Here is a 56,111-nt window from a genome sequence, read left to right on the forward strand (position 1 = left end):
CTAGGCTGGCACCGCATCCAAGGGGAGGATTGCGTTTTGCAGCAGGGTCTTGCCACGCGGCCGTCGCGCCGCCGGAGCCGTCGCCGGTGACCGCCGCGCTTCTCGTCGCGGTGCTGGTGCCCACCGCGATCATGATCGCGGTCTGGGCCTATCATGAGCGCACGCACAAATCGGGCTGGATCGACGTTGCCTGGACCTTTGCGGTCGGGCTGGGCGCGGTCGGCGGGGCGGTGTGGCCGTTCGACGGGGTTGAGGCGCGCGCCGGCTTGTACGCGGCGATGGCGGCGGCGTGGTCGGTGCGGCTGGGGTGGCATCTGGCGAAGCGCAGCGCGGGGCATCCCGACGATCCGCGCTATGCGAAGATGCGTGAAGGTTGGGGCGCCAGCTCGCCGGTGAAGATGTTCGGGCTGCTGCTGATCCAGGCGGCGGCGGCGTCGGTGCTGGCGGTGTGCGTGGTGCTGGTGGCGCGGTCGCCGGCGGGGGCTTTGGGGCTGGCCGATTATGCGGCGGCGGCGCTGTTCGTCGTCGCGCTGATCGGCGAGGCGACGGCGGATGCGCAGATGCGCGCCTTTCAGGCGGACCCGGCGAACAAGGGCAAGATCTGCGACGTCGGCCTGTGGGGCTGGTCGCGGCATCCCAATTATTTCTTCGAGTGGCTGAGCTGGTGCGCGGTGGCGCTGGGGGCGCTGGCCGACCCGAGCTGGCTGCCGGGGTGGATCGCGCTCGCCGCGCCGCTGATGATGCTGCACCTGCTGCTCAACATGTCGGGTGTGCCGCCGCTGGAGGCGCATATGCGGCGGACGCGCGGGGCGGCGTGGGAGGCCTATGTCGCGCGGGTCAGCCGGTTCGTTCCTGCTCCGCCGAAGGCTACGCAGGACAGGTCCGCTCCTAAGCGCGCGGTGAAGCCGAAGGCACCGGTGAAGCCGAAAGCGCCCGCGAAGGCGAAGGCCGCGCCCGCGGCTGCCGCACCGGCCAGGCCGAAGCGGAAGCCGCGGCCGAAGCCGAAGACCTCGGGGAAGCCGCGCAAATGAGCCTCGACGCCCTGCTCTCCTCGATCGGCGAGCGCCTGCCCATCCCCGATTTTCTGACGCGCGCGGTCATCCAGAGCTTTGTCGGGCGCACCAACCGCAAGCTTGCCGCCGAGGGGGCGGATACCGCCGCCTTTGCCGCCGCGATGACCGAGCAGCCGATCGCGGTGCACACCGACGCCGCCAACCGGCAGCATTATGAGGTGCCCGCCGAACTGTTCGTGCAGACGCTGGGCGCGCGCCTCAAATATTCATCCTGCCTGTTTCCGCGGCCCGATATGACGCTCGACGAGGGCGAGGTGGCGGCGCTGGCGGAGACCTGCGTGCATGCGAAGCTGGAAGACGGGCAGGAGGTGCTGGAGCTCGGGTGCGGCTGGGGCTCGCTGACCCTGTGGATGGCGGAGCAGTATCCGGCGTCGAGGATCACCGCGGTGTCGAACTCAGCGTCGCAGCGCGCCTATATCGAGGCGCGGGCGGCGGAACGCGGGCTTGCCAACGTCCGGATCATCACCGCCGACGCCAATGTGTTCGAGCCCGATTTCGCACCGGATCGCATCGTCTCGGTCGAGATGTTCGAGCATATGTCGAACTGGCGGGCGCTGTTCACGCGGCTGCGCGGTTGGCTGAAGGCGGATGGCCTGCTGTTCGCGCATTTCTTCGCGCATCGGCATTCGCCCTACCGCTTCGACGAGGGCGACGAGAGCGACTGGATCGCACAGCATTTCTTCACCGGCGGCATCATGCCGAGCGAGACGCTGGCCAGCCATTTTCCCGACCTGTTCACCGTCGACGAACAATGGTGGTGGCCGGGCAGCCATTACGCCCGCACCGCGCGGCTGTGGCTTGAGAATTACGACCGGAACATCGACCGCATCACCCCTGTGCTGAAGAGCACCTACGGCAAGGACTGGCGGCTGTGGCTGCGGCGCTGGCGGCTGTTCTTCCTCGCGACCGAGGGACTGTTCGGGCACGAGGGCGGCGACGCCTGGGGCGTGGTGCATGTGCGCCTGAAGCCTGTGCCAATCGATGCTTGAGCGATGATGGCTGTCCTTTCCTGCCCGTCATTCCGTCGAAAGCCGGGATCCAGCCAAACGCCGGGCCTGGATTCCGGCTTTCGCCGGAATGACGGATGGGGAATGAGGAAGGTGGAACAGCATGAGAGGTGATCAAACATGAGCCGCCCGCCCTCGACCGGCCGCTTCCTCGCCGCCTATGGCGCGGCGCTCGGCACCATGCTGGTGCTCGATGCGCTGTGGCTCGGCTTTGCGATCGACATGTTCCGCGCTGTGCTCGGCGATATGCTGCTTAGCGATATTCGCATCGCGCCAGCCGCGATCTTCTACTTTGGCTATGTCGCGCTGGTCACCGCCTTCGCGGTCGACTGGGCGACGCCGAACCTTGCCGCCGCCGCGCGCCGGGGCGCCGGGCTCGGCCTCATCGGCTACGGCACCTACGAGCTGACCAACTATGCGACGATGGTGCCGTGGACGGCGAAGCTGGTAGTTATCGACATGGCGTGGGGCGCTTTCGTCACCGCCGCCATCGCGACGATGGCGCAATTCGTGGCGACGAAGCGCTGACACGGTTCGTCGCATCGGTGCAACCGCGGGCATGGCTGCATCGAACCTAGAGTAACCGCGGATGGCTTTTTGGGGGCGTCAGTCAGTGATCGAACGGATTGCGGTCGTCGGATCGGGGATTTCGGGCCTGTCCGCCGCGTGGCTGCTGTCGCAGCGGCATGACGTGACGCTCTATGAGGCCGAGCCGCGGCTGGGCGGGCACACCAATACGCGGATCGTGAAGACGCGGCAGGGCGAGGTCGCGGTCGACACCGGCTTCATCGTGTTCAATCCGCCGAGCTATCCCAATCTCTGCGCGCTGTTCGATCATCTCGGCGTCGAGACCGACGACACCGCTATGACCTTCGGCGTGTCGATCGACCACGGCCGCTTCGAATATTCGGGCACCGATCTCGGCACCTTGTTCGCGCAACGCCGCAACCTGCTGAGCCCGCGCCACTGGGGGATGATCCGCGACATCCTGCGCTTCTACCGCGAGGCGCCGCGCCACGGGCCGGCGGCGGAGCAGCAGAGCCTCGGCGAATTCCTGAGCGCCGGCCGCTATGGCGCCGCCTTCCGCGACGATCATCTGTTGCCAATGGCAGCGGCGATCTGGTCCGGCCCGATCGACGAGATGATGGCGCTGCCCGCCGCCGCTTTCGTGCGCTTCTGTGACAATCATCAGTTGATGATCGCAGGCGACCGGCCGCCGTGGCGCACGGTGCGCGGGGGGAGCCAGAGCTACATCAATGCGCTGCTCGGCGAGGCGCGCTTTCATGTGCGGGGCCATTGCGCGGTGACGCGGGTGAAGCGCACCAGCGGCGGCGTGCTCGTGACCGACACGAGCGGCGAGGCGCATGTCTACGACGAGGTGGTGATGGCGACGCACGCCGACCAGGCGCTGAGGCTGCTTGCCGATCCCACGCCCCGCGAGCGCGAGCTGCTCGGCGCCTTCCGCTACAGCCGCAATCACGCGGTGCTGCACGACGACCCGGCGTTCATGCCGAAGCGGCGGTCGGTGTGGTCGGCGTGGAATTACCTCGGCGTTACCGATGACGGCGGCGCGCGGCAGCCGGTGTCGATCAGCTACTGGATGAACGCGCTGCAGCATCTGGCCTGCGACGACCTGTTCGTGACGCTCAACCCGACGACGCCGATCGCGCCGGCGCGCATCAAATACGCGACGACCTATGAGCATCCGGTGTTCGACCAAGCCGCGCTCGCCGCGCAGCGCGAGCATGCCGACATCCAGGGCATCGACCGGGTCTGGTACGCCGGCGCGCATCTGGGTGCGGGCTTCCACGAGGATGGGCTGCAGGCGGGGCTGGCCGTCGCCGAGGTGCTGGGCGGGGTGCAGCGGCCGTGGACGATCGAGAACGCCTCGGGGCGGGTGGCGCTCAATCCCCGCGAGATGCAGCCGATTGAGCCGGAGGTGTTCGCGGCGTGAGCGCCTCCCACCTCTCATCCTCCCCGGAACGGGGAGGGGGACCGCCGGAGGCGGTGGAGGGGTTCTCGGTGCCGTTACCCCTCCACCCTGCTCCGCAGGGTCCCCCTCCCCGTGCCGGGGAGGACACCTCGGTGCACCTCTACGATACCTGGCTGCGCCACGACCGCTTCGCGCCGACGCCGCACGGCTTTTCCTACCGGCTGCTGCTGCTCGCGATCGATCTCGCCGCGGCGGGCACGGGCAATTGGCTGTTCGGGCGCAACCGGCAGGCGCTGCTGGCCCTGCGCGACCGCGACCATCTCGACGGATCGGGCCGGCCGCTCGAGACGCAGGTCGCCGAGATTCTCGCCGCGCATGGCATCGAACATGACGGCGGCCGCATCCTGCTGCTGTGCCAGCCGCGGCTGCTTGGCCATGTCTTCAACCCGATCAGCGTCTATTACGTCCACCGCCGCGACGGCAGCTTGCAGGCGGTGCTGTACGAGGTGAACAACACCTTCGGGGAACGGCACTCCTACCTGTTTCCGGTCGAGGCGGACGCAGGCGACACCTTGCGCCACGGCTGCGAGAAAATGTTCCACGTCTCGCCCTTCATGTCGCTCGACCTCGCCTATGATTTCCGGGTGACGACGCCCAACGGCGCGGTGCGGCTCGATATCGACGTGCGGCAAGGCGAGACGCCGATGCTGACCGCCCGGCTGGCGGGGAAAGAACGGCCGTTCACCGCGGGCATGGTGCTGAAGCTGCTCGCCGCCGGGCGGCTGTTCCCGCTGAAAGTGCTGGGCGCGATCCATTGGGAGGCGATCCGGCTGTTCCGCAAGCGCGTCGGCTTCTGGCGCGCGCCGACACCGCCGGCGCAGGCGGTGACGATGACGCGGCGCGAAGCATGATCGACCGCCGGCTGTTCATCGCCGGCCTTGCCTGTGCCGCGCTGCCGGCCCGCGCCGCCCTGCCCGTTCCGCCGGCGCGCGTCCTCGCGTTCGATGTGATGCGCAAGGGCAAGAAGATCGGCGCGCACGGCCTGCGCTTCGAGACGAGCGGCGACGAGCTGCGCGTCATCATCGACGTCGCGCTCGACGTGTCGTTCGGGCCGATCAAGCTGTTCACCTATCGCCACAATGCGGTCGAGATCTGGCGCGGCGACGAGTGGGTGAGCGTGCAGGCGACGACGACCCAGAACGGCGAGAAGATGCTGGTGACCGGCCGCCGCACCGCCACGGGCGTTGCGGTCGACGGGCCGAAGGGCAAATTCGCGGCCCCCGCGAACACCTTGGCGGCGACGCACTGGAACCGCCGCATGCTCGACGGGCCGTTCCTCAACACGCAGACCGGCGAGGTGCAGCGCCCGAAGATCGAACGCCGCGGCGAGGTAATGATCGCGGCGCGGGGCGAACGCGTGATCCGCGCCGAGCATTTCGCGATGGCCGGCGAGGTGGTGCTCGACACCTACTATGACGCCGCGCCGAGCTGGGCCGGCCTGCGCTTCAAGGGCGGCGACGGATCGACGATCACCTACGAGCGGGTGTGATGAATCCCTCTCCCGCAAGCGGGCGAGGGGAAGTTCGGCCTTGGCTTTGCCGCCCGATCGCGCGATGGAGCGCGCCATGTCCGTCGCTTATCCGCCCGCCGATCCCGACGCCGTCGATCATGATCACTTCCGCCGCACCGCGCCCGTCGCGCTCGATATCGACGCGGTGCTCTGCGATCTCGTCGGCGGCTGCCGCCTCGCCTGCGCCGAGTTTCTCGGCGTCGCGCCCGAAGTGCTGTTCCTCGGCGAGAATTACTATGTCCCCTGGGAGCATCCCGACCCGGCGCTGACCGCGCGGCTCGCGCCGGTGATGGTCGAGATGTGGACCAAGGAGCAGACGATCCTCAGCGCCAAGCCGGTCGAAGGCGGCCTGGCGCTCGCGACGACGATCGCTAACGCCGGGCGCCTGAAGAGCTACATTACCCGCCGTCCGCCCGAGGTCGATTTCCTCACCGAGCGCTGGCTGCGTACCCATGGCTTCCCGCTCGACGGCGTCGAGCTGCACCATGTCGGCGGCACCAACGCCTGCAAATCGGTGACCGCCCGCGCGGTCGGCGCCACCCTGCTGATCGACGACAGCGTCAACGAGACGACCTCGGCGCTTGGCAACGGCATGCATGTCGTGATGGTTGCAATGAACTATAATCGCGCCGCGGCGGTTGAGCTGGCAGCGAAGTACGGCGACCGCTTCTTCGACGCCGCCGACACGACCGCGGCGCTGGCCGCCGTGATGCCGGAGGATGCGCGATGAGCGAGCCGATGACCGTCAATATCCCGCATCAGTTGGGCGCCGATGAGGCGCGGCAGCGCATCGCCAACGGCTTCGCGCGGACGGTCGGCAGCGTCCCCGGCGGCGCGCTGATCAAGCTGAACGAGCGCTGGGACGGCAACCGCATGATCTTCGAAGCGCGCGGGCTCGGCCAGACGGCGAGCGGCTTCATCGACGTTGCCGACACTGTCGTTACCTTGACCGTCACCCTGCCGCCGCTGCTCGCCGGCCTCGTCGACAAGCTGCGCGGGCGGGTGCGCGACGCCGGGCAGTTGCTGCTGCGTTGACGAGACGTATGGCGCGGCGCGGCTTCATCGCGGCGCTCGCCGCCGGACTGGCCTCGGCCTGCTCGCCGCTCGGCACCCTCAACGGCCTCAACAATCTGTCGCCCGGCGATCGCGGCGTGCGCAAGGCGGCGGGCGACGTGCCGTTCGGCGACGATCCGCGCCAGCGGCTCGACATCTACGCGCCCGTAAAGAGCGATACGCCGTTGCCGGTCATCGTCTTCTTCTACGGCGGCAGCTGGGCGAGCGGGTCGCGGGGCGGCTATGGCTTTGCCGCCAAGGCGTTCGCAGCGCGCGGTTTCACCGTCGTGGTGCCCGACTATCGGCTGGTGCCGCAGGTGCATTTTCCCGGATTCGTCGAGGATGGCGCGGCCGCGGTGGCGTGGACGATGGCGAACATCGGCCGCTATGGCGGCGACCCCGCGAAGGTGTCGCTCGTTGGTCATTCGGCGGGCGCCTATATCGCGATGATGCTGGCGCTCGACCCGCAATGGCTGCACGCGGCGGGGAGCGATCCGGCGAGGCTGCGCGCGGTGGCCGGGCTGGCTGGCCCCTATGATTTCGTGCCCTTCGACGTGGCGGCGACACGCAATGCGTTCGGCAAGGCGGCAGACCCGGCGACGACGCAGCCGATCAGCTTCGCGCGCGGCGACGCACCGCCGCTGTTCCTCGCGACCGGGACGGAGGACACCATGGTCCTGCCGCGCAACAGCCGGAAGCTGGCGAAGGCGGTCGAGGCGGCGGGCGGCAAGGCGATTCTGCGCGAGTATCCCGAGCTTGGGCATGTCGGCATCGTCGTGACGCTGTCGAAGCCGTTCCGTGGAAGGGCGCCGGTGCTGCGGGATGTGGTGGAGTTCCTGAAAGCACATTAGCCCCTCGCCCGCCTGCGGGAGAGGGAGGGACCCGCCGCGAAGCGGTGGGAGGGTGAGGGTGGCCGGCGGCCGAAGGGCTCGCTCACGCTCGCACACCCTCACCTAACCTCTCCCGCAAGCGGGAGAGGGATTGCGTTGGGGCTAATCGCCCATCAGCGCTAGGAGCGCGAAGGTGGCGAGCCAGTGTTCGCCCATATAGTCGCCCGCGACATGCGGGAGGCTGGCGGCGATGTGGCGGTCGGCGGCGTCGAGCGCGGCGGCGCGAACGCCGGAATCGCTGACCGATCCGGCAACGGTTTTCCAGCACCAGGCGCGGCTGAGGTTGAGACCGTCGAGGTGGACGATTTTGCCGTCGCTGCGGTCGCTGACCACCGCAGGCGTGAACAGCGACGCCGGCTGCTGCTGCGCGGCGCGCGGCAGGAAGTTCGCGAACCAGTCTTCGAACTCGTCGCCGAGGACGCGTTGCATCAGCCGCACCTCGCAGAGCGCCGAGGACAGGAACTCGTCACCGCCGGGTTCCCATGCCTGACAGTCGCGGTCGCCGGTAAACCATGCGCGGGCGCGCTCGCCGATCAGCGCCCGCAGCGCCGGATCATGCGTCGCCGCCCAGTCGTCGGCGAGCGTCAACGCGAAGCTGGTGTTGAAATGGGTGCCGACGCGGATCGCATAGGTGAGCTTTGGCAGGAAGGCGTGGAAGCGCGCGGCGAAGGCGCGGGCCAGCGGCTCGAGCGCGGCCACCCAGGGCGCGTCATGCTGCGCGGCCTCGGCGTGCAGCTTGAGCAGCCAGCCCCAGCCGTAAGGACGCTCGAACCCGGCTGCGGTCGGCCGCGCCAGATAGGCGACTTCGCCCGCGACCTTTTCCGGCACCATCATCTCGTCGGCGAGCGCGCGGATCGCGCCGGCTTCCGGCAGGTCGGGATATTCGCGCAGCAGGCGCAGCAGCAGCCAAAAGCCGTGGACGCAGCTGTGCCAGTCGAAGCTGCCGTGGAAAATCGGATGCAGCTCGCTCGGCCGCTTCGCATCCTCCGGCCCGGCCAGCACATGATCGGGCTTGTAGGGATACTCGCGGCGGACGTGGCCGAGCGCGAGGGCGGCGAACTTCGAGGCGAGTTCGGGCGTGAGCATCAGAACGCCAGCCAGTACATGAGGAGGGTGTTGGCGAGGAGCAGCGGCAGCGCGGTGCCGATCTGCGCGCGGATGACGCCGTAGCGGTCCTTCAGGTCAAGGAGGGCGGCCGGCACGATGTTGAAGTTGGCGGCCATCGGGGTCATCAGCGTGCCGCAGAAACCCGCAAGCATGCCGATCGCCGAGACGATTGCCGGATCGCCACCGAACTGGCGGACGACGAGCGGCAGGCCGACTGCGGCGGTCATCACCGGGAAGGCCGCGAAGGCGTTGCCCATCACCATGGTGAACAGCGCCATGCCGACGGTGTAGGCAGCCACCGCCGCCAGCCGGTTGCCATCGGGAATGACGCCGCCGACGAGATCGCCGACCACCACGCCGACGCCCGCCAGCGCGAACACGGCGCCAAGGGCGGCCAGCATCTGCGGCAGCACCGCCGCCCATCCCACCGAGTCGATCAGGCGGCGGCCTTCCTGCAGCGGCGCCAGCAGCGGCGGGCGCAGCCAGCTCATCGCCGCAGCCAGCGCCAACAGCACGCCGAAGCCGAGCGAGATCAGGGTGATCTGCTTGGGGTCCATCAACGGCTGGCCGCCGACGGTCAGGTCGGCGAGCAGCAGGGTACCGGCGAGCGCGGTGAACGGGATGATCAGCGCCGGCAGGAACAGCTTGTTGCCGCGCCGCATCGCCTCCTCGCGCCGCGCCTCGACGCTGGTCGTGGTGGGCGAGCCCTTGCCCAGCGCGCCGAAGCCGGCAAGCGCGACGAGGCCCATAACGAGGATGCCGTTGCCGAGGTCGCCGAGCAGGTCGCCGGCCAGGAAGCTCACTGCCAGCAACCCCCAGAAGGCCGCGTTGCCGAGGCGCTTCGGATTGGTGCGATCGACCGCCGACAGGCCGGCAAAGGCCGCGAAGACGAGGCCGGCGAGCGTATAGACGAAGGCGAGCGTGATCATCGCACCGCCCTCGCCTTCGTCGTCTGGGTGAGCTTACGGTCGAGCAGCAGCAAGCGTCCGCCGTGGATGAGGAAGGCGACGATCGCGGTCGGGATCGCCCATACCGACAGCGACAGCGGCGTGACGATGATGCCGTTCGATTCAAGGAAGCCCTTGATCAGCAGGATCGAGGACATGGCGATGAAGATATCCTCGCCGAAGAACACCCCGACATTGTCGGTGGCGGCGGCATAGGCCTTCACTTCGTCGCGGGTCTCGTCGGAGATCTCGCCGTGCTTGTTCTCGGCGGCGGCCTCGGTCATCGGCGCGACCAGCGGGCGGACGGTCTGCGCATGGCCGGCGATCGAATAGAGACCGATCGCGGCGGTGACCTGGCGGAACAGCAGATAGGCGACGAGCAGCCGGCCGACGGTCGCCGCCTTCACCTGCCCGATCAGCAGCCGCGCGCGCTCCTGCAGGCCGTGCCGTTCGAGGAGGCCGATAACCGGCAGCACGATCCAGATGATCGAGACGTAGCGGTTGTCGTTGAACGCCTTGCCGAACGCCGCGACGATGGTCAGCAGATCGAGCCCGCCGGCAAAGCCGGTGACGAGCGCGGCGACGGTGACGACGAGCAGCGGATTGAGGCGCAGCAGGAAGCCGAGCACGACGACGGCGATGCCGGAAAGAACGAGCAAGCGAATACCCCCCGAAGAATCGGAAGGCGCATCTTCGGCACGGCCGCCGAAATGTCCACCGATGAAGCCGTTGCAAACTGCGGCTGTCAGGTCCGCGGTTTCGCCATGGCGCCGATCCAGCGGTCGACATCTGCATCTACAGCGTCGAGCGGGCGCGGGCCGGCGTCGAGCACCATTTTGTGGAAGCGGCGGATATCGAAGGCCTTGCCGAGCACGCGTTCCGCCCGCGCGCGCGCTTTGCGGAGGCGATCGGCGCCGAGCATGTAGGACAATGACTGGCCCGGGAGCGCGAGGTAGCGGTCCACCTCCACCGCGATTTCGGTATCGGACAGCAGTGTGTTGGCGCGCATGAAATCGATCGCCTGCGCGCGTGTCCAGCCGCGGACATGCAGCCCGGGCTCCACGATCAGGCGGCTCGCCGCCCACATATGCTTGGCGTGAAGCCCGAGCCGGTCGCGCGGGGTGGCGTAGAGGCCCGCCTCGTCGGCGAGATATTCGGCGTAGATCGCCCAGCCTTCGATGAAGCCCGAGTTAAAACTGCCGGCGCTGCGCTGCGCGGCGAAGGCGAGATGGTGGCCGGGGAAGGTCTCGTGAAAGGCGATGACCTCGGCCATCAGCCGCCGCTCCTCGGGGCGGGACAGGTTGACGACATAAGCGGCGGGCGCGCTGTCGGTCGCGGGGCGGTAGACGCCGGCGACGGCGTCAGCCTCAAGCGCGGGCGCGAAGGGCTCGACGACGATCGGCGGCAGCGGCTTGTCGAGGTGGAAGAAGCGCGGCGTGGCGGCACGGCCACGCGAGAGAGCGCCTTCGGTGACCTTCAGCAATTCCTCGCGCGTGGCGCCGGGGGTGCCGCGGCGAAGCTCGGCGAGCAGCGTGGGGAGGTCGGCTTCGCTGACGCCCGCCGCCTTCGCCAGATCGGCGCGGGCCTCGGCGAGCAGGCGGTGGCCGCTGGCCTCGATCTCCTCGGGCGGGAGGGTGAGCGTCGTCCATTGCGTCACCGCCTCGCCGAAGCAGGTGCGCGCCTCCGGGCGGCCAGCGAAGCTGCTCGCGCGCGGGGCCTTGGGGCGATAGTCGCGCTCGAGGAAATCGATGTAGGCCGCAAGTGCCGGGCGCAGGTCTCGGTCGAGCAGCGCGCGCCAGGCCGGGTCCGTGGCGAGCGGCGAGGCCGCCAGTTGATCGTCGAGCGCGCGTACCTGTGACAGCACCCGATCGATCACCGGCGCCGGGGCGATACGCCCCTCGGCGAGGCCTTGCCGCAGTCCCGCGATGTCGGCGCGCACTTCGGTCGCGAGCGCGCGCCATTCGGCCAGCGCCGCGGCCTGTTGCGTGGCGGGCGCGGCGGCGAGCGTACGCAGCGCCTGCGCGCGCTGGAGCTGCCAGCCGAAGATCGGATTGATCTGCGCAAGCCCGGTGTCGCAGGCCGGGGTTGGTGCGGGCGCCGACTGGGTCAGCGCGACCGCCGGCAGCAGCGCCACGCCGAGCGCGAGGGCGATCAGGCGCGGGCGCATGTCAGCCCTTCGCCGGGAAGCGCGTCGCCACCGCGGGCTCGCGCATCGTCGCTTCGATCCAGTCGCCGAAAAGCGGGATCAGATCGGAGTTGAACGCCGGGCGCGGGCGGTTCGCGGTGGGGGCCCGGCCTGCGCGCACCTCGGCCATGCTGCCGTCGATCGTCATGCCGTGGCCGGTGCGCGGCACCTCGACGAAGCGGGCGGTGCCGGGGCGCCAGTGGTTGACCATGTCGGCGATCAGCTGGTGGTCGCGATTGTCGATCGCGGCGACGTCGCCCTCGCCGTAGACCGACAGGACGTTCGAGCGCGTGTCGCGCCACGCCGTCACCAGCCGCTGCTTCGCGAGGCCCTGCCAGAAGCTGTAGTGGCGCGCCATGATCTGGTCGCCGCCGTCCCATTGCAGCAGTTCGCGCAGCAGCTTGGCATATTCTGGGTTCGCCGCCGCCAGCGCAGCCGGCGTCCGACCTTCGAGCAGCAGCGCGCGGAACAGCGGGCGCAGCTTTTCCGATCCCGTTTCGCCGTCGACCGGATCGGCGCCGCCGCCGGTGAAGCCCTGGATGCGGAAGATGTCGAACATATAGTCGTGCCAGTTGCGCAGCACGGTGCCGTAGACGGCCACGCCGCGCGGCGCGGCGACTTTTGCCGCGAGCAGCGGTGCCTCGACCCCGCCCATCGAGTGACCGAGCATGAAGATGCGGTCGGGCGCGATGCCGTGCTTTTCCATCAGCGCGCGATAGCCGGTCTCGAAGCCGGCCATCTCCGCATCGAAGTCGCCGGTACGGCAGCTCGGGCCGCCGCGGCTGTCGCCGGCTTGCGCTTTTTCGATGCGATAGACGCTGATGCCGCGCGCCAGCAGGCCGTCGAACAGCAGCCGGTGCGGGCTGTCCTCGCGCGTCGTTTCGAAGGAATCGCAGGTGTAGCCCTGGATGAGGAACAGCACCGGGCCCTTGGCGCCGCCCGGCGGAGCCACCATCACCTCGCGCAGCAGGCCGCCGCGGAACGGGACGGCGCCATAGTGCGCGGTGCCGTTGCGGTAGCTCTCCAGCGGGCGGCCGACCGACGTGGTGGTCAGCACCTGTCGCTTGCCTGCGCGCCAGACGGTCGCGCGTACCGGCTTGCTGGCCTCGATCTTCGACGCGGCCGCCGCGAAGGCGCCCATGTCGGCGATCTCCATGCCGTTGATCTCGGTAACGATGTCGCCGGCCTTGAGGCCCAGCTTCGCACCGGTCAGCCCGGCGGCGATGGTGTCGGCTCGAACGCCCGTGCTGCCGTCGCTTGCCGGCTGCGGCGTACCTGAGACGCCGAACACCGTGGTGCGTGGCAGCTCGCCCGTCGGGGGGGCGGCGCCGGCAAGCAGCAGGGCGGCGGACAGGAGCAGGAGGCGGCGATGCATGAGGTAGGTCCCGGCAAGGTTGCGACGCCTTGCCCTAGCACCGGGGGTCTCGCGCTTCCTTGTCCGTACTTGCGAAAAGTCTATGAGCGGGACGATGGCCCACCGACCCCAGCCGATGACCGACTATGTCGACCTGCGCGCGCACCGCGACCGCGTGGTGCCGGCGTCGTCGCGGGCACGCGTGATCCTGTCGCGGCTGCCGCGGGGCGCCTCGCCGCTCGGGCATGGGCCGCTGTCGCTGAAATTCGTTCTCGACGGCGAGGAGCGCTACACGATCGGCGCGCGCACCTACCGCATCACCAGCGGCCAGATGCTGATCGTCGATTCAAGCCGGGCGGGCGAGGCGTCGCTGCTGACGGGCGCGACAGGGCTCTGCCTCTACCTGCCCCAGGTCGCGAACCTGCCCGAGGACGCCGCCGAACTGATTGGCGACGGGCCGGTGACCTTGGCCGCCGCGAACAACCCGCTCGGCGCGCTGCTGACCGCCGCCGCGCGGCGGCTGGCGCGCGACCCCGACGCCGGCCCGGCGCTTGCCGATCGCATCGCCTATCGCGCCGCCGAGCGGCTGGGCCAGCTGATCGCCGAGGGCGAAGCGCGGCTGGGACGGCTCGATGTGATGCGCACCGGCACGCGGCGCGAATTGCTTCGCCGGGTCGAGATCGCCCGCGCCTGGCTTCATGCCCACGCCGATCGGGCGGTGACGCTCGGCGAACTGGCGCAGGCAGCGGGCGCCTCCCCCTTCCACCTCGCCCGCGCCTTTGCCGCCGTGCATGGCGACGCGCCGATCGCCTACCACCGCAATCTGCGCCTCGACGCGGTGGCGACCGAGCTGCGCCGCGGCATCACCAATGCCGCCGCCGCCGCGCTCGGCCTGGGCTTCGCCGACCAGTCGGGCTTCACCCGCGCGTTCAAGCGCCGCCACGGTGTCACACCGGGTTCGCTCACTCGCTGAGAGCCCGCGACAGCTTGCAAGCTGTACGGAGTCGCGGCGCGGGAGTAGGTTGCGGTCATGACCGTCAGCGCTTTCGACCTGTTCAAGCCGGGCGTCGGCCCCTCCTCGTCGCACACGATGGGTCCGATGACGGCCGGCCTGCGCTTCGTGCGCGGCCTCGCCGACAGCGGCACCTTGGGCAGCGTGCAGCGCGTCGAGGTCGAGCTAATGGGCTCGCTCGCCGCGACCGGCGTCGGGCACAGTACCGACGTGGCGGTGCAGGCGGGCCTCGCCGGCTTCGACCCGGCGACGGTGGATTCGGACTCGATCGACGCGCTGATCGCCGCGATCGGTGCCGACCGGCAGATCATGCTCGGCGGCCGACAGATGGTGCCGTTCGATCCCGGCGCCGACATCATCTGGACGAAGACCGCACACCCGAAGCACGCCAACGCGCTGCGCTTCACAGCGCTCGACGGGCCGCAGAGCGTGCTCGAGCGGCGGCTGTATTTCTCGGTCGGCGGCGGCTTCGTGCTCGACGAGGCGGAGATGAACGCGCCGGCGGCGAGCCTCGGTCGCGAGACGCCGTTGCCGCACCCGTTCGCCTCGGCGGGACAGTTGCTGGCGCAGGCGGAGATTGCCGGCCTGACCATCGCCGAGCTGATGCGCGCGAACGAGCGCATGCATCGCAGCGACGCCGAGATCGACGCTGGGCTCGATCGCATCTGGGCGCGCATGGACGCCTGCATCCGGCGCGGACTGCTGCGGGACGGCATCCTGCCGGGCGGGCTCAAGGTGCCGCGTCGCGCCAAACGCATCTACGAGGCGTTGCGCGCCAAGCCAGAGGCGCTGATCGCCGATCCGTTGGCGGCGATGGATTTCGTCAACGTCTGGGCGCTGGCGGTGAACGAGGAGAATGCCGCAGGCGGCGCCGTCGTCACCGCGCCGACCAATGGCGCGGCCGGCATCATCCCGGCGGTCATCACTTATTACCGAACTTTTCGCGGCGGCACCCCGGCGGGCATCCGCGACTTCCTGCTGACCGCCGCGGCGATCGGCGCGCTCTACAAGCGCAACGCCTCGATCTCGGGCGCGGAGGTCGGCTGCCAGGGCGAGGTCGGCGTCGCCTGCTCGATGGCGGCCGCGGGGCTTACCGCGGCGCTCGGCGGTACAAATGCACAGATCGAGAATGCCGCCGAGATCGGCATGGAGCACAATCTCGGCCTCACCTGCGACCCGATCGGCGGGCTGGTGCAGATCCCCTGCATCGAGCGCAACGCGATGGGCGCGATCAAGGCGATCGACGCCTCGCGCCTCGCGCTGACGGGCGACGGCGTCCACCATGTCAGCCTCGACAAGGTGATCGCCACGATGCGCGCCACCGGCGCTGACATGCATTCACGCTACAAGGAGACCAGCGAAGGCGGTCTCGCGGTGAATGTGGTCGAGTGCTGATCTACCTCAGCAGCGCAACGGCGTCTTCGTAGGAACCCAGCACGCGATCTTCGAGCGCGGTGTCGCCATATTCGACGACCTCGGTGATCTTTCCGTCGCGGAAGCGGAAGATGAAGCAATAATCGTTGGCGTAGCGCGCGCCGTCGATGGTCGTCACGTCGCCCTTCACCTCGGCCACCACGGTATCGCCTTCACCGATAAGGCTGACGAGCTGTGCGGTGTAGGGCGTGGCGAAGCGGGCGAACAGCGGCCGGAAGAGGTCGCGATTGACGCTGTCGAGGCCCTCGAAGCGGCGCGACCAGCTTGCCTGGCCGGGCAGGCGCCAAACACAATCCTCGTGCAGCGATGCGGCGAACAGCGTGCCGTCACCCTTCGCCATCGCCTCATAGATGCGCCGGACGATGTCCTTGTTGGTCTCGCTGCTCATCGCGCCTCTCCGTAGCCGCCGCCGCCGGGGGTCTCGATGACGAAGGTGTCGCCTTCCGCCATCTCGACCGCCGCCGTCGCGCCATAGGTCTCGACCCGGCCGTCCTGCCGCTCGACGCGGTTGATGCCGAGCGCGCCCGAGGCGCCACCCTCCAGCCCGAACGGCGGCACGCGGCGACGATTGGAGAGAATACCCGCGGTCATTGCTTCGCGGAAGCGGACACGGCGCACCACGCCGTCGCCGCCGTGCCACTGACCGTCCCCGCCCGAGCCGCGGCGCAGGCGGAATTCGTCGAGGATCACCGGGAAGCGGGTTTCGAGCACCTCGGGATCGGTCAGGCGGCTGTTGGTCATGTGCGTCTGCACGCCGCTGGCGCCATCGAAACCCGGCCCGGCGCCGGCGCCGCCGGCGATCGTCTCATAATATTGGTGGCGATCGTTGCCGAAGGTGAAGTTGTTCATCGTGCCCTGCGCGCCCGCCATTGCGCCCAGCGCGCCGAAGATCGCGTCGGTGATCACCTGGCTGGTCTCGACGTTGCCGGCGACCACCGCCGCCGGGTAGCGCGGGTTGAGCATCGAGCCTTCGGGGACGATCAGCTCGATCGGCTTCATGCAGCCGTCGTTCATCGGAATGTCGTCGTCGACGAGGCAGCGGAAGGCATAGAGCACGGCGGCGCGGCACACCGACAGCGGCGCGTTATAATTGTTGCCGAGCTGCGCGCTGGTGCCGGTGAAATCGACCTTCGCGCGGCGGTTGGCCCGGTCGACGGTGATGGCGACCCGCACGGTGGCGCCGTCGTCCATCTCATAGGCGAAGGCGCCGTCCGACAGCCGGTCGATGACGCGGCGCACCGACTCCTCGGCATTATCCTGCACATGGCCCATGTAGGCGGCGACGGTGCCGCCGCCGAACTCGCCGACCATGCGGCGGAGCTCGTCGGCGCCCTTGGTGCAGGCGGCGACCTGCGCCTTCAGGTCGGCGATATTCTGGTCCGGATTGCGCGCCGGCCAGCGGCCCGCCGACAGGGTGGCGCGCACCTCATCCTCAAGGAAGCGGCCGGCGTCGACCAGCAGCACATTGTCGAGCAGCACGCCCTCCTCCTCGACGGTGCGACTGTCAGGTGGCATCGACCCCGGCGTGATGCCGCCGATGTCGGCCTGGTGGCCGCGCGCCGCGACGTAGAACATCGGCGCGGCATCCTGCGGTGTCTCGAAAACGGGCATGATGACGGTGACGTCGGGCAGGTGGGTGCCGCCATTGTAGGGCGCGTTTAGCATGTAGACGTCGCCGGCGCGGATGCCGCAGCCGTCGGCACTGTCGGCGCGCGCGGTGATGATGGCGCGGATGCTGTCGCCCATCGAGCCGAGGTGCACCGGCATGTGCGGCGCGTTGGCGATGAGGTTGCCGCCCCGGTCGAAGATCGCGCAGGAGAAGTCGAGCCGCTCCTTGATGTTCACCGAGTAGGCGGTGTTCTGGAGCGCGACGCCCATCTGCTCGGCGATCGCCATGAACAGATTGTTGAAGATCTCCAGCATCACCGGATCTGCCTCGGTGCCGATCGCGCTACGCGACGGGCGGGCGACGACGCGGTCGAGCATGAGGTTGCCGAACGGATCGACGCTTGCGCGCCAGCCGGGCTCGATGATCGTCGTCGAGGACGCGTCGGTGATGATCGCCGGGCCATCGACGATCGCGCCGGCGCCGAGGCGGGCGCGCTCATAGACCGGCGTCGAATGGCCGGTGCCGGCGAAATGCACGTCGACGGTAGCCGAGGGGTCGGCCGCGCCGCCTTCAGGCAGCGGCAGACTGGCCTCGTTAGCGTGCGACGTGCCGATCGCCTCGACGAGCAGCGCGTCGATGACCAGCGGCTTCTCGCTGGCGACGAAGCCGAAGCGGCTGCGGTGCAGCACCTCGAATTCCTCACGCATCGCGGCGGCATCGGCGACGGCGATTTCGAGCGGCGTGTCGGTGCCGGCATATTTGACCAGCGCGCGGCGCAGGATTTCGACACCGCGGATCGGCACCCCCTGCCCGCGCAGCACAGCTTCGGCCGCCACCGTCAGCTCAGTCGCCTTGCCGTCGACCGCGCGCATCGCGCCGTCGGCGAGCGGCAGGTTAAGCGTCGCCTCACGCAGCACGCGCAGATCAGCGAGGCCGATGCCGTAGGCGGAGAGCACGCCGGCGAGCGGGTGGATCATTACCTTGTCCATGCCGAGCGCGTCGGCGACGAGGCAGGCATGCTGGCCTCCGGCGCCGCCGAAGCAGGCGAGCGTATAGCGGGTGACGTCGTAACCGCGCTGCACCGAGATCTGCTTGATGGCGTTGGCCATGTTCTCGACGGCGATGGTCAGGAAGCCCTTGGCGATTGCCTCCGGCGCCGGGCGCTTGCCCGTCGCCGACGCGACCTCAGCAGCCAGCTCGTCGAAGCGGCGGCGGACGATGTCGGCGTCGATCGGCTGGTCGCCGCCGGGGCCGAAGACCTGCGGGAACAGCGACGGCTGCAGCTTGCCCAGCATGACATTGCAATCGGTGACGGTGAGCGGCCCGCCCTTGCGGTAGCACGCCGGGCCCGGATCGGCACCCGCCGACTCCGGCCCGACGCGGAAACGTGCGCCGTCGAAACGGCAGATCGAACCGCCGCCCGCCGCCACGGTGTGAATGAGCATCATCGGCGCGCGGACGCGCACGCCCGCCACCATCGTCTCATGCGTGCGCTCGTAGGCGCCGGCATAGTGCGACACGTCGGTCGAGGTGCCGCCCATGTCGAAGCCGATGATCCGGTCGCGGCCCGCCTGCCCGGCCGTTTTCGCCATGCCGACGATGCCGCCCGCCGGGCCGGACAGGATCGCGTCCTTGCCCTGGAAGGCGCGCGCGTCGACGAGGCCGCCGTTCGACTGCATGAACATCAGGCGCGTGCCTGCCGGTAGCTCGCCCGCCACCTTGTCGACATAGGCGCGCAGCACCGGCGACAGATAGGCATCGACGACGCTGGTATCGCCGCGGCCGACCAGCTTGATCAGCGCGCCAACCTCGTGGCTGACCGAGACCTGCGTAAAGCCGATGTCGCGGGCGATGGCGGCCACAGTGCTCTCGTGCGCGGTGTGGCGGTAACCGTGCATCAGCACGACGGCGACGGCGCGATAACCGGCGTCGAACGCCGCCTGCAGGTCGGTGCGGGTCTTCGCTTCGTTGAGCGGGCGCAGCACCTGGCCCTCGGCGGTCACCCGCTCGTCGATCTCGACCACGCGCTCGTAGAGCGGCTCGGGCAGCTTGATCGCGCGCTCGAACAGCTTCGGGCGGGCCTGATAGCCGATGCGCAGCGCGTCGGCGAAGCCGCCGGTGATTGCGAGCAAGGTCGGCGCGCCCTTGCGCTCGAGGAGCGCGTTGGTGGCGACCGTGGTGCCCATCTTGATCGCCTCGATCGGCGCGTCGTCACCCGCCATCAGCGCGCGGATGCCGGCGACCGCCGCATCGCGATAGCGTTCGGGATTCTCCGAGAGCAGCTTGTGGGTGACGATCGTCCCGTCTGGGCGGCGCGCCACGATGTCGGTGAAAGTGCCGCCGCGGTCGATCCAGAATTGCCAGCCTGCCTGTGTCATGGGCGACCTTATGGCGGCGGAAATTTTGTGCGGCTAGACGGCAGGCATCCGCAACGTCAGATTGCATGAAAAGCAATGGGGAGGATCATGGCGGACCCTAAAGACCCGGCCGACCTGTTCCGCGATATGCTCGGCCACTGGGAGCGCACGTCGAACGAAGTCGTCGGCAAGCTGCTGCAGTCGAGCGAGTTCAGCCGCGGCATGAACAACGCGACGACGATGACCCTGAAGCTGCAGCAGACCATGCACGAGCAGATGACGCGCTTCCTCGCCGCCGCGAACATGCCGAGCCGCGAGGAAGTCGCGAGCCTCGGCGCCGGGATGCGCGCGCTCGACGAGCGGATGGCGCGGATCGAGGCGATGCTGAGCGCCGCCACCGGTACCGCACCGCCCGAACGCGAGCGGCCGAAGCCGCCGCGCACCCGCAAGCCGGCGCCAAAGAAGGATAGCTGATGGCGTCGGCTCCGCCCGACCCCCAGCTCGTCGACCAGATGCGCGGCCTCGTCGACCGCGCCATCCAGCGCAACATCAAGGGCCTCGAATATTTCGCGTCGCCCTCGCCCGCTGTCGGCGCGACGCCGAAGGACCTGCTGCTGAGCCGCGGCACGCTCAACCTGTCGCACTACCGGCCGCTCGCCGACGAAATCTACCGGGTGCCGATCCTGCTGGTGATGGCGACGACCAACCGCGGTTACATCCTCGACATGGTGCCGGGGCAGAGCTTCGTCGAGTTCCTGCTGCGGCAGGGCTTCGATGTCTACATGGTCGACTGGAACCCGCCGCGCGCCGACGAGAAGCATCTGCGGCTGGAGGATTATGTCCTCGACTTCCTGCCCGAGTGCATCGCGCGGGTGCAGGCGGACAGCGGTGAAAGCGACATCACGCTGATGGGCTATTGCTTCGGCGGGGTGCTGTCGCTGCTCTACAGCGCGCTCCACACCGACGGGCCGGTGAAGAACCTCGTCACCTTCACCACGCCGATCGACTTCACGCAGATGCCGCTGTTCCAGGCCTGGTCCGACGAGCGGCATTTCGACGTCGACCGGCTGGTCGACACGCTCGGCAACATCCCGCCCGACCTGATCTTCACCGCGTTCGACATGCTGCGCCCCGCCGCGCGCCTCGCCGGCAATATCCGGCTGTGGGATCACATGTGGAACGACGAGTTCGTGAAGTCCTACCGGATGTTCGACCGCTGGGCGACCGACGCGCTGCCGCTGGCCGGCGAATATTTCCGGCAGACCACCAAAGATTTGATGTGGAAGAACGGCCTCTATAACCGCGACCTGCAGGTCGGCGGGCGGACGGTCGACATCGGCAAGATCAAAGTGCCGATGCTCCACGTCGTCGCGGAGCATGACCATATCGTGCCCTATGAGGCGTCGAAGCCGCTCGTGCAGATGATCGGGTCGACCGACAAGGAGGAAGTGGTGCTGAAGGGCGGGCATATCAGCCTCGTCGCGGGCGCCAACGCCGTCCGGCGGCTGTGGCCGCGCCTCGATCTTTGGCTTCAGGAGCGATCAACTTGACCGACAGCGTTCAGGATACCGGCCCGCGCACCCTCAAGCTGTCGGGCGGCGACGTGCTGCTCCGCCCCTTCGCCACCGGCGACGAGGCGGCGGTGCTTGGCTTTGCCGGCGCGCTGCCCGAACACGACTTGCTGTTCCTCACCCGCGACATCACGCAGGCGAAAGTGGTGGCGGCGTGGATGCGCGACGTCGAGGACGGCACGATCGTCAGCCTGCTGGCGCTGAAAGGCCCGAAGGTGGTCGGCACCACCGCGGTCGTCCGCGATGCGCTGTCCTGGTCGCCGCACGTCGGCGATATCCGGGTGCTGGTGTCGCCTGAGATGCGTGGGCAAGGCCTCGGCCAGATTCTCGCGCAGGAGGCGGTGGCGACCGCGACGGCGATGGGCCTCGAAAAGCTGACCGTGCGCATGACCGTCGACCAGCAGGCGGCGATCGCCGTGTTCGAAAGCCTCGGCTTTCGCGGCGAGGCGCTGCTGCGCGACCATGTGAAGGACCGCGCCGGCAACCGGCACGATCTTGCGATCCTGAGCCACAACGTTGCCGAGGTCGGGGCCCGGCTGAGCGCGTTTGGCGTTGGAGCGTCCTGACGATATCAGGACGGCAATGAGTGTTGCGTTCACCAAGGAAGGCGATCTGGAAGCGACGGCAGCGGACCTGCCCGATCGCCCGATTTCGCCGCATCCGAACCTCGTGACGCCGGAGGGGCTCGCGCAGATCGATGCCGAGCTGGCGACGGCGCGCGAGGCGTACAACGCCGCCCGCGAAGCCGGCGATGTGCAGACCGACCGCACCGCGATGGCGCGGGCGACGCGCGACCTGCGCTACTGGTCGGCGCGGCGTTCGTCGGCGCAGTTGATCGAGACGCCGGCGGACAGCCCGACTTTGGTCTTCGGCGGACGGGTGACCGTCGAGCGCGACGATGGCGAGGAGCTGAGCTACCGCATCGTCGGCGAGGATGAGGCCGACCCGGCGGCGGGCAGCATCTCCTATGTGGCGCCGCTGGCCCGCGCCTTGCTCGGCAAGGGCGTTGGCGACAGTGCGTCGCTCAACCGCCGCGACTATGAGATCGTCGCGATCGGCTGAGCGACGGCAGCCATCACCCGAGACGGTGAAGCGCGCAGAGCTTGTTGCCCGACGGATCGCGCAGATAGGCGAGATAAAGCTTGCCGATGGCCCCCTCGCGGATGCCGGGCGGGTCTTCGCAGGCCGTGCCGCCGTTGGCGACGCCCGCCGCATGCCAGGCGTCCGCCTCGGCTGGCGACTTCGCAGCAAAGCCGATGGTGCCGCCGTTGGCGCAGGACGCGGGCTCGCCGTTGATCGGCTGTGTCAGCGCCAGCACGCCGGTCGGGGTCATGTAGAAGACGCGACCCTTGTCATCGACATTGCCGGGCGCAATGCCGAGCGCGCCGAGCGTCGCGTCGTAGAATTTCTTCGAGGCCGCGGTGTCGTCGGCGCCGAGCATGATGTGACTGAACATCTTTTCTCCCCTGTTCTGGTTGCCGGGGAATGGACCAGATCGCGCCGCGGCTGTCGACCCAAGCAGGGTGAATAGGTTGACAGAAAAGCGGCAAAGGAGTCGCATGCAGGAACGCCGCGCGAAGACGGCGCGTTTTGCACTGCAACATAAGAGCGATGGGACCCTTGATGCAGACTGCGACCGCCACTCCTCCGATCAAGGCGCCGTCGGCGCTGCTGGCGCTATCCGAGCTTCACCGCGCCGTCGTCGAGCTGACCACGCTGCCGCTGGCCGCGCCGGTGCTGCGTCGCGCGCCGCGCGGCGACGGGCATCCGGTGCTGGTGGTGCCGGGCTTCACCGCCTCCGACGTGTCGACGGGCGTGTTGCGCCGCTATCTGAAGAGCCTCGGCTACGATGTTTACGCCTGGGAGTTGGGCCGCAATCTCGGCCCCAAGGCGATCGGGCAGGAAGGCGAGCGGCTGATCGAGCGGCTGCGCACCATCCATGAAGCGACCGGTCAGAAGGTCAGCCTCGTCGGCTGGAGCCTCGGCGGGGTGATGTCGCGGCAGCTGTCGCGCTGGGCGCCCGACGCGGTGCGGCAGGTGATCTCGCTCGGCTCGCCGTTCACCGGCGATCCGCGCGCCACCAATGTGCTGCGCCTCTATGAATTCCTGAGCGGGCAAAAGATGTCCGACGCCGATACGCAGCGCCAGCTCGCCGAGAGCCAGACCGCGCCGCCTGTGCCGTCGACCGCCATCTACACCAAGGGCGACGGCGTCGTGGCATGGCAGAACTGCATCGAGCCGGCCTGCGACACGACCGACAACATCCAGGTGTACGGCAGCCACTGCGGCCTCGGCGTCAATGCCGCGGTGCTCTACGCGGTCGCCGACCGGCTGGCGCAGGCGGAAGATGCGTGGAAGCCGTTCGACCGCAGCGGCTGGAAAGCCGCTTTCTACCCGGCGTCGGGGCATTTGAACTAGGGGCGCGGCGCCCTCACCCAAATGCTGTCATCCCCGCGAAGACGGGGACCCACTTAACAACAGTCGAGCTGTTCGAGAGTGGGTCCCCGCCTTCGCGGGGGTGACAATTTTAGAGGACGCGTCGGTGCTTACTTCTTGTCGGTCGGCGAGACCGCGTCGCGGCCGAACCTGGCGATCATCTCGCCGATCTCGCGGACCTGCTCCACGCCGCGGCTGCTCTGCTCGCGGATGTAATTGGCCTGCACTTCCATCACTTCCGACAGCGACTTGGCACCGGCGGCGGCGCGGAGCGCGTTGAACGCCTCGCGGGCGTTCTGCTCGGCCTGGTCGATCGCCTTCAGGTTGATCGCCTGGCTGTTCTCGGCGGCCTTGGCGCCGGCGTTCTTGATCGCCTCGCCCGCGTTCTTCAGCGGGCCGGCGACGCGGTCGGCGAAGCTCTTGTCGTCTGCCATGGTCTTGCTCCTCGTTGCAGGGGTCAGGCGGCGGCCTTCTTCGGCGCGCGGCGGGTTTTCTTGGGCGGGGCGGCCGGCATCGCGCCGGTCGCGGCGGCAGCCTTCAGCTCGGCGAAGCTGTCGGCCAGGCACTGGGCGTAGAAGGCGGGGTCGGGCACCACGTCGCGATCGGCGACGAACGACACCGCGATCTTGTCGCCATAGCTGTAGACCGGGTGGATCAGCCCCATGCCGTCGAAGATCGGGCCCGTGCCGTACTGCACCACCATCCGCGCGCCGCCCATGTAGATCGGCACGCGCGGACCCGGCACGTTGGTGACGACGCAGTTGAACGGCTGGCTCATCCGGTCGGCGAGGCCGAGCTGCGTGTAGAGGCGCGCGCCCAGGCCGGCGAGCGCCGATGGCAGCAGCTTGCTGTATTCGGCGAGCGTACGCGCGCCGACCGCATTGGTCATCGCCTTCGAATTCTCCGCCTCGCCGTGAACATAGGCCAGCCGCTCGAGCGGGTCCTCGATATGGGTGCCGAGGCCCACGACCATCGCCGAGACGAGGTTGCCCATGCTGCCCTTCTCGCCCTCGGCGCGCACCGAGATCGGCGCCATCGCCGTCATCGTCTCCTTGGGCACCTCGCCCTTGGCGTCGAGGTACTTGCGGAGTGCGCCGCCGACCACGGTGAGCATCACGTCATTGACGGTGGCGCCGGGGGCGGCGGTGCGGACGGCGCGCACGTCGTTCAGATCGAACAGCGCGCCTTCGAAGGAGCGATGCGGGCCGGTCTTGCCGTTGAAGCGGGTGCGCGGCGCCGGCTTTACATTCTCAAAGCTCAGCTCGCGGCGGCTCCAGCCCTGGCCGAGGCGCGCGAGGCCGGGCACCGACTCAGCGACCGTCTTCATCCAGGCGAAGGGCTGCGCGATGTTGTTGAGCTGGGTGCGGACCAGCAGCTCGCCGAGGCCCGGCGCGCGCTCCGGCTTCCACGGCGTCGCGGGCGGCGCCGGCGGCGGCGCATCGGCCTCCAGCGAGTGGATCGCCGAGGTCATGTCGACGCCCGACATGCCGTCGATCGCCGCGTGGTGCACCTTGCTGACCAGCGCGAAGCAGCCGGCAGGCAGCCCCTCGATATTGTCGAGGCCCTCGACGACGGTGAACTCCCAAAGCGGCTTCGACATATCCATCGGCCGCGAATGGAGGCGCGCCACCTGAATGCAGAGCTGCCGCCAGTCGCCGGGCTCGGGGAGCGCGATGTGCCGGACATGAAACTCGATGTCGAAATTCTCGTCCTCGATCCAATAGGGATGATCGAGGTTGCCGGGGACGCGCACCAGCTTCTGTCGGAACGGGCGGGCGAGATGCAGCCGCGCCTCGATATGGCGGAGGATGTCCTTGAAGCGGACCTTGCCGCCGGGCGCCGTCGAGGGATCGTAGATCGCCACCGAGCCGATGTGCATCGGCGTGTTCGGGGTCTCCAGATAAACGAACGACGCGTCCTGACCGCTGAGCTGCTGCACGCTCTGTCCTTCCCCAAGGCTATGTTGCCGTCTGCTTAGCACAGATAACGGCACGCTTCATGCTGCACTGCAGCATTATTGTGCAGTGCAGCATGTGCGCCATGTTGTCAAGCATACACCAATCATCGTCATCCCGGCGAAGGCCGGGATCCATTCTCCGAAGCGTCGGCGGTAATGGATCCCGGCCTTCGCCGGGATGACGATGAAGAGGGCGGTGCGGCCTACTTCCCGAAGCCGAAAACGTCCTGATGGTAGCGGCCTTCCTCGATCAGCGCTTCGAGCCAATCGGAAGCGTGAGTGTAGGTGGTGCCGTCCTGCTGCGCCTTGATGCGGATCAGCGCGTCGCGCACCGCCGGTGCCATGAAGCGGCCATCGCCGCAGACATAGATTTGCGCGCCGGCCTGGATCGCTGCCCAGACCTTCTCCTGCTCGGCCCAGAGCGCGTCCTGCACGAAGCGGTAGGGATGCTCAGCGACCGAGGAAAAGGCGAGATGCAACTCGGCGACAGCGTCGGCCGCCCAGTGCTCCATCTCGTCCCGGTAGAACCAGTCATGGTCGGGATGCCGGCAGCCGTAGAACAGCAGGCTCGGCGCCACTGCTTGGCCCGCCGCCTTCTGCGCGGCGCGCTCCTGCAGGAAACCGCGGAACGGCGCGAAGCCGGTGCCGGGGCCAATCAGGATCATCGGCACCGACGGATCGGCGGCGGGTGCGAACGGCGGGTTGGGGCTGCGCAGGAAGCCCAGCACCTGATCACCCGCCGCGACGTCACGCATATAGGTCGAGGCGAAGCCCTGGTGATGGCCGACGCCCGACCAGGCCGGCGCGGACAAGGTGCCGACCAGCAGCTCGACGCGGCCGGGCACCGACAGCGGCGACGAGGCGATCGAGTAGAAGCGCGGCTGGATCGGCGCGGACAGCTCGACGAACTCGGCGGCCGTCAGCTCGATCGCCGGAAAGCGCTCCAGCAGATCGAGCAGGCTGACGCGCTTGCCGCCGATCTCCGCCTCATAAGCGTCGCCCGCCAGCGGGCCGAGCTGGCCGCGGGTGTGCGGGCAGCGCACCGTCTCGGCGAGGCGCTGGAGGTGGCGGCGCGGCACCGGGTCCTGCAGGTCGACGAAGTCGGCGAGGAGCTGGCCGACGGTAACGGTGGCGCCGAGCGGCAGATGGCGGAAACGTCCGCCGCTGGCCGACAGCACCACCATGGCGTCGGCGCGTTCGCCGAGGCGTGAAACGGCGCGCTCGACCAGTTCAGGCCGGTTGCGGGCATAGACCGCGACATGATCGCCCGCTGCGTAGGTCGCGCTCTCGGGCAGTTGCAGGGCGACATGGCGCGTCGAGGTGCGCGGCGCTTCCTGTGCGAAATCCCAGAGGCCGTCGGCGGGGCGCACCAGCTCGCGATTCTCGGTGACGGTGAACGCCTGCGCATTCTCGGGCAGCGCGGTGACGCGCACCGCCGCTGAATCGACGTGACGCATCTCCAGCGGCGCGGCGGCTTCGGCCGGCGCGAGCTGCGCGCCGAGCGCGCGCCACAGCTTGCCGAGGAACGCCTCGACCGAGCCGTCGAAATCACCGTCCACGTCGGCGGCACCGCGCGGGATCAGGCGCTGCGCGCCAGCCTCCTCAAGCATGGTGTCGAGCAGCGTCGGGAAGGCCTGATAGTTCGGCCACTGGCTGTTGCCGACGCCGAGCACGGCGAAGCGCAGGCCCGGCCGCTTCAGGTCGGTGAAGCGCCCGTCGCGGATCGCGGCTTCGAGCTTCACGGCGCTGTCGGGGGCGCGACCGTTGTAGGTGGCGGTCACCACCACGAGAACGCCGTCCTCGGGCACCGCGCCGCCTTCATCGAGCGGCTTGGCGCAGGCTTCAAAGCCGTCGCCGATGGCGCGCGCCGCGATCGTCTCACCCACCTCGCGCGAGGTGCCGAGGCTGGTGCCGTACAGCACGGTCATCACCTGCCCCGCGCCGGCCACCGCGACGGCATCGACGGGTGTGTCCTCGGGCTCCGACGACGCCACCACCAGCCGCTCATGCGGACTCCTGGGGCGGATGCGCATGAAGAACTCGTCGGGCTTGATGGTCAGCGTTTCCTTGATCGCCAGCCGGTAGAAGTGCGGATCGGAGATCGCGAACTTCTGCAGGATCACCGCCATGGCGAGCTTCGCCTCGGTGATGGCGAACTGGCGGCCGATGCAGGCGCGCGCGCCGCTGCCGAACGGCTTGTAGGCGTGCGGATTGCGGCCGCGCTCCGCCTCGGGCAGCCAGCGGTCGATGTCGAATTCTTCCGGGTTTTCCCAGACGGCGGGGTCGCGGTGCAGCGCCGGGCTGATGACGTTGACCGGCACGTCCTTCTTCAGCGCGTATCTGCCGCCGATGATCGTGTCCTCATAGGGCGCGACCGAATAGGCCGGCGCGGTCGGCCACAGCCGCTGCGCTTCCTTCAGGACGCGCTCGATCACGTCCATCTTGGCCAGATGGCGATATTCGGGGCGGGTGTCGCCGGGCAGCACGCGGTCGGCCTCGGCATAGGCCTGCGCCAGCACATGCGGGTGGCGCAGCAGCAGGTAGAAGGCGAAGGTCAGAAGCCCGCTGGTCGTCTCATGCCCGGCGATCAGGAAGGTCAGCACCTGGTAGCGGATGTTGACGTCGTCCAACGCCTCGCCAGTTTCGGCGTCGACCGCCGTGAGCATCAGGTTGAGCAGGTCGTTAGTGTCGGCGGGCGTCTTGCGCCGCTCGGCGATGATGCCGTCGACGAGGTCGTTCATCATCGCGATGTCGGCCTCGAACTGCTTCAGCTCCTTGCCGGCGAAGCGCTGCTGGATGCGCAGGCGCGTCAGCCGCTGCATCGCCTCGCCGAGTGCGCTGCCCATCGCCTCGAGAAACGGATCGAGCTGCTCCTTCTGGAAGGAGTGGAAGCGGTGGTCGAAGCCGGCGATGGCGATGCTGTCGAGCGTCAGCCGCGTCATGTCGTCGGAGACATGGATGTCGCCCTTCCCCGCTGGGCCGCTCCATTTCTCGACCAGCTCGTCGACGACCTCGAGGATCATGTCGAAATAGCCGCGCATCGCGCGCTGGCTGAACGCCGGCATCAGGATGCGGTGCGCCTTTCCCCAATTCTCCTCCTCGGTGAAGGCGGTGAACAGGCCATCGCCGGCGAAGGCGCGGACCTGCTTCAGGCCCGGCCCCGGCATCTTGCGGAAGCGGGTCTCGTCGGACAGCTCGGCGACGAGGTCGGCCGAATAGATGAACAGGCTCTCGCGTGGCCCGAAGGTCATCTTGAAAATGCCGCCGGGGTGCTGGCGCGCCACCGCGAGCAGATGCTGGATCAGCTTGCCCTTGGGAATCTGGTGCAAATGGCCGACGAGCGGCAGCTTGCCCGGCGGCGCCGGCGGATTGGCGAGCGGCGCGTCGATCATGCCTCGACCTCGAAGGTAAGGCCGGCGTTCTTCTGCAACCGGTCGATCAGCTTCGCGCCGAGCGCCGCGCCCGGCACCCAGATGCCGCCCGGCACATCGGCCGCTTCCTTAACGAGGCAGATCGCCGCCTCGGCGATGATCTTCGAGGTCGAGCCATAGCCGGGGTCGCGGTCGCCCTTCACGCCGACGCGGATCTGGCCGCCATCGGCGGCAAGGCCGAGGAACAGCACGTCGTAGAAGCCCGCCTCGCGCTCGGCCTTGTCGGGCCCCTCGCCCGGCTTCGGGCCGCCCTCGCCACCCATTGATGCTCCGCCCTCGGTGATCGCCTTGGCGACTGCCTCGCCGCGCTCGCCGGCGCCGGCGATCATCATCTCGTCGTAGACGAAGTCGCGACCATAGGCGTGGTTCAGCAGGAAGTTGGAGCGGTGGACGTTCTTGGTGTTGATCGGCGCCATCACGAACGGCGCCACCCACCGGTCGAGGTCGGGATCGACCGCCGGCCGGGTCAGGTTGGGCTGCTTCGGCCCTTCGGCGCCGGGCGTCAGCGAGAAGGGGTTGCGCAAAAGATCGAGCACGCCGGGGTCCTTGGCGGCGGCGGCCATCGTCGCCTTGAGGCTGGCGGCGGTTCCGCCCGAGAAGCTGCCCTGCATCGCGCGGACGCGGCCCTTCACCTGGGGCACGGCTGCGCCGAAGCGGCGCTTCGCCTCTTCCTGAAGGAAGAACACGCCGAGTTCGAACGGGATCGAGTCGAAGCCGCAGGAAAACAGGATGCGCGCGCCCGACTTCTTCGCCGTCGCCTCATGCGCGTCGATCATCCAGCGCATCCATGCCGGTTCGCCCGACAGGTCGAGGTAGTCGGTGCCGGCGGCGGCGCAGGCGGCGACCAGTTCGTTGCCGTAGAGCTGATAGGGGCCGACGGTGGTCAGCACCGCCTTGGCGCGGCGGACCATTGCGTCGAGCGAGGCGGAGTCGGACGCGTCGGCGACCACCAGCGGCGTATCGGCGGGCGCGCCGATTTCGTCACGGACAGCGGCAAGCTTGTCGGCGCTGCGGCCCGCCATCGCCCATTTCACCTCGCCGCCGTTGCCGTAGCGCTGGCTGAGATATTCGGCGACCAGCCGGCCGGTGAAGCCGCTCGCGCCATAGACGATGATGTCGAACTCGGCTGCCGGGTTCATGCCCAAAATCCTCCCCTGATTTGCCGCTGATGTTGCCGGGTTCGGCGAGGCGATGCAAACCACGGAAGCGACAGGTGATCGAGGTCGCAAAGCGATTGAACCGGCGGCGTGGGAGCGGCACAACAGGCGCTTCGAGTCCCCCCGGAGAACGCCATGCGCCTGCTGCTGTCCGTCGCCCTGCTCGCCCTTGCCACGCCGCTGTCGGCGCAGGTCACCACCCGCCAGGTTGGCACCGCCACGCTGGAGAATGTCCCCGCCGTCCCCGCCGATGTGTCGGCGGCGGTGCAGCGTTATCAGAACTACCGCGACGCGGTGTTCGAGGACTGGCTGCCCGACGGTTCGATGCTCATCCTGACCCGCTTCGGCACCACCAAGCAGCTCCACCATGTGAAGACGCCGGGCGCCGACCGCACCCAGATCAGCTTCTTCGCCGAGCCCGTCGCCGGCGCCACCACAATCCCCGGCAGCTCGAAGTTCATCATCGGCCGCGACACCGGTGGCGACGAGTGGTTCCAGCTGTATGCGATGGGCCTGACGGGCGAGCCGGTGGCGCTGACCGAGGCGGGCACCACGCGCAACCAGTCGCTGGTGTTCAGCAAGGACGGCAAGCTTGCCATCTGGTCGCGCGCCAACAAGGGCTCGGCCGACTATGACATCCTCGCCGCCGACCCCGCCGATCCGGCGAGCCGCCGCGTCGTCCACAAGGGCAAGGGCAGCATCGGCCCCGATGCGATCTCGCCCGACAAGCGCACCGCGCTGATCTCGCGCGGCATCTCCAACCGCGAGACGCGGCTGTCGCTGCTCGACCTCGCGAGCGGCGAACTCACCGCGCTGCCGTTCACCGACAAGCCGGCGCGCTACGAGAACGCCAAGTTCACGCCCGACGGCCGCAGCATCCTCGTCATCACCGACGCCGACAGCGATCTGCGCCGCCTCGTCGAGATCGAGCTGGCGACCGGCAAGCGCACCGTGCTGGCGCCCGACCTGAAGTGGGATGTCGAGACGTTTGACCTGTCGGACGACGGCCGCATCCTCACCTATGCGATCAACGAGGACGGCTTCTCGAAGCTGGTTGTACATGACCGCGTCACCCGCCGCGCGCTGCCGCAGCCCGAGCTGCCGCGCGGCGTGCTGACCAGCCTCGGCTTTTCGCCCGACGGCCAGAAGCTGGCGATTGGCCTCACCACCGCCACCTCGGCGGGCGACGTGTGGAGCTGGGACGTGACCGGCGGCGGGCTGACCCGCTGGACCAACTCGGAGACCGGCGGCCTCGATCCGGCGAAGCTCGCCGAGCCGACACTCGTCCGCTTCAAGTCATTCGACGGCCTGTCGGTGCCGGCCTTCGTCTACCGGCCGAAGAATGTCGCGGCGGACGCGAAGACGCCAGTGATCGTCGACATCCACGGCGGCCCGGAATCGCAGAGCCGCCCGGGCTTTAACCCCGGCGCGCAATATTTTGCCGACACGCTGGGCGCGACGGTGATCCTGCCCAACGTTCGCGGCAGCGACGGCTACGGCAAGCGCTACCTCAACCTCGACAACGCCGAGAAGCGCGAGGACAGCGTCAAGGATGTGTCGGCGCTGCTCGACTGGATCGCCAAGCAGCCGGGCCTTGATAGCAAGCGCGTCGCCGTCTACGGCCAGTCCTATGGCGGCTACATGTCGCTCGCCTCGATGACGCATTATTCCGACCGCTTCGTCGGCGGCGTCGAGCGCTACGGCATCTCCAACTGGATCACCTTCCTCAACAACACCGAAGCCTATCGCCGCGACAACCGCCGCGCCGAATATGGCGACGAGCGCGACCCCAAGATGCGCGCGGTGTTCGAAAAGATCTCGCCGATGGCCAACCTGAAGGGCATCACCAAGCCGATGCTCGTGATGCAGGGCGCCAACGACCCGCGCGTGCCGAAGTCGGAGTCGGACCAGGTGGTGGCCAAGCTGCGCGAGCAGGGCGTCGAGACCTGGTACGTCTCTTTCGCCGACGAGGGCCACGGCTTCATGAAGAAGCCCAACAACGACCTCCGCCGCGAAGTGGAGACGGTGTTTCTGGGGAAGCTGTTCGAAGGGAAGTAGGGGCGCGGGGAACCACTCCGGCCCTTCGGGGCGTTCATCGGCCGTAACGGTCGATGAGGGAGTGGTATCTTGCGGCAGCGCTGGCCTTCGAAGCTCTGGGTGGTGCGGCACGGGCAGAGCGCCGGCAACGTCGCGCGCGATCTGGCCGATGCCGCCGGCGCGGCGATGATCGACATGGACATCCGCGACATGGATGTCCCGCTGTCGGAGCTCGGCGAGGAGCAGGCGCTGTCGCTCGGGCGCTGGTTCAAGGCGCTGCCCGAGGGAGAGCAGCCCGAGGTGGTGCTCGCCTCGCCCTATGTTCGCGCGATCCGCACCGCCGAGTTGATCGGTGTCGGCGGCAAGGTGACCATCGACGAGCGGCTGCGCGAGCGCGAATTCGGCGTGCTCGACCGGCTGACCAGCTTCGGCATCAAGGAACGCTTTCCCGAACAGGCCGAGCACCGTGCCATCCTCGGCAAATTTTATCACCGGCCGCCCGGCGGCGAGAGCTGGTGCGACGTGATCCTGCGGCTGCGTTCGGCGCTCGACACCATCAGCCTCCACCATGCCGACAAGCGCGTGCTGATCGTCGGCCATCAGGTGGTGGTGCTGTGCCTGCGCTACATCCTAGAGGATCTGAACGAGGCCGATATCCTCGCCATCGACAAGGAGGCCGACGTCGCCAACTGCGGCGTCACCGCCTATGATTTCGAGCCCGATTGCGTCGAGGACTGCGACCCGGCGCTGACGCTTTACAATTTCACCGCGCCGCTCGACCGCGAGGGCACGCCGGTGACCACCGCCCCCGACGCCAAGGTTGCCGCCCGGTGAGCGAGCCCATCCCGGTCGACGCCGAGCTGCTGCGGTCGATGCCGCTGCCTTTCCACGGCGACGATGCCGACAAGGACGAGCGCGGGCGCATTCTGGTGATCGGCGGCAGCCGGGCGGTGCCGGGCGCGTTGCTGCTCGCGGGCGTGGCGGCGCTGCGCGCGGGCGCGGGCAAGCTGCAGCTCGCCACCGTCGGCAGCATCGCGCCGCATATCGGCGTGGCGGTGCCGGAGGCGCTGGTGATGTCGCTGCCCGAAAGCGATGAGGGCGAGATCGCCCCCGATGCCGCCGCCGAGATCGCCCACCGACTGGGCCGTTGCGACGCGGTGCTGATCGGCCCCGGCATGCTCGACGAGGAGGCGGCGACGGCGATCACCGTCGAGGCGATGGGGGTCGATGGGCCCTCCTTCGTCATCGACGCCGGCGCGCTGTGCAATTTGCGCGCGGAAGCCAAAGCAATGGCGCGCCATGATGGGCGCATCGTGCTGACGCCCCATGCCGGCGAGATGGCGAAGCTGATGGGTGTAACGGTGAAGGAGATCGCCGCCGACCCGGCCGCCGCCGCGACGCGCGCCGCCGCCGAACTCGGCGCGGTGGTGGCGCTGAAGGGCGGCCGGACAGTGATCGCCGTGCCCGACGGACGGACTTGGGAATATTCGCAAGGCCAGGTCGGCCTCGCCACATCCGGGTCGGGCGATACGCTCGCCGGCGTCGTCGCGGGGCTGTTGGCGCGCGGTGCCGAGCCGCATGAGGCGGCGATCTGGGGCGTCTACCTGCACGGCGAGGCCGGAAATCGCCTGTCGCAGACGCGCGGGCCGGTTGGTTTCCTCGCCCGCGAGCTGCTAGCCGAGATTCCCGCGATCATGGCAGGCCTCGCCAGCTAACATTCACTGGCACGCCAAGGCCCCGGCGCTATAACCCGGGCATGGTCGAAAACGTCGCCGATACGCCACAAGCGCCCGTCGAGGACAATCGGTTGAATCCGATGTTCGTCGACGATGTCGTCGCGGCGCTGGAAGCCGGCGACATCGAACGGGTGCGGCTGCTCGCCGACCCGCTGCACCCGGCCGACGTCGCCGACCTGATGGAGCAGGTCGAGGCGGTCGATCGCGCCGCGCTCGCCGCCGCGCTCGGCGACAAGCTCGACGCTGACGCGTTCGCCGAGATGAACGACTATGTGCGCGACGATCTGATCGACGCGCTTGAGCCGCAGCAGGTCGGCGACCTCGTCCAGCAGCTCGACACCGACGACGCCGTCGCGATCATCGAGGACCTCGACGCCGACGACCAGCGCGAGGTGCTGCGCTCGCTGCCTGCCGACGACCGCGCCGCCATCGAGGAAGCGCTGTCCTACCCCGAGGAATCGGCCGGCCGCGTCATGCAGCGCGAGCTGATCGCGGTGCCCGAGCATTGGACGATCGGCCAGGTCATCGATTTCCTGCGCGAGAATCCCGACCTCGCCACCGATTTCTGGGAAATCTTCGTCGTCGATACCGGCCACCACCCGGTCGGCACCATGCGCCTGTCGTGGGTGCTCCGCACGCCGCGCAAGGTCGCGGTCGCCGACGTGATGCAGCGCGAGCAGACCCTGATCCCGGTCGACATGGACCAGGAGGAAGTGGCGCTCCGCTTCCAGAAATACGCGCTGATCTCCGCCGCGGTCACCGACGCGACCGGGCGCCTCGTCGGCGTCATCACCGTCGACGACATCCTGCACATCATCCAGGAAGAAGCTGGCGAGGACATATTGAAGCTGTCGGGTGCCGGCGATGGCGACGTCAACGAGCCGGTGTTCGAGACGGTGAAGGTTCGTGTCCGCTGGCTGATGGTCAACCTCGGCACCGCGATCCTCGCTTCGCTGGTCATCGGGCTGTTCGCCGCCACCATCGAACAGATGGTGGCGCTCGCCATCCTGATGCCGATCGTCGCGTCGCTGGGCGGCAACGCTGGCACGCAGACGATGGCGGTGGCGGTGCGCGCGCTGGCCACCAACGAACTGACTGAGTCGAACACGTCCCGGCAGATCGGCAAGGAGATCAAGGTCGCGCTGATGAACGGCGCGGTGATCGCCATCATCGTCGGGCTGGTCGCCGGTCTCTATTTCGCCAACGCGCACCTCGGCTGGGTGATCGCGGTGGCGATGGTCGGTAACATCCTCGTCGCCGGGCTTGCCGGCGTGCTGGTGCCGCTGACCCTCGATCGCTTCGATATCGACCCGGCGGTCGCCTCCTCGGTGTTCGTCACCATGACCACCGACGTGATGGGCTTCTTCCTGTTCCTCGGCCTTGCCGCGGCAACCGGCCTCACGCCGGCGGGTTGAACCTGCCCGGCCACACCCAATCTCAGGCGCCATGCATCCGCTTCACATGACCAAGGTCGCCGTCGGCTGCCGCACGCTCGCGGCGCTGACCAAGCGGCAGGCCGGGCGCGTCGCCATCGAGGACGGCGTGCCGCTGGTGTCGGCGTGGACGCGCTATATGCCGAAGCGCGCCGACGAGCTGGTCGGCGGGTCGATCTACTGGATCATCAAGCACACGCTGACGGCGCGGCAGACCATCCTCGGCTTCCGCATGGCGGATACGACGCGTGGCAAGATTTGCGAGATGCTGCTGGCGCCCGAGGTGGTGCCGCTGCTCGCCGCCCCGATGCGATCGCACCAGGGCTGGCGCTATCTCGAAGCGGCGGCGTGCCCGCCCGACCTCGACAGCGTCGACGCCGAGATCGGCACGATGCCGCCCAAGATGATGCGCGACCTGAGCAGCCTGGGGCTGCTTTAGCCGCAGCGAACCGAGCCGCTGCCCATCTTGCTGGTGCTGCAGCGCGCGCCGCCGGTCACTACCACGTCGCCCGAGCCCATGATCGAGACCTTAGCGGCCTGCGTGGCATGCGCCTTGACCCCGCCCGAGCCGGCGATGTCGACATCGAGCGTCTGGCAGCGCAGGCCGGCGATGTTGATGTCGCCCGAGCCGGCAATCGATGCCTCGGCGCTGCGGCAGCTGCCGCCCGCGACGGTGATGTCGCCCGAGCCGGCGATGGAGAATTCCGCCTTGCCCGCCGCGAGCGAGCCGACGGTCAGGTCACCGGAGCCGGCGAGCGAGGCCTCGAAATCGTCCGACTTCACGCGATCGACGCTGAGATCGCCCGAGCCCGACAGCGACACCTCGTTGAGCGCCGGCACGGTGACGTAGATCTTCACCGGCGAACTCTTCGACCAGTTGAACCAGTTGCGCTCGCGGACGGTGCCGATCTCCAGCTCCCGGCCCTCGACCTCGATGCGGAGCCGGTCGAGGTCCTTCTGCTCGCCTTCGGCACGGACGCTGACGGCCTTGCCGACGGTGACGACCACGTCGAAGGGACCCGACACCTCGATGGCTTCGAAGTTGGTCACGGTGAAGCGCCGTTCCGCCGCCTGTGCCTGCGTCGCCGCCAGCGCCGCGACCGCCAGCAGGGTTCCCATCGCCACTTTACGCATATCCATCTCCCGCGCCTGTGTTGTCCGTATAATACGGAGCTACTTTTGTAGTGTCAACCAACAAACAAAAAGGGCGGCCCGTTCGGACCGCCCTTTTTGCTCCCGTCGCCGGAAAAGACACGAGGTGTCAGGCCGCCTTCAGGACCTGCTCGATCTTCTTTTGCGCCGCCGGCTCGTCGATGTTCTCCATCGCCGCCAGTTCGCGCGCGAGACGGCTAACCGCCGCCTCGTAGATCTGCCGCTCCGAATAGCTCTGCTCGGGCTGGTCCTCGGCGCGATGCAGGTCGCGGACCACCTCGGCGATCGACACGAGGTCGCCCGAGTTGATCTTCGCTTCATATTCCTGGGCCCGGCGCGACCACATGGTGCGCTTGATCCGCGGCTTGCCTTTCAAAGTGACCAGCGCCTCGGCGAGCGTGGCGCTGCTCGACAGCTTGCGCATGCCGACCGAGTCCGCCTTGTTGGTCGGGACGCGGAGCGTCATGCGCTCCTTTTCAAAGCGGAGCACGTACAGCTCCAGCCTGGTGCCCGCGATCTCGCTGCTCTGGACTTCCATGACACGACCGACGCCGTGCTTGGGGTAGACCACATGGTCGCCAACAACGAAGTTGAGCGCCTTTGCCGCCATTCCGCATCCTTTTCTTGTTGCCGCCCCCGGCCGAAACGGGGTCGGATAGGACCGCTGCCCGAGAAATCAGGCTGCTAGTCGCGTTGACTGTCGGATTCCTGCCTTACGATCTCCGCCACCCGTTCCCGTCAAGCAGGAGAGACCGGAACAGGCCCTGATACCTACGGACCTCACTCGAAACGGAACATTGCTCTCCGCTTCGTCCATGCGCCGAGTCTATAGCAGAAATGTCATGGAAAGACCACGGTCAGTTTGCCGCGCTGCGGCAAACCTTGTGGCAGATGCGCCGCGGCTGTCGAAAACCGCGGATGGGCACCCTACTGACCGTCGCTACCCGGCTCGGCCGAGAAGTATTTGTCGAACTTCCCTTCCTCGCCCTTGTGCTCGTCGGCATCCGCCGGCGTCGGGCCCTTCACGGTGATGTTCGGCCACTGGTTCGAGTAGGTGGCGTTCAGCTCGAGCCACTTCTCGAGGCCGCCCTCGGTGTCGGGCAGGATCGCCTCGGCCGGGCATTCCGGCTCGCAGACGCCGCAGTCGATGCACTCGTTAGGGTTGATGACGACCATGTTCTCACCCTCGTAGAAGCAATCCACGGGGCAGACCTCGACGCAGTCCATATACTTGCACTTGATGCAAGCTTCGGTGACGACGTAGGCCATCGGGCGGTCCCCTGACGAAAAAACTGTTGTTGTCGGCGCCGTGCTAGCCGTTGGCCGCCCGCGCCGTCAACGGCATTGGTGCCGACAGGTCGGTGTAAAGCTCCTGCGCCTCGGAAAACGGCCCGCGGCGGCTGGCCAGCGCCTCGACGCGGACCACCCTCACCTCGTTGTAATGGGGGTAGGAGATCACCTGTCCCGGCCGGACCAATGCTGATGCGCGTTCGATCACGCGCCCATCGATCCGGAGATGCCGGCTTTCCGCCAGCTCCTGCGCCTGACTTCGGGACTTCGTCAGTCGCGCGAACCACAACCACTTATCGAGCCGTAATCCGGGTCCGTATACCAAGTTCAGCCTCTCCTCATGCCAGCCAGAACTGCGAAAGGTGAATGTTCGGAAAGCGGCCGCGCCGCGGGCCGCTGCCCGTCGCTGCGCGGTCCCCGCCATTCGAACGCCGTGCGTCCCTCGACGCTCTTCAGCCGGTAGCCGAGCGCCCGCATCAGCCGCGCGAAGCCCTCGCGCCGCATGCCGACGCTCGCCACCCACATGTCGTCGGGGATGAAGGCGGAGCGGCCGTCGCGCTTCTGGTGCATCGCCCGCGCCAGCCGCTCGACCATGTCGATGCGGACGGCCTGCCCGTCGATCACCCAGAAACCGGCGACGTCGTAGAAATCCTTGGGCGCCGTCGCCTCCACCTCGATGGTGACGCGGCCGGCGGGCGGCGGCGGCGGCGCGGCCTCGACACCGCGGCTTACCGCCCACAGCGCGAGGCGCCAGCGGGTCGGTTCGGGCCGCAGCACGTCCTTCACAAACACATGCGCCGCGCCGATGCGCACCCCGGCGGCGGTCAGCATGCGGCGATCGGTCTTGTCGAGCGCGGCGATCTGCGACGCGACGCGCTCGCGCACCAGGCAGCCGAGGTTCTCGACGAGCTGCACGATCAGCCCGCGGGCCGCGGGCGACACCGCGCCGTCCGCGCCACCCAGCGCGGCGACGCGCACCAGCGCACCAAGCTGCTGCTCGCACTGCGTCGCGAACCAGGCGTCGAGCCGCGCGCGGACCAGCGCCCGATCGCCGGCCGTAAGGGCGGCGAGGCTGCGATCGAGTTCGACCTTGGGGTTGAGGGCATCCCGCCCCTGCACCATCGAGCCGATGCGGGCGCCGTTCCACAGGATGCGCGGCGGCATGTCGCCGTCGAAGGCCAGCTCGAAGGCACCGTCCGCCGCCTCCGCCAGCAAACGCGCGCGCTTTGCCAGCTCGCCGGTCAGGCGGCGTTCGGCGGCAGCGAGCAGCAGGCGCTTCTCGCCGGCACGCGCGGTCGGATCGGCCTTGAAACGGAAGCCGTGCAAGGTGCCGATCACCTCGCCTTCGACCGCGACGCTGCCGTCGCCGTCGATCTCGACGCCGAAATCGCGGTCGCGGATTTTCAGGTCGCGCAGCAGCACCGCGGTGCGGCGGTCGACGAAGCGCTGCGTCAGCCGCTGGTGCAGCGCGTCGGACAGCTTGTCCTCGAGCGCGCGCGTCCGCTCCGCCCAGAGCGTGGTGTCCTCAACCCAGTCGCCGCGATGGGCGACATAGGTCCAGGTCCGCGCCGCCGAGATGCGATCGGCGATGGTGGCGATGTCGCCGTTGACGTTGTCGAGATTGGCGACCTCGGCAGCGATCCATTCGCCGGGAAGCTTGCCGTCGCCCTCGGTCAGATGGCGGAACACGCGGCCGACGAGACGGGCGTGCTGCTCGGGGCCGGTCTTGCGATAGTCGGGCAGGCTGCACGCCGCCCACAGTCGCTGCATCCGCGCATGTCCCTTGGCGCGATCAGCGACCGCCGGGTCCTGCGCGAGACTCTTCAGCACCGCGAGATCGACGGCGTCGTGCGCGCGGAACAGCTCCGGCGTGGTCGGCCGCTCGTCGAGCGAGCCGATCAGGCGCGGCAGCGTCGCGAAATCGAGCCGCGCGTTGCGCCAGACCAGCTGGCTCAGCGGCGGGAAGACATGGTTCTCGATCGCCTCGATTTCCTCGGGCTCGAACCCGCGCACCTCCTCGGTGCCGAGCTGGACCATGCCGAAGCTGCCGTCCTTCTGGTAACGGCCGGCGCGGCCGGCGATTTGCGCCATCTCGGCGGTCGACAGGCGGCGGTGGCGATGCCCGTCGAACTTCGACAGCGAGGCGAAGGCGACATGGGCGATGTCCATGTTGAGGCCCATGCCGATGGCGTCGGTCGCCACCAAATAATCGACCTCGCCCGACTGGTAGAGCTCGACCTGCGCATTCCGCGTGCGGGGGGACAGGCCGCCCATCACCACCGCGGCGCCGCCCTTGTGCCGGCGCAGCATCTCGGCGAGCGCGTAGACGTCCTCGGCGCTGAACGCGACGATGGCGGTGCGCTTCGGCAGGCGCGACAGCTTCTTGGGGCCGGCGTAGCTCAAGGTCGAGAAGCGCGGCCGGGTGACGATCTCGGCGTCGGGCAGCAGCCGGCGGATCAGCGGGCGCAAGGTCTCCGACCCGAGGATCATCGTCTCGGCATAGCCGCGGCGGTGCAGCAGCCGGTCGGTGAAGACATGGCCGCGCTCGAGGTCTGCGCCGGTCTGCGCCTCGTCGAGCCCGACGAAAGCCACTTCCCGATCCGTGGGCATCGATTCAGCGGTGCAGAGGAAGTAGCGCGCGCCTTCGGGGAGGATTTTTTCCTCGCCGGTGATCAGCGCGACCTGGTTGGCGCCCTTGATCTTGACGACGCGGTCATAAACTTCGCGGGCCAGCAAACGCAGCGGAAAGCCCATCATGCCGCTGGCGTGGCCGCACATGCGTTCGACGGCGAGATGGGTCTTGCCCGTGTTGGTCGGGCCGAGGACGGCGGTCAGAGTGGCGCGAAGCAATCCGCTCATAGTCCCGATATGGTGCGCGAGGCACCCATCGACAAGCGGTTACCACTACTAGTCATCGCACCCCATGAAACACACGAGATATGGTGAAGGTCGCATGTTTCGCGCGTCGGCTCAAGTTACGGTTGCGCGACTTTGCGACGAACGCCTCATCGCCCTTACTCGTCGGCTCGCCGCAATCCCGCCACATACGGGGAATCGCTTAATTGACTTTAAACATGGCCACATACAGGCTCCAGTTGAGCGCAACTGCGAGGGGTGGGCGCGCTCTGCGTTGGGGGTAGCGCCCCGGCTTTGTCGGCCGGGGACGTAATTTCGGGGGCGGGGGTCCAGTGTATCAACCGGCAGTAGGCGCATTCGGCGCCGCGGGAGTCACGGCCACTACCGCCCCGATCGGGCTGAAGCGCCCCGCGTTCAATCTTGCCCAACGCTTTCGCAATTTCGACGTCGCCGACCTCGACCTGATCGTCGACCTTGGCGACGAGATCGGCAGCCGCCGCTGGTGGCGCGGCCTCGCCACCCTGCTTTTCATCTCGATCGCTACCATCCAGATCGGCACGCGCCCGGTCGCGCTGCCCGGCGGCGCCCCGCCGGCCCTTACCGAAGAGCAGCTTCCGCTCCTCAGCCCCGCCACCATCGCGCCCCTCGCACTCGGCGGCACCACCGGCGAGCAGGTTGCCGCCACAAAGCGCGTCGTTCGCCTCGCCGAGCCGCCCGAGCGGCCGCGCATCGAGGTCGTTGCCCGCCTCGGCCGGTCGGACAGCGTGCAGGCCGCGCTTCGGCGCGCCGGCGTGTCGGCGCCCGAGGTGACCACCATCGTCGACTTGCTCGACGATGCGACCAACCTGCGCAGCGTCAAGCCGGGCACCGGCTTCGACCTCGTACTCGGCCGCCGCCCCAACAAGACAGTGCCGCGCCCGCTCGAAAGCCTCGCCTTCCGCGCCGCCTTCGAGCTGAAGCTCGAGGTCAACCGTGCCGCTGACGGCCAGCTCGCGTTGAAGCGCATCCCGATCGCCGTCGATAACACGCCGCTGCGCGTCTCCGGCCGGGTCGGCGGCAGCCTCTACAAGTCGGCGCGCGCCGCCGGCGTCCCCGCGGGCATCGTGTCCGAGTACATCAAGCTGCTGTCCTACGGGCTCGATTTCCAGCGCGACGTGAAGGGCGCCAACAACTTTGACATCGTCGTCGAGCACCGCCGCGCCGAGACCGGCGAGACCGAAACCGGCCGCCTGATCTATGCCGGCCTCGACCAGGGCAAGCGCAAGATCGAGCTGATGCGCTGGGATCCGTCGAACGACCGCGAGCAATTCTTCCACGCCGACGGTTCCAGCGCCCGCAAGGGCCTGATGAAGACCCCGATCGACGGCGCGCGCATGTCGTCGGGCTTCGGCATGCGCCTGCACCCGATCCTCGGCTATTCGCGCCTCCACAAGGGCGTCGACTTCGCCGCCGGCACCGGCACGCCGATCATGGCGGCGGCGAGCGGCACCGTGGTCTACGCCGGCGTCTACCGCGGCTACGGCAACCATGTCCGCATCCGCCATGCCAACGGCATCGAGACCACCTATTCGCACATGAGCCGCTTCGGCAAAGGTGGCCGAGTCGGCGCCCGCATCGAGCAGGGCCAGGTGATCGGCTATGTCGGCTCGACCGGCATGTCGACCGGCCCGCACCTCCACTATGAGGTCTATCTGAAGGGCCGCGCCGTCGACCCGCGCTCGGCCAAGCTGCCCTTCGGCGTCCAGCTCGCCGGCAGCGACATGTCGCGCTTCAAGGCCCGCATGGGCGAAGTCCGCAACCTGCGCGTGAAGGCGCCCGCCGCCGAGCAGGTCGCGGCGACGGACAAGAAGACGGAGAAGAAGGGCTAGGCGACTCTTAGACCTCGCTCACGTCGACCCTCGCCGCCCTATCCCTCACATATGTCATCCTGGCGAAAGTCAGGATCTCCGGTAATTTGCGGCGCGCACGGTCTCGCGCGCGCCCTCGGGGAGATCCTGACTTTCGTCAGGATGACGACCTTGCTTGGATGAGGGTCTCGGTGTGACGACCGGTTGCTTGAGCGATCAACGCGACCAGCGGGCGAAGATGGCGGTGGGGAGCAGCTTGCCGCGGGCTTCCTCGCGGATGGTCATCTCGCCGACTTCGATGGTGCCGCCGAGATCGGCCATCGCTTCGGTCAGCAGCTCGCCGATTGCCACCGCCGACATGCGGATCGCGTAGACGGTCAGCACGAGGAAACGCGACTTGTCGTCGAGCAGCGCGCGACAGGCGGCGATCATCTCGGGGAGCTTTTCGTAGAGCTCCCACACTTCGCCATTGGGGCCGCGGCCATATTTGGGCGGGTCGAGGATGATGCCGTCGTAGCGCTTCTCGCGCCGGCCCTCGCGCGCGGTGAACTTCAGCGCATCGTCGATCATCCAGCGGATCGGCCTGTCGGTGAGGCCGGAAAGCTTCTGGTTCTCGACGGCCGCGCCGATCGCCTTTTTGGACGCATCGACATGGGTGACGCGGGCACCGGCCGCCGCGCAGACGAGGCTGCCGACGCCGGTGTAGCCGAACAGGTTGAGTACCTCGACGCCTTCCCCACAGCGATCGGCCATCCAGTCCCATTGCGGGGCCATGTCGGGGAAGAAGGCGAGATGGCGGAACGGGGTGTTCGACGCCCAGAACTTCACCGGCCCGCGCGCCAGCGGCCAGGCCTGCGGCACCTTCGCCTCCAGCCGCCAGCGACCGCCACCATTTTCGTCGGAGCCGCCGACGAACTCACCGTCGGCCTGCCAGTCGTCGCTGGCCGGCGCCCACAGCGCCTGCGGCTCGGGACGAATGAAGCGGAAGCGGCCGTAGCGTTCGAGCTTGCGCCCGCCGCCGCTGTCGATGAGGCCGTAGTCGCCCCACGGTTCGGTGACGAGCAGCGACAGCTCCATCACGCCGCCTGGAGCTTGATCGATCCGACGTGGGCGCGCGCCATCGGGCCGGCGAGCATGCGCTGCGCCGCGTCGCGCGCTGCCTCGACGGTGACGGCGTCGACCTTGGCGATAACGTCGGCGGGCGGCACCGGCGCGCCGTGGATCAGCATCTGGCGCGCGAGATACTCGGCCCAACCGGCGGCGCCCTCGAGCGACATCAGCAGGCCTGCCTTCAACTGCGCCTTGGCGCGCGCCAGTTCGGCGGCATCCAGGCCCTCGGCGCAGCGGCCGAGCACCTGCAGCGCGAGCGCGCTGGCGGCGGCGGCATTGTTGTTGGCGGTGGCGAGATAGACCGAAAACAACCCGGTATCGTCGTAGGAGGTCAGCGTTGCATAGACGCTGTAGGCGAGGCCCCGCTCCTCGCGCAGCTCCTGGAACAGCCGCGAAGACATGCCGCCACCCGCCGCGGTAGCGAACAGCGTCAGCGGGTAATAGTCCGGCGCGCGGTGCGCCGCGGCTTCGTAACCGAAGGTCAGATGTGCCTGCTCGAACTTGCGACGATCGTGGCGCGTGCCGCCAGCGAACGAGGCGCGGGCGCTGTCCGGGTGCGCGCCGTCGGGCAGGTCGCCAAGCAGCCCTTCCGCCATGCGGACCAGCGCGTCGTGATCGACCTTGCCAGCCGCAGCGAACACGCAGGACGGGCCGCGGAACTGCGCGTCGAGCCAGCCGCGCAGATGCTCGGGGCCAATCGCCGCCAGCGATTCCTCGCTACCGAGGATCGAGCGGCCGAGCGGCTGGTCGGGGAAGGCGGCTTCCTGCAGATGATCGAACACGATGTCGTCGGGCGTGTCGCGCGCCTCGCCGAGTTCGGACAGCACGACGTCCTTCTCGCGCACCAGATCGTCGGCATCGAAGCGCGGGGCGCGGATCAGGTCGGCGATCAGCTCGAAGGCGAGCGGCACGTCGTCGCCGAGCACGCGGGCGTGGAAGGCGGTCATGTCGCGCGCGGTGTAGGCGTTGAGCTGGCCGCCGACGTCCTCGATCGCCTCGGCGATGGTGCGGGCGCTACGGGTGGCGGTACCCTTGAACACCATATGCTCGAACAGATGCGCGATGCCGTTGATCGAGGCGTCCTCGAACCGCGAGCCGGTGTCGGCGTAGAGGCCGAGCGCGGCGGTCTCGGCGCCGGGCGTCGCGAGGGTGACGACGCGCAGGCCGTTGGCGAGGGTGGTGACCGCCAGGGTCACGCCGCCACCGCGCGGTCGGCGATATAGGCCTCCACCGCGCCAAGCTCGGCCGGAAGCGTCGCGTAGCGCTCCTCGCGGTCGAACAGCCCGGCACAACGCGCGGGCATCGACGGGCGCATGCCGCTGGCGCGTTCCACCGCATCGGGGAATTTCGCAGGGTGCGCGGTCGCCAAGGTCACCACCGGCACGTCGGCCGGCAGATCGACCTTGCGCGCCGCGGCCAGGCCGATGGCGGTGTGCGGATCGATCAGCTCGTTCGCGTTGGCGCAGGCCCAGCGCAGCGCCAGTGCCATCGCATCCTCGTCGACGCGGTAGCTTTCGAACAGCTCAGCCTTGGCGCGCTCATTGCCCAGCGTCATCGACTTCGTCGCCTCGAAGCCCTTCATGACGCCGGCGAGCTTGGCGCCATCGCGATCGTGGAGGTCGAACAACAGCCGCTCGAAGTTCGAACTGACCTGAATGTCCATCGACGGCGCGGCGGTCGGCTGGACGGTGCCGCAGGAATAGTCGCCGGTCGACAGCGCGCGGTGCAGGATGTCGTTGACGTTGGTCGCGACCATCAGCTTCGCCACCGGCAGGCCCATCTTCGCCGCGACATAGCCGGCGAACACGTCGCCGAAATTGCCGGTGGGCACCGAGAAGGCGACGGGCCGCTCGGGCGCACCGAGGCGTACCGCGGCGTAGAAATAATAGACCACCTGCGCCATCAGCCGGGCCCAGTTGATCGAGTTCACCGCCGACAGGCGGAAGCGCGACGCGAAGGAGGCGTCGTTGAACATCGCCTTCACCAGCGCCTGCGCGTCGTCGAAATTGCCCTCGACGGCGATGTTATGGACGTTGGGCGCCATCACCGTCGTCATCTGCCGCCGCTGCACGTCGGAGACGCGGCCCAGCGGGTGCAGCATGAAGATGTCGACCTTGGCGCGGCCGGCGAGCGCCTGAATGGCGGCAGAGCCGGTATCGCCCGAGGTGGCGCCGACCACGGTCAGATGCTCCGACCGGTTCGACAGGAAGCGCTCGAACAGCAGCCCGAGCAATTGCAGCGCCACATCCTTGAAGGCGAGCGTCGGCCCGTGGAACAGCTCGAGCAGCCACTGGCGTTCGTCGAGCTGCTTCAGCGGGGTGACGGCGGCGTGCGAGAAGCTGCCATAGGCCTGGGTCAGCAGATCGCGCAGCTCGTCCTCGGTCAGCGCATCGCCGACAAAGGGCCGGCAGACGCGCAACGCGGTCTCGACGTAGCTGAGGCCGGCGAGGTCGGCGATCTCCGCTTTCGACAGCGACGGCCAGCTTTCCGGCACATAGAGACCGCCGTCGCTCGCGAGCCCGGCGAGGGTGACGTTTTCGAAGTCGAGAACGGGTGCGTTCCCACGGGTGCTGACGTAGCGCATCGCGTCGCGCTTAGCGGCTGGGGGCGGATTTTGCAAAGCGCCGCTCAAGCGGAACGGCGGATATAGATCAGGTAGATGAGGCTCAGCACCGCCGCGAACGCAAACCACTGGAAGGCATAGCCGCGGTGGTTGTTGGCGATGGTGTCGAGCGAGGGCCGCGCCTCGGCCGCGAGACGCGCATCCGCGGGGGCATCGGGGACCAGCAGGAAGGCCGGACTGCCTTCGCGCGGCACCAGCCAGCCGGTGAAGCTGACGGGAATGGCCGTGGGCCGCAACGTCGGGTCCGACGCGACCCCGAGCGAGACGAGCAGCGGCTCGCCGCCGGCACGGTCGCAGCGGGCGATCTGGCGGTAGCCGGAGGCGCCGCTGGCAGCGCGGGCGGCAGTGGGCGCGCCGATGTGGGTGGCGGCGCAGGTAATGCGGACCTGGCGGAAGCTCAGCTCGTCCTTTCGGGCGGCGAGCTCTGCCGGGGCGCCGATCACCGGCGCCTCGGCGTTCGCGGCGAGGCGGCCGAGCAGGCCTTCCTTCCACTCGGCGCGTTGGAGCTGCCAGAAGCCGAGCGCGATCATCGCCGGCACCATCAGCAGCACCAGTAGGGTCGGGACGAGCGGCAGGCGGCGCATCAGTCCTCCCCTTCCCGGCTTTCGGCGGCCTGATGGCGATATTCGAGACCGAGCAGCACACCCTTGCCAACGCGCAGTGCGGCGATGGTGGCGACGATGATGATCGGCGGCCAGATCAGCGCATGCCCCCACCAAGGCGGCGCCAACGCGAGTTCGAGCCAGAGCGCGAGGCCGACGACGAGGCCGCCGATGATCAGGGTGAGGAAAGCCGCCGGCCCATCGCCGACGTTGAAGGCGGCGATGTCGAGGCCGCAGGCCGGGCAATTCTCGCGAAAGCGGAGCAGGCCGACATAGATCGGCCCGCGGCCGCAGCGAGGGCAGACGCCTCTCGCCGCAGCGCGGGCCGGATCCGTCATCGATAAAGGCTTAGTGGCTGCCCGCGACGATCGCGGCGCCGAAGTCGCTGCCCCACACATAGATGGCGAGGAACAGGAACAGCCACACGACATCGACGAAGTGCCAGTACCAGGCCGCCGCCTCGAAACCGAAGTGGTGCGTCGGGGTGAACTGGCCCTTATAGACGCGGGCAAGGCAGACGATCAGGAAGATCGTGCCGACCAGCACGTGGAAGCCGTGGAAGCCGGTCGCCATGTAGAAGGTCGAGCTGTAGATATTGCCCGCGAAGCTGAATGCCGCGTGCTGATACTCATAGGCCTGCACCGCCGAGAACAGCGCGCCGAGGACGATGGTCAGCCACAGGCCCTTCTTCAGACCGTCGCGGTCGCCGTGGATCAGCGCATGGTGCGCCCAGGTCACCGTTGTGCCCGAGAGCAGCAGGATCAGCGTGTTGAGCAGCGGGAACATGAAGGGATCGAGCAGCTCGATACCCTTCGGCGGCCACACGCCGCCGATGATCTCGACGTCCGACGGCGCCAGCGCTGCGTTGAAATAGGCCCAGAACCAGGCGACGAAGAACATGACCTCGGAGGCGATGAACAGGATCATGCCGTAGCGGTGATGAAGCTGGACGACCGGCGTATGGTCGCCGCCTTCGGCCTCGGCGATGACCTGCGACCACCAGCCGAAGAAGGTGAACAGCACGCCGAGCGTGCCGATGGCGAACACCCACGGGCCCCATGCCTGCTCATGCATCCACGCGATCGCGCCCGACGCCATGATCAGCGCCGTCATCGAGCCGATCAGCGGCCACGGGCTCGGCGGCAGGATATGATAGTCGTGGTTCTTGGCACCCGCCATGTCAGCTCATCCCTGATTGGGCGCAGGTTTGGCCTGCGCCGTCTTGACCGCCTTCTGCCCCGACGCCGTCGGCGTGTCCACGGGGAAGAAGGTGTAGCTCAGCGTGATCTCGTCGATGCGATGCCCGTCGGGGTCGTCGGCGATCGCGGGATCGACGAAATAGGTGACCGGCATGTCGACGGTCTGTCCCGGCTGCAGCGTCTGCTCGGTAAAACAGAAGCAGGCGATCTTCACGAAGAAGCTGCCGGCAGTGTCGGGCGACACGTTGTAGCTCGCCGTCCCGGTGATCGGCTTGTCGCTGTGGTTGGTCGCCCGGTAGAAGGCCAGCCGGCGCTCGCCGATCTTCACCGTCTCGTGCGTCTTCACCGGCTTGAACGACCAGGACAGGCCGGGCGCGACATTGGCGTCGAAGCGAACGCTGATCGTCTGCTCGAGCGGCTTGGCCGGTACGTCGCTTTCGCTGGCGAACATCGTGGTGCCGCCAAAGCCGGTGACCTGACAGAACAACTGGTAGAGCGGCACGCTCGCATAGGCGAGGCCGACCATCGCCACCGCGGCGCCCGCCGCGATCAGCCCGGTGCGGGTGTTCGAGCGCGCCATCAGCTCATCCGCGCGATGGTAATGAAATAGAACAGCGCCGCGAAGGCAACGAGGACGAGGCCGAGCACCAGATTGCGGCTGCGCTGCCGCTTCTTGAATTCTTCCTGCGTCATGCCAGCACCCAGCGATCGAGGACCAGCGCGGCGAACAGCGCGAAGAGATAGAGGATCGAGAAGGCGAACAGCCGCTTCTCGGGCGTCATCTCGGCCGGATCAGTGGCGCGGTTGCGATAGACGGCGAACGCCAGCGCGAGGAACACCGCGCCGAGGCCGGCGGCGGCAACACCGTAGATCGCGCCGCTCAGCCCGAGCGCCCAGGGTGCCACGGACGCGGCGACCAGCGGCGGCGTGTAGAGCAGCACCTGGCGGCGCGTCTCGGTGGCGCCGGCGACGACGGGGAGCATCGGCACGCCGGCGTTGGCGTAGTCGGTACGCACGAACAGCGCGAGCGCCCAGAAGTGCGGCGGCGTCCAGAGGAAGATGATCGCGAACAGCAGCACCGGCAGTGTGCTGACGTCGCCGGTCGCCGCCGCCCAGCCGATCACCGGCGGGAAGGCGCCGGCGGCGCCGCCGATGACGATGTTCTGCGGCGTCCGGCGCTTCAGCCAGACGGTGTAGATGAAAACGTAGAAGAGGATCGAGGCGAGCAGCAGCAACGCCGCCACAGCGTTGACCGCCAGGTACATCACCGTGACCGAGCCGACGGCGAGCGTGATGCCGAAGGCGAGCGCCGAGCCGGGGTCCATGCGCCCGGCGGGCAGCGGCCGGCCGGCGGTGCGCTTCATCGCGGCATCGAGATCGATCTCGTACCATTGGTTGAGCGCGCCGGCGGCACCGGCACCGACCGCGATGCAGAGGATCGCGGTGAAGGCGAGGACGGGGTGGAGGTGGCCGGGCGCCGCGAGCAGGCCGCAGAGCCCGGTGAACACCACCAACGTCATGACGCGCGGCTTCAGCAGCGCGAAATAATCGCGCCAGTCCGCCGGCAACGCCGGGGCAGTTGCCCCGGCGAGGACCGGCGTGTCGGCCATCACGTCACCGCTACGCATCGTCTTACCCTGTTTTCACCGACCTTACTTGATGGTCGGCAGCGTCTCGAACTGGTGGAACGGCGGCGGCGACGACAGCGTCCACTCGAGCGTGGTGGCACCTTCGCCCCAGTAGTTGCCCTCGACGCGGCGGCCGGCGAACAGCGACCAGATGATGTTCACGAAGAACACGATCATGCCCACGCCCATGATCGCATAGCCGACCGAGGCGAGGTGGTTGTAGGCGGCGTAGGCGTCCGGATAGTCCGGAATACGCCGCGGCATGCCGTCCTGGCCGAGGAAGTGCATCGGGAAGAACAGCACGTTCACGCCAATGAAGAACACCCAGAAGTGCACCTGGCCAAGGAATTCGTTGTACGCGCGGCCCGACATCTTGCCGAACCAGTAGTAGAAGCCGGCGAACAGCGCGAACACGGCGCCGAGTGACAGCACGTAGTGGAAGTGCGCGACCACATAATAGGTGTCATGCATGTAGGTATCGACGCCGGCGTTCGACAGGATGACGCCGGTGACGCCCCCGAGCGTGAACATGAAGATGAAGCCGATGGCCCACATCATCGGGGTCTTGAAGCTCAGCGAGCCGCCCCACATCGTCGCGATCCACGAGAAGATCTTGATGCCGGTCGGCACCGCGATGACCATCGTCGCCGCCGTGAAGTACATCTTCGTGTTCACGTCGAGACCCACCGTATACATGTGGTGCGCCCAGACGATGAAACCGATGAAGCCGATGGCGACCATGGCGTAGGCCATGCCGAGGTAGCCGAACGCCGGCTTCTTCGAGAAGGTCGCGATGACCTGGCTGATGATGCCGAAGCCCGGCAGGATCATGATGTACACTTCGGGGTGACCGAAGAACCAGAACAGGTGCTGGTACAGGATCGGGTCGCCGCCGCCGCTGGGATCGAAGAAGGTCGTCCCGAAGTTACGGTCGGTCAGCAGCATGGTGATCGCGCCGGCGAGAACCGGGAGCGACAGCAGCAGCAGGAAGGCGGTAACCAGCACCGACCACACGAACAGCGGCATTTTGTGCAGGGTCATGCCCGGCGCGCGCATGTTGAAGATGGTGGTGATGAAGTTGATCGCGCCGAGGATCGACGAGGCGCCCGCGAGGTGGAGCGACAGGATCGCCATGTCGACCGCCGGTCCCGGATGGCCGCTGGTCGACAGCGTCGGATACACCGTCCAGCCGGTGCCCGCGCCGTTGAAGCCGGCCGGACCCTCGACGAACATCGAGCCGAGCAGCAGCAGGAACGCCGGGATGATCAGCCAGAAGCTGATGTTGTTCATTCGCGGGAACGCCATGTCCGGCGCGCCGATCATGAGCGGCACGAACCAGTTGCCGAAGCCGCCGATCATCGCCGGCATCACCATGAAGAACACCATGATGAGGCCGTGGGCGGTGATGAAGCTGTTCCAGAGGTGGTAGGAGGCGTCGATGTTGCCGCCGACCCACTGGGGCAGATACTGCATGCCCGGCTCGGCGAGCTCGAGGCGCATGACACCCGAGATCGCGCCGCCGATGATGCCCGCGAAGATCGCGAAGATCAGGTAGAGCGTGCCGATGTCCTTGTGGTTGGTCGACAGGAACCAGCGCGCGAAGAAGCCCGGCTTGTGATCGTGATCGTGGTCATGCCCGTGAGCATCGTGACCAGCGGTGAATTCGGCGGTGTTGGCCATGGCGTCTCTCGCTTATTCGGCGGGGGTCGGCGCCGCGGCGGGCGCGGCGGCAGGCGTGGTAGCGGCAGCGGCCGGCGAGGCCGCGGCAGCAGGCGCCGGGGCAGCTTCGGCAGCCGGCGCCGGCTTGGCGGCGACGGTCACGACGAGCTTGCCGTCGGCGCCGCGTGAGAAGCGCGGGCCCGGGCCTTCGGCACCGTTCTCGGCTTCCTTCGCCGCGACCCAGGCATTGTACTGCGCCGGCTCGACCACCTCGACGGCGATCGGCATGAAGCCATGCTTCGTGCCGCAAAGCTCCGAGCACTGGCCGAAGTAGACACCCGGGCGATCGACCTTGAACCAGGTTTCGTTGATGCGGCCCGGAACGGCGTCCATCTTCACCCAGAAGGCGGGCATCGCCCAGCTGTGCAGCACGTCGACCGAGGTGACGAGCACCTTCACGACGGCGCCGGCCGGCACGATCACGCGGTTGTCGGTGTCGAGGAGGCGCGGCGAGCCCTGCTCGGCGGCTTCCTTGTCGCTCAGCATCACCGCGTCGAAGGTGAAGGCGCCGTGATCGGGATATTCATATTCCCAATACCATTGGTGACCGATCGCCTTGATGGTCAGGTCCGGCTTCGGCGGATCATATTGGTCGGCGAGCAGGCGGAACGACGGCACCGCGATAATGACGAGGAGGAGGACCGGGACGACCGTCCAGATCACCTCGATCAGCGTGTTGTGCGAGGTGCGCGAGGCGACCGGATTGCGCTTGGCGGCGAAGCGAAACATCGTCCAGCCGAGGAGCCCGAGAACGATCAGCGTGACCGCGGTCATCATCGGCAGCAGCAGCACGTCGTTGAACCAGCGCGCGTAATGGCCGAGTTCGGTCTGCTGCGGCTGAATCTCCCAGCCGCTGTGCGGCTGGCCGATACCCGGGGTCGGTTTGGCGCGCGGGAAGCCGTCGGGATTGGCAGCGGCATCAAGGGCGGCGCTGGCGCTGCCCTGGCCATCGACGATCGCCGGCGCGGCGGGCGCGCCCGGCTCGGTCGGCAGCGGCGTCGTGGCGGCCTCGGTGGCCGCGCGCTCGGCGGAAACAGCCGGCGCCACGCTCGGTGCGGTGGTGCCCTGGTCGGTCTGGGCGAAGGCGAAGGTCGGAAGAACCGCCAGCGCCGCCGCGACTGCCCAGATTTTCGTGCGTCCCATCATACCCCTCGGGTGTTCGGAAAGGGCCGGCCCCCGCGAGGGAGTCGGCATGAAGCACCGGCCTTATAGGCAGCGCATCCCGCCGTCACAAGCGTTCGGTTTGCCGCAACGAACGCAATGATTCATCCGGCTTTCAGGTCCTGGAATTGCGCGGGCTGCCTGGTCATCTGCGCGGTGATGGCGATCTGCGAATCCTCGCCGGGCAGCATCGCGGCGTTCCAGACCGCCACATATTCGAGGCCATCCTCCAGCGAACGGCCGCGGCCGTGGTTGAGCACCTGCTTCACGCCCGCAATCGCCATCGGCGACTTCGCGGCGATCTCACGCGCCATCGCCATCGCGGCGTCGAGTGCCGCGTCGGCCCCGTCATGCGCCGAATTGAGGAAGCCATGGTGCAGCGCCTCGTCGGCCGGGAAGCGGCGGCCGGTGTAGGCCAGCTCGCGCACCAGGCCCTGCGGCAGCAGATAGGGGATGCGCTGCAAGGTGCCGACATCGGCGACGATGCCGACATTGATTTCCTGAATGGTGAAAAAGCAGTCCTCGGTGCCGATGCGGATGTCGCAGGCGGTGACGAGGTCGACGCCGCCGCCGATGCAGCCGCCCTGCACCACCGCGATCACCGGCACGCGGCAGCGGTCGATGACGTTGAACGTCTCCTGCATCTTCTTGACCTTGCGACGGAAATGCTCGCGGCTGCGCGCCACCTCGGCTCTCTGATCCTCGAGATTGCCCTGGGCTGCCCATTTGAGGTCGAGCCCGGCGGTGAAATGCTTGCCGGTGGAAGCGAGGACGACGGCGCGCACCGAGCCATCGGCGTCGATCGCGTCGAACACCTCGATCATATCGGTCCAGAAGGCGGCGTTCATCGCGTTGAGCGCCTGCGGGCGGTTGAGCGTCACCCGCGCGATATGGCCCGCGACATCCAGGCGCAGCGTTTCCAGTTCCATCATGCCCTCCCCTTGGCTATCGCTTCGGGCATGACGCGCTTCACGGTGAACAACAACCCCGTAGAATATCAGCTTCCGCCCGACACGCCTTTGCTGTGGGCGCTGCGCGACGCGTCGAACCTGACGGGGACGAAGTATGGCTGCGGCATCGGCATCTGCGGCGCCTGCACAGTCCATATCGACGGGGTGGCGCAGCGGTCCTGCCAGGTGCGGATCGGCGACATCGAGGGCACCTTCATCACCACGATCGAAGGGCTGTCCGACGATCGCTCGCATCCGCTGCAGCAGGCTTGGATCGCCGAGAATGTGCCGCAGTGCGGCTATTGCCAGCCCGGCATGATCATGGCGGCGGCCTCGCTGCTGAAGGAAACGCCCAATCCGTCCGACGCGGATGTGAAGAACGGCATTACGAACCTGTGCCGCTGCGGCACCTACCCGCGCATCAAGAAGGCGGTGCTGCGGGCGGCGAAGGCAATGCAGGGCGGCAGCGCGGATGCGGTGGTCGCGCCGCCGAACACGTCATTGCGGCAAGCGGCGCGCCAGGTGCCGTCGCTGACCGACCCGGCGGACAGCAAGCCGAAGGATTGATCGCTGTTGGTCCCTCTCCCGCCTGCGGGAGAGGTTAGGTGAGGGTGTGCGAGCGCCAGCGAGCCCTTTGCCGACAGTGCCAAGCGGAGAGGACGGTACACCCTCACCCTTCCAGCCTGCGGCTGGGCCCCTCCCTCTCCCGCAAGCGGGCGAGGGGAATGGGCGCCTACGCGCTTACCGCGTGCGTCAGGTCTTCGCGGACCTGGCAGCCCAACTCGGTGAGCCGGCCATCGACCCAGCCGCGCTTGCCCATCGCGATGACGCGCGCAGCGTCGAGCTGGCAGAGCGTATGCAGTTTCCACGACAGCCGCCAGACATCGGCCGGGATCGACGGCTCCATCGCCAGCAGCACGCGGCGCTGCTCCGGCGTCAAATTCGCTGCGATCTGTTCGGACATGTACGCGTCCCCCCTCACTCAAAACCCGCGTGCGGATTTCACGCCAGAAATATGAAGGGGAAATTAACAGCCGTTAACGCGACTCAGAGTCGCGCGATGTCCTTCGACGAACCGTTTCGCCGCCGCGCCGAAAGCTCAGACGTCGGCGTCGGGCTGGGCCTCGGGACGCGCCGCGCGCACTTCCGGGAGCGCGTTCAGCGCCTTGTCGATCACCACGAGTCGCGGGAAATGCGTGAGGTCGGCGCGTACCCGGCGGGCGTTGTACATCTGCGGGACGAGGCAGATGTCGGCCAGCGTCACGCTGTCGCCGAACAAATACGGTCCCTTCGACCCCTCGGCGATCTCTTCGAGCGCGGCGAAGCCGGTCTCGATCCAGTGCTGCGCCCAGGCATCGATCTCTTCCTGCGCGTGGCCGAGCGGCTCCTTCAGATATTTGAGGACGCGCAGATTGTTGATCGGGTGAATGTCGCAGGCGATGGCGAGTGCCGCCGCGCGAACGCGGGCACGGGCCAGCGGCTCGTCGGGCAGCAGCCGCGGCTCGGGATAGACCTCGTCGAGATATTCGATGATCGCGAGGCTCTGGTTCAGCCCTGCCTCGCCATCGATAAGATAAGGCACCAGCCCCTGCGGGTTGAGCAGCTTGAAGCCGACGCCATTCTGCGCGCCGGTGCGGATGTCGATGGCCTTGCCGTCATAAGCGAGGCTCTTCAGCGCCAGCGCAATGCGGACGCGGTAGGCGGCCGACGAGCGCCAATAACCGTAGAGAACGCGATCGCTCACTGTCCCCCCAGCGCGCTGGGGGTGAGCGGCTGCACCGTCTGCTCGATGGCGCCGAAGATCGAATGGCCGCTGTCGTCGAGCGCTTCGATGCGAATGGTGTCACCGAAGCTCATGAACGGCGTTGCCGGCTTGCCGCTGTTGATCGTCTCGATCATGCGGATTTCGGCGATGCAGCTGTAGCCGAGGCCACCCTCGCTGACCGGCCGGCCGGGGCTGTCGCCTTCCTTGTTGGAAACGGTACCCGAGCCGACGATGGCACCGGCACCGAGACGGCGGGTCTTCGTCACATGCTCGATGAGCTTGGCGAAGCTGAAGGTCATGTCGATGCCGGCATCGGGCTTGCCGAACGGCTGGCCGTTCAAGGTCGAGACCAGCGCACGGTTGAGCTTGCCGTCGTTCCACCAGTCGCCGAGCTCGTCGGGCGTGACCGCCACCGGCGAGAAGGTCGTCGCCGGCTTCGACTGGTAGAAGCCGAAGCCCTTGCCCAGTTCGTTCGGGATGAGGTTGCGCAGCGAAACATCGTTGACCAGCATCACCAGCTTGATGTGGCGGTGTGCGTCCGCTTCGGTCGTCCCCATCGGCACGTCGCCGGTGATCACCGCCACCTCGCCCTCGAAATCGATACCGAAATTCTCGTCGGGGACGATGATCGCATCGCGCGGCGGGGTGAAATCGTCGGAGCCGCCCTGATAGACCAGCGGATCGGTCCAGAAGGTCTCCGGCATCTCGGCGCCGCGCGCCTTCCGGACCAGCTCGACGTGGTTCACATAGGCCGATCCGTCGACCCACTGATAGGCCCGCGGCAGCGGCGACAGTGCGTCGCGCTCGTGGAAGCGCATCATCGGGATGGCTTCATGCTCGAGGTCCTGCGCGAGCAGTTCAAGCTTCGGCGCGGCGGTGTGCCAGTCGTCGAGCGCTGCCTGCAAGGTCGGCGCGATATG

General features: G+C 68.2%; 54 protein-coding genes (1 of these 54 only partly in view). 23 read left to right on the plus strand and 31 right to left on the minus strand.

The genetic code is table 11. The features are described from left to right. Window positions 1-86 precede the first annotated feature (86 nt). The 9 genes from ACFOMD_RS03845 to ACFOMD_RS03885 all read left to right on the plus strand — a co-directional run bounded on the left by ACFOMD_RS03845 (window position 87) and on the right by ACFOMD_RS03885 (window position 7,487). Entirely contained in the window at window positions 87-1,031 is a 945-nt protein-coding gene (locus ACFOMD_RS03845; protein ID WP_380857107.1) for a DUF1295 domain-containing protein, read from the plus strand. Further along, window positions 1,028-2,062 (plus strand): SAM-dependent methyltransferase, encoded by a 1,035-nt coding sequence (locus ACFOMD_RS03850; protein WP_380857109.1) that lies wholly within the window; start codon window positions 1,028-1,030, stop codon window positions 2,060-2,062. Before ACFOMD_RS03845 ends, ACFOMD_RS03850 begins: the two co-directional genes overlap by 4 nt. 138 nt (window positions 2,063-2,200) lie before the next feature. Beyond that, the gene (locus ACFOMD_RS03855; protein ID WP_380857111.1) at window positions 2,201-2,608 is read left to right on the plus strand and encodes a DUF2177 family protein; all 408 of its coding nucleotides are present in this window, start codon (window positions 2,201-2,203) and stop codon (window positions 2,606-2,608) included. An 85-nt stretch (window positions 2,609-2,693) separates the two neighbouring features. Next, window positions 2,694-4,034: an NAD(P)/FAD-dependent oxidoreductase gene (locus ACFOMD_RS03860; protein WP_380857113.1), complete on the plus strand. Its 1,341-nt coding sequence runs from the start codon at window positions 2,694-2,696 to the stop codon at window positions 4,032-4,034. 131 nt (window positions 4,035-4,165) lie between these two features. Continuing rightward, window positions 4,166-4,924 (plus strand): DUF1365 domain-containing protein, encoded by a 759-nt coding sequence (locus tag ACFOMD_RS03865; protein WP_380857115.1) that lies wholly within the window; start codon window positions 4,166-4,168, stop codon window positions 4,922-4,924. After that, window positions 4,921-5,562, plus strand: coding sequence for a DUF6134 family protein (locus tag ACFOMD_RS03870; protein ID WP_380857118.1), 642 nt, complete (start codon window positions 4,921-4,923; stop codon window positions 5,560-5,562). Before ACFOMD_RS03865 ends, ACFOMD_RS03870 begins: the two co-directional genes overlap by 4 nt. A gap of 76 nt (window positions 5,563-5,638) precedes the next feature. Beyond that, window positions 5,639-6,313, plus strand: coding sequence for a hypothetical protein (locus ACFOMD_RS03875; protein WP_380857121.1), 675 nt, complete (start codon window positions 5,639-5,641; stop codon window positions 6,311-6,313). Next, a complete protein-coding gene (locus ACFOMD_RS03880; protein ID WP_380857124.1) occupies window positions 6,310-6,618 on the plus strand; it encodes a polyhydroxyalkanoic acid system family protein in 309 nt (102 codons plus the stop codon). The genes ACFOMD_RS03875 and ACFOMD_RS03880 overlap by 4 nt, the downstream gene beginning before the upstream one ends. Further along, entirely contained in the window at window positions 6,615-7,487 is an 873-nt protein-coding gene (locus tag ACFOMD_RS03885; protein WP_380857127.1) for an alpha/beta hydrolase, read from the plus strand. Before ACFOMD_RS03880 ends, ACFOMD_RS03885 begins: the two co-directional genes overlap by 4 nt. A gap of 141 nt (window positions 7,488-7,628) precedes the next feature. Here ACFOMD_RS03885 and ACFOMD_RS03890 read toward each other — a convergent pair whose 3' ends face one another. The 5 genes from ACFOMD_RS03890 to ACFOMD_RS03910 form a co-directional block, all read right to left on the minus strand. After that, on the minus strand, window positions 7,629-8,612 hold the full coding sequence (locus ACFOMD_RS03890; protein WP_380857130.1) for a DUF2891 domain-containing protein: 984 nt from the start codon (window positions 8,610-8,612) through the stop codon (window positions 7,629-7,631). Next, window positions 8,612-9,562 (minus strand): DUF979 domain-containing protein, encoded by a 951-nt coding sequence (locus tag ACFOMD_RS03895; RefSeq protein WP_380857133.1) that lies wholly within the window; start codon window positions 9,560-9,562, stop codon window positions 8,612-8,614. The genes ACFOMD_RS03890 and ACFOMD_RS03895 overlap by 1 nt, the downstream gene beginning before the upstream one ends. Then, window positions 9,559-10,239, minus strand: a complete 681-nt coding sequence (locus ACFOMD_RS03900; protein WP_380857136.1) for a DUF969 domain-containing protein — start codon at window positions 10,237-10,239, stop codon at window positions 9,559-9,561. Before ACFOMD_RS03900 ends, ACFOMD_RS03895 begins: the two co-directional genes overlap by 4 nt. Before the next feature lie 86 nt (window positions 10,240-10,325). Continuing rightward, window positions 10,326-11,747, minus strand: a complete 1,422-nt coding sequence (locus ACFOMD_RS03905; protein WP_380857139.1) for a DUF885 domain-containing protein — start codon at window positions 11,745-11,747, stop codon at window positions 10,326-10,328. Between the two features lies 1 nt (window position 11,748). Next, entirely contained in the window at window positions 11,749-13,140 is a 1,392-nt protein-coding gene (locus ACFOMD_RS03910) for an alpha/beta fold hydrolase (protein WP_380857142.1), read from the minus strand. Between the two features lie 94 nt (window positions 13,141-13,234). Here ACFOMD_RS03910 and ACFOMD_RS03915 point away from each other — a divergent pair, with 94 nt between their 5' ends. Together ACFOMD_RS03915 and ACFOMD_RS03920 are read left to right on the plus strand one after the other, a co-directional pair. Next, window positions 13,235-14,092: a helix-turn-helix domain-containing protein gene (locus ACFOMD_RS03915; RefSeq protein WP_380857145.1), complete on the plus strand. Its 858-nt coding sequence runs from the start codon at window positions 13,235-13,237 to the stop codon at window positions 14,090-14,092. A 57-nt stretch (window positions 14,093-14,149) separates the two neighbouring features. Next, on the plus strand, window positions 14,150-15,526 hold the full coding sequence (locus ACFOMD_RS03920; protein WP_380857148.1) for an L-serine ammonia-lyase: 1,377 nt from the start codon (window positions 14,150-14,152) through the stop codon (window positions 15,524-15,526). Between the two features lies 1 nt (window position 15,527). Here the strand turns inward: ACFOMD_RS03920 and ACFOMD_RS03925 are convergent, their stop codons facing one another. Both ACFOMD_RS03925 and ACFOMD_RS03930 read right to left on the minus strand, forming a co-directional pair. Then, window positions 15,528-15,953 carry a nuclear transport factor 2 family protein gene (locus tag ACFOMD_RS03925; protein ID WP_380857151.1) on the minus strand — a complete coding sequence of 142 codons (426 nt, stop codon included), beginning with the start codon at window positions 15,951-15,953 and terminating at the stop codon, window positions 15,528-15,530. Further along, entirely contained in the window at window positions 15,950-19,552 is a 3,603-nt protein-coding gene (locus ACFOMD_RS03930) for a hydantoinase B/oxoprolinase family protein (protein ID WP_380857154.1), read from the minus strand. Before ACFOMD_RS03930 ends, ACFOMD_RS03925 begins: the two co-directional genes overlap by 4 nt. A gap of 87 nt (window positions 19,553-19,639) precedes the next feature. On the opposite strand from ACFOMD_RS03930, the gene ACFOMD_RS03935 reads away from it, so the two are divergent. From ACFOMD_RS03935 to greA, 4 genes are read left to right on the plus strand one after another with little or no spacing between them, the layout of a single operon-like run. Next, a complete protein-coding gene (locus ACFOMD_RS03935) occupies window positions 19,640-20,005 on the plus strand; it encodes a hypothetical protein (protein ID WP_380857157.1) in 366 nt (121 codons plus the stop codon). After that, window positions 20,005-21,081 (plus strand): alpha/beta fold hydrolase, encoded by a 1,077-nt coding sequence (locus tag ACFOMD_RS03940; protein WP_380857160.1) that lies wholly within the window; start codon window positions 20,005-20,007, stop codon window positions 21,079-21,081. The genes ACFOMD_RS03935 and ACFOMD_RS03940 overlap by 1 nt, the downstream gene beginning before the upstream one ends. Further along, complete coding sequence (locus ACFOMD_RS03945) at window positions 21,078-21,668, plus strand: GNAT family N-acetyltransferase (RefSeq protein ID WP_380857163.1); 591 nt, start codon at window positions 21,078-21,080, stop codon at window positions 21,666-21,668. The genes ACFOMD_RS03940 and ACFOMD_RS03945 overlap by 4 nt, the downstream gene beginning before the upstream one ends. A 16-nt stretch (window positions 21,669-21,684) precedes the next feature. Continuing rightward, window positions 21,685-22,164: a transcription elongation factor GreA gene (gene greA, locus ACFOMD_RS03950; protein WP_380857166.1), complete on the plus strand. Its 480-nt coding sequence runs from the start codon at window positions 21,685-21,687 to the stop codon at window positions 22,162-22,164. 13 nt (window positions 22,165-22,177) lie between these two features. Here the strand turns inward: greA and ACFOMD_RS03955 are convergent, their stop codons facing one another. Continuing rightward, window positions 22,178-22,558 carry a VOC family protein gene (locus tag ACFOMD_RS03955; protein ID WP_380857169.1) on the minus strand — a complete coding sequence of 127 codons (381 nt, stop codon included), beginning with the start codon at window positions 22,556-22,558 and terminating at the stop codon, window positions 22,178-22,180. 167 nt (window positions 22,559-22,725) lie between these two features. On the opposite strand from ACFOMD_RS03955, the gene ACFOMD_RS03960 reads away from it, so the two are divergent. Next, complete coding sequence (locus ACFOMD_RS03960; RefSeq protein WP_380857172.1) at window positions 22,726-23,520, plus strand: esterase/lipase family protein; 795 nt, start codon at window positions 22,726-22,728, stop codon at window positions 23,518-23,520. 128 nt (window positions 23,521-23,648) lie between these two features. On the opposite strand, the gene ACFOMD_RS03965 is transcribed toward ACFOMD_RS03960, so the two are convergent. From ACFOMD_RS03965 to ACFOMD_RS03980, 4 genes are all read right to left on the minus strand, one after another. Beyond that, the gene (locus ACFOMD_RS03965) at window positions 23,649-23,972 is read right to left on the minus strand and encodes a phasin family protein (RefSeq protein ID WP_380857175.1); all 324 of its coding nucleotides are present in this window, start codon (window positions 23,970-23,972) and stop codon (window positions 23,649-23,651) included. 23 nt (window positions 23,973-23,995) lie between these two features. Beyond that, window positions 23,996-25,477 carry a WS/DGAT/MGAT family O-acyltransferase gene (locus ACFOMD_RS03970; RefSeq protein ID WP_380857177.1) on the minus strand — a complete coding sequence of 494 codons (1,482 nt, stop codon included), beginning with the start codon at window positions 25,475-25,477 and terminating at the stop codon, window positions 23,996-23,998. A 221-nt stretch (window positions 25,478-25,698) separates the two neighbouring features. Then, window positions 25,699-28,887: a bifunctional cytochrome P450/NADPH--P450 reductase gene (locus ACFOMD_RS03975; protein WP_380857179.1), complete on the minus strand. Its 3,189-nt coding sequence runs from the start codon at window positions 28,885-28,887 to the stop codon at window positions 25,699-25,701. Continuing rightward, complete coding sequence (locus ACFOMD_RS03980; protein ID WP_380857182.1) at window positions 28,884-30,065, minus strand: saccharopine dehydrogenase family protein; 1,182 nt, start codon at window positions 30,063-30,065, stop codon at window positions 28,884-28,886. Before ACFOMD_RS03980 ends, ACFOMD_RS03975 begins: the two co-directional genes overlap by 4 nt. A 153-nt stretch (window positions 30,066-30,218) precedes the next feature. On the opposite strand from ACFOMD_RS03980, the gene ACFOMD_RS03985 reads away from it, so the two are divergent. The 5 genes from ACFOMD_RS03985 (at window position 30,219) to ACFOMD_RS04005 (ending at window position 35,728) form a co-directional block, all read left to right on the plus strand. Then, window positions 30,219-32,141: a S9 family peptidase gene (locus ACFOMD_RS03985; protein WP_380857185.1), complete on the plus strand. Its 1,923-nt coding sequence runs from the start codon at window positions 30,219-30,221 to the stop codon at window positions 32,139-32,141. Between the two features lie 69 nt (window positions 32,142-32,210). Then, the gene (locus ACFOMD_RS03990) at window positions 32,211-32,954 is read left to right on the plus strand and encodes a histidine phosphatase family protein (protein ID WP_380857188.1); all 744 of its coding nucleotides are present in this window, start codon (window positions 32,211-32,213) and stop codon (window positions 32,952-32,954) included. Then, the gene (locus ACFOMD_RS03995; RefSeq protein WP_380857191.1) at window positions 32,951-33,835 is read left to right on the plus strand and encodes an NAD(P)H-hydrate dehydratase; all 885 of its coding nucleotides are present in this window, start codon (window positions 32,951-32,953) and stop codon (window positions 33,833-33,835) included. The genes ACFOMD_RS03990 and ACFOMD_RS03995 overlap by 4 nt, the downstream gene beginning before the upstream one ends. A gap of 41 nt (window positions 33,836-33,876) precedes the next feature. Then, complete coding sequence (gene mgtE / locus ACFOMD_RS04000; protein ID WP_380857194.1) at window positions 33,877-35,271, plus strand: magnesium transporter; 1,395 nt, start codon at window positions 33,877-33,879, stop codon at window positions 35,269-35,271. A gap of 46 nt (window positions 35,272-35,317) precedes the next feature. Continuing rightward, window positions 35,318-35,728 (plus strand): DUF1489 family protein, encoded by a 411-nt coding sequence (locus ACFOMD_RS04005; protein WP_380857197.1) that lies wholly within the window; start codon window positions 35,318-35,320, stop codon window positions 35,726-35,728. On the opposite strand, the gene ACFOMD_RS04010 is transcribed toward ACFOMD_RS04005, so the two are convergent. From ACFOMD_RS04010 to ACFOMD_RS04030, 5 genes are all read right to left on the minus strand, one after another. Further along, window positions 35,725-36,429: a head GIN domain-containing protein gene (locus ACFOMD_RS04010; protein ID WP_380857200.1), complete on the minus strand. Its 705-nt coding sequence runs from the start codon at window positions 36,427-36,429 to the stop codon at window positions 35,725-35,727. The genes ACFOMD_RS04005 and ACFOMD_RS04010 overlap by 4 nt on opposite strands. Before the next feature lie 121 nt (window positions 36,430-36,550). Continuing rightward, window positions 36,551-37,051, minus strand: coding sequence for a CarD family transcriptional regulator (locus tag ACFOMD_RS04015; RefSeq protein WP_380857203.1), 501 nt, complete (start codon window positions 37,049-37,051; stop codon window positions 36,551-36,553). A 317-nt stretch (window positions 37,052-37,368) separates the two neighbouring features. Next, on the minus strand, window positions 37,369-37,710 hold the full coding sequence (fdxA, locus tag ACFOMD_RS04020) for a ferredoxin FdxA (protein ID WP_380857206.1): 342 nt from the start codon (window positions 37,708-37,710) through the stop codon (window positions 37,369-37,371). Window positions 37,711-37,753: 43 nt separating this feature from the next. Further along, window positions 37,754-38,056: an RNA-binding S4 domain-containing protein gene (locus tag ACFOMD_RS04025; RefSeq protein WP_380857209.1), complete on the minus strand. Its 303-nt coding sequence runs from the start codon at window positions 38,054-38,056 to the stop codon at window positions 37,754-37,756. Window positions 38,057-38,058: 2 nt separating this feature from the next. Next, on the minus strand, window positions 38,059-40,590 hold the full coding sequence (locus ACFOMD_RS04030; RefSeq protein WP_380857211.1) for a helicase-related protein: 2,532 nt from the start codon (window positions 40,588-40,590) through the stop codon (window positions 38,059-38,061). Between the two features lie 329 nt (window positions 40,591-40,919). On the opposite strand from ACFOMD_RS04030, the gene ACFOMD_RS04035 reads away from it, so the two are divergent. Further along, window positions 40,920-42,455, plus strand: coding sequence for a M23 family metallopeptidase (locus tag ACFOMD_RS04035; protein ID WP_380857214.1), 1,536 nt, complete (start codon window positions 40,920-40,922; stop codon window positions 42,453-42,455). Between the two features lie 195 nt (window positions 42,456-42,650). On the opposite strand, the gene ACFOMD_RS04040 is transcribed toward ACFOMD_RS04035, so the two are convergent. The 11 genes from ACFOMD_RS04040 to ACFOMD_RS04090 all read right to left on the minus strand — a co-directional run bounded on the left by ACFOMD_RS04040 (window position 42,651) and on the right by ACFOMD_RS04090 (window position 53,408). Continuing rightward, window positions 42,651-43,511, minus strand: coding sequence for a class I SAM-dependent methyltransferase (locus ACFOMD_RS04040; protein WP_380857217.1), 861 nt, complete (start codon window positions 43,509-43,511; stop codon window positions 42,651-42,653). Beyond that, on the minus strand, window positions 43,511-44,740 hold the full coding sequence (locus ACFOMD_RS04045; protein ID WP_380857220.1) for a M16 family metallopeptidase: 1,230 nt from the start codon (window positions 44,738-44,740) through the stop codon (window positions 43,511-43,513). The genes ACFOMD_RS04040 and ACFOMD_RS04045 overlap by 1 nt, the downstream gene beginning before the upstream one ends. Beyond that, the gene (gene thrC / locus ACFOMD_RS04050) at window positions 44,737-46,128 is read right to left on the minus strand and encodes a threonine synthase (protein WP_380857223.1); all 1,392 of its coding nucleotides are present in this window, start codon (window positions 46,126-46,128) and stop codon (window positions 44,737-44,739) included. Before thrC ends, ACFOMD_RS04045 begins: the two co-directional genes overlap by 4 nt. A 44-nt stretch (window positions 46,129-46,172) precedes the next feature. Next, window positions 46,173-46,751 carry an SURF1 family protein gene (locus ACFOMD_RS04055; protein WP_380857226.1) on the minus strand — a complete coding sequence of 193 codons (579 nt, stop codon included), beginning with the start codon at window positions 46,749-46,751 and terminating at the stop codon, window positions 46,173-46,175. After that, window positions 46,751-47,107 carry a DUF983 domain-containing protein gene (locus ACFOMD_RS04060; RefSeq protein WP_380857229.1) on the minus strand — a complete coding sequence of 119 codons (357 nt, stop codon included), beginning with the start codon at window positions 47,105-47,107 and terminating at the stop codon, window positions 46,751-46,753. Before ACFOMD_RS04060 ends, ACFOMD_RS04055 begins: the two co-directional genes overlap by 1 nt. 10 nt (window positions 47,108-47,117) lie before the next feature. Then, window positions 47,118-47,948 carry a cytochrome c oxidase subunit 3 gene (locus ACFOMD_RS04065; protein ID WP_380857232.1) on the minus strand — a complete coding sequence of 277 codons (831 nt, stop codon included), beginning with the start codon at window positions 47,946-47,948 and terminating at the stop codon, window positions 47,118-47,120. 6 nt (window positions 47,949-47,954) lie between these two features. Beyond that, window positions 47,955-48,548, minus strand: a complete 594-nt coding sequence (locus ACFOMD_RS04070) for a cytochrome c oxidase assembly protein (protein WP_380857235.1) — start codon at window positions 48,546-48,548, stop codon at window positions 47,955-47,957. A 109-nt stretch (window positions 48,549-48,657) separates the two neighbouring features. Next, a complete protein-coding gene (locus ACFOMD_RS04075) occupies window positions 48,658-49,578 on the minus strand; it encodes a heme o synthase (RefSeq protein ID WP_380857873.1) in 921 nt (306 codons plus the stop codon). A 42-nt stretch (window positions 49,579-49,620) separates the two neighbouring features. Continuing rightward, the gene (gene ctaD, locus ACFOMD_RS04080; protein WP_380857238.1) at window positions 49,621-51,276 is read right to left on the minus strand and encodes a cytochrome c oxidase subunit I; all 1,656 of its coding nucleotides are present in this window, start codon (window positions 51,274-51,276) and stop codon (window positions 49,621-49,623) included. A 12-nt stretch (window positions 51,277-51,288) separates the two neighbouring features. Next, a complete protein-coding gene (gene coxB / locus ACFOMD_RS04085) occupies window positions 51,289-52,458 on the minus strand; it encodes a cytochrome c oxidase subunit II (protein ID WP_380857241.1) in 1,170 nt (389 codons plus the stop codon). 122 nt (window positions 52,459-52,580) lie between these two features. After that, window positions 52,581-53,408 carry a crotonase/enoyl-CoA hydratase family protein gene (locus ACFOMD_RS04090; RefSeq protein ID WP_380857243.1) on the minus strand — a complete coding sequence of 276 codons (828 nt, stop codon included), beginning with the start codon at window positions 53,406-53,408 and terminating at the stop codon, window positions 52,581-52,583. A 27-nt stretch (window positions 53,409-53,435) separates the two neighbouring features. On the opposite strand from ACFOMD_RS04090, the gene ACFOMD_RS04095 reads away from it, so the two are divergent. Further along, entirely contained in the window at window positions 53,436-53,993 is a 558-nt protein-coding gene (locus tag ACFOMD_RS04095; RefSeq protein WP_380857246.1) for a (2Fe-2S)-binding protein, read from the plus strand. 166 nt (window positions 53,994-54,159) lie between these two features. Here ACFOMD_RS04095 and ACFOMD_RS04100 read toward each other — a convergent pair whose 3' ends face one another. From ACFOMD_RS04100 to ACFOMD_RS04110, 3 genes are all read right to left on the minus strand, one after another. Continuing rightward, window positions 54,160-54,390 (minus strand): hypothetical protein, encoded by a 231-nt coding sequence (locus tag ACFOMD_RS04100; protein ID WP_380857249.1) that lies wholly within the window; start codon window positions 54,388-54,390, stop codon window positions 54,160-54,162. 135 nt (window positions 54,391-54,525) lie between these two features. Next, a complete protein-coding gene (maiA, locus tag ACFOMD_RS04105; protein ID WP_380857252.1) occupies window positions 54,526-55,170 on the minus strand; it encodes a maleylacetoacetate isomerase in 645 nt (214 codons plus the stop codon). After that, window positions 55,167-56,111, minus strand: the 3' portion of a protein-coding gene (locus tag ACFOMD_RS04110) for a fumarylacetoacetate hydrolase family protein (protein WP_380857255.1). Its footprint extends 87 nt past the window's final position; the window shows 945 of its 1,032 coding nt (coding positions 88-1,032); its start codon lies beyond the right edge, outside the window — the gene reads right to left on this strand; it ends in the stop codon at window positions 55,167-55,169. Before ACFOMD_RS04110 ends, maiA begins: the two co-directional genes overlap by 4 nt.

Source organism: Sphingoaurantiacus capsulatus, assembly GCF_042648405.1.
Taxonomy (GTDB): Bacteria; Pseudomonadota; Alphaproteobacteria; order Sphingomonadales; family Sphingomonadaceae; genus Sphingoaurantiacus; species Sphingoaurantiacus capsulatus.

Bases quoted from the DNA above. Each gene is read 5' to 3' on its own strand.
- ACFOMD_RS03905 (WP_380857139.1), bottom strand. From the start codon at position 11,747: ATGCGCCCGCGCCTGATCGCCCTCGCGCTCGGCGTGGCGCTGCTGCCG.
- ACFOMD_RS03850 (WP_380857109.1), top strand. From the start codon at position 1,028: ATGAGCCTCGACGCCCTGCTCTCCTCGATCGGCGAGCGCCTGCCCATC.
- ACFOMD_RS03895 (WP_380857133.1), bottom strand. From the start codon at position 9,562: ATGATCACGCTCGCCTTCGTCTATACGCTCGCCGGCCTCGTCTTCGCG.
- ACFOMD_RS03930 (WP_380857154.1), bottom strand. From the start codon at position 19,552: ATGACACAGGCAGGCTGGCAATTCTGGATCGACCGCGGCGGCACTTTC.
- ACFOMD_RS03960 (WP_380857172.1), top strand. From the start codon at position 22,726: ATGCAGACTGCGACCGCCACTCCTCCGATCAAGGCGCCGTCGGCGCTG.
- ACFOMD_RS04090 (WP_380857243.1), bottom strand. From the start codon at position 53,408: ATGATGGAACTGGAAACGCTGCGCCTGGATGTCGCGGGCCATATCGCG.
- ACFOMD_RS03915 (WP_380857145.1), top strand. From the start codon at position 13,235: ATGGCCCACCGACCCCAGCCGATGACCGACTATGTCGACCTGCGCGCG.
- greA (WP_380857166.1), top strand. From the start codon at position 21,685: ATGAGTGTTGCGTTCACCAAGGAAGGCGATCTGGAAGCGACGGCAGCG.
- ACFOMD_RS04065 (WP_380857232.1), bottom strand. From the start codon at position 47,948: ATGGCGGGTGCCAAGAACCACGACTATCATATCCTGCCGCCGAGCCCG.
- ACFOMD_RS04070 (WP_380857235.1), bottom strand. From the start codon at position 48,548: ATGGCGCGCTCGAACACCCGCACCGGGCTGATCGCGGCGGGCGCCGCG.
- ACFOMD_RS03855 (WP_380857111.1), top strand. From the start codon at position 2,201: ATGAGCCGCCCGCCCTCGACCGGCCGCTTCCTCGCCGCCTATGGCGCG.
- coxB (WP_380857241.1), bottom strand. From the start codon at position 52,458: ATGGGACGCACGAAAATCTGGGCAGTCGCGGCGGCGCTGGCGGTTCTT.
- ACFOMD_RS03940 (WP_380857160.1), top strand. From the start codon at position 20,005: ATGGCGTCGGCTCCGCCCGACCCCCAGCTCGTCGACCAGATGCGCGGC.
- ACFOMD_RS03935 (WP_380857157.1), top strand. From the start codon at position 19,640: ATGGCGGACCCTAAAGACCCGGCCGACCTGTTCCGCGATATGCTCGGC.
- ACFOMD_RS03985 (WP_380857185.1), top strand. From the start codon at position 30,219: ATGCGCCTGCTGCTGTCCGTCGCCCTGCTCGCCCTTGCCACGCCGCTG.
- ACFOMD_RS03870 (WP_380857118.1), top strand. From the start codon at position 4,921: ATGATCGACCGCCGGCTGTTCATCGCCGGCCTTGCCTGTGCCGCGCTG.
- ACFOMD_RS04095 (WP_380857246.1), top strand. From the start codon at position 53,436: ATGACGCGCTTCACGGTGAACAACAACCCCGTAGAATATCAGCTTCCG.
- ACFOMD_RS03875 (WP_380857121.1), top strand. From the start codon at position 5,639: ATGTCCGTCGCTTATCCGCCCGCCGATCCCGACGCCGTCGATCATGAT.
- ACFOMD_RS03920 (WP_380857148.1), top strand. From the start codon at position 14,150: ATGACCGTCAGCGCTTTCGACCTGTTCAAGCCGGGCGTCGGCCCCTCC.
- ACFOMD_RS03880 (WP_380857124.1), top strand. From the start codon at position 6,310: ATGAGCGAGCCGATGACCGTCAATATCCCGCATCAGTTGGGCGCCGAT.
- ACFOMD_RS04060 (WP_380857229.1), bottom strand. From the start codon at position 47,107: ATGACGGATCCGGCCCGCGCTGCGGCGAGAGGCGTCTGCCCTCGCTGC.
- ACFOMD_RS04010 (WP_380857200.1), bottom strand. From the start codon at position 36,429: ATGGATATGCGTAAAGTGGCGATGGGAACCCTGCTGGCGGTCGCGGCG.
- mgtE (WP_380857194.1), top strand. From the start codon at position 33,877: ATGGTCGAAAACGTCGCCGATACGCCACAAGCGCCCGTCGAGGACAAT.
- ACFOMD_RS04075 (WP_380857873.1), bottom strand. From the start codon at position 49,578: ATGGCCGACACGCCGGTCCTCGCCGGGGCAACTGCCCCGGCGTTGCCG.
- ctaD (WP_380857238.1), bottom strand. From the start codon at position 51,276: ATGGCCAACACCGCCGAATTCACCGCTGGTCACGATGCTCACGGGCAT.
- ACFOMD_RS04040 (WP_380857217.1), bottom strand. From the start codon at position 43,511: ATGGAGCTGTCGCTGCTCGTCACCGAACCGTGGGGCGACTACGGCCTC.
- ACFOMD_RS03910 (WP_380857142.1), bottom strand. From the start codon at position 13,140: ATGCATCGCCGCCTCCTGCTCCTGTCCGCCGCCCTGCTGCTTGCCGGC.
- ACFOMD_RS03890 (WP_380857130.1), bottom strand. From the start codon at position 8,612: ATGCTCACGCCCGAACTCGCCTCGAAGTTCGCCGCCCTCGCGCTCGGC.
- ACFOMD_RS04005 (WP_380857197.1), top strand. From the start codon at position 35,318: ATGACCAAGGTCGCCGTCGGCTGCCGCACGCTCGCGGCGCTGACCAAG.
- ACFOMD_RS03955 (WP_380857169.1), bottom strand. From the start codon at position 22,558: ATGTTCAGTCACATCATGCTCGGCGCCGACGACACCGCGGCCTCGAAG.
- fdxA (WP_380857206.1), bottom strand. From the start codon at position 37,710: ATGGCCTACGTCGTCACCGAAGCTTGCATCAAGTGCAAGTATATGGAC.
- thrC (WP_380857223.1), bottom strand. From the start codon at position 46,128: ATGCGCTACGTCAGCACCCGTGGGAACGCACCCGTTCTCGACTTCGAA.
- ACFOMD_RS03980 (WP_380857182.1), bottom strand. From the start codon at position 30,065: ATGAACCCGGCAGCCGAGTTCGACATCATCGTCTATGGCGCGAGCGGC.
- ACFOMD_RS04055 (WP_380857226.1), bottom strand. From the start codon at position 46,751: ATGCGCCGCCTGCCGCTCGTCCCGACCCTACTGGTGCTGCTGATGGTG.
- ACFOMD_RS04100 (WP_380857249.1), bottom strand. From the start codon at position 54,390: ATGTCCGAACAGATCGCAGCGAATTTGACGCCGGAGCAGCGCCGCGTG.
- ACFOMD_RS04015 (WP_380857203.1), bottom strand. From the start codon at position 37,051: ATGGCGGCAAAGGCGCTCAACTTCGTTGTTGGCGACCATGTGGTCTAC.
- ACFOMD_RS03975 (WP_380857179.1), bottom strand. From the start codon at position 28,887: ATGATCGACGCGCCGCTCGCCAATCCGCCGGCGCCGCCGGGCAAGCTG.
- ACFOMD_RS03965 (WP_380857175.1), bottom strand. From the start codon at position 23,972: ATGGCAGACGACAAGAGCTTCGCCGACCGCGTCGCCGGCCCGCTGAAG.
- ACFOMD_RS04030 (WP_380857211.1), bottom strand. From the start codon at position 40,590: ATGAGCGGATTGCTTCGCGCCACTCTGACCGCCGTCCTCGGCCCGACC.
- ACFOMD_RS03925 (WP_380857151.1), bottom strand. From the start codon at position 15,953: ATGAGCAGCGAGACCAACAAGGACATCGTCCGGCGCATCTATGAGGCG.